Genomic DNA, 56,985 nt, shown 5'->3' with positions numbered 1-56,985 from the left:
CTGCTGGGCGACCGCTTTCACGGCGCACCCGACATCGGGCTGAGCTATGGCCTCTTGTTGTGCCGGACCGTGGCAGAGGTCACCTCTGTCCTCAAATCCTTCGAAACCGCAGAGATCGGCAGCCGGCACTGGTATGGCGAAGGCCTGCACCGGCAGACCCTGTACACCGGTGCCGCCCGCGACACGCTGGCCGTCACCGACGACCTCGCGCCGCGTCTGATCGGCTTGCCGATGGCGCCCGATCTGGCCGAGGCGGACATCGCCCGCGTGGCCGCCGCCGTGATCGAGGGGCTGGGCCGCGCCGTCCCGGCGTAACGCGGCCCCGCCCAATCAGGCCCGCCCCTCTCGGGAACGGGCGCCCTGTCAACTCCGGAAGGGCTGTTCCACCCCAGCAAGGATGCGGTCCAGCGCGCCGGGTTGCGTCAAATCCAGCGTCTCGGAAATCCCCTCGCGCCAGAGCGATGTCAGACCCTGTTCGACCAGCGCCAGATAGGCGCGATATTCCACCCCGCCGCCGAAATGCTGGCCGCGCTGCGCCTCCAGCCGGGCCTTGGCGGCGAATTCGGCCGAGTATTTGTAGTGCAGGAAGGCCATCGGCCGCGGGGAGAACCGCAATCCGGTGCCGAAGTGGAAGCCCTCCGAGAAGCTCATCAGCGGGTTGAAGCGGAACAGCGCCACTTTCTGCGCCGTGAAGCGTTCGGGCGGCGACAGCGGCATCAGACGGTGGCGCAGACCGCTGACATAGCTGCCCAGATTGCCGAAAGGCCCGCGGTTGAAGGACCAGCGCCGCACCGGCGCCCGGTCATAGCTGCATGCCACCTCGGAGGGGGCGACATGGGCGAAGTCCGCCTCCTCCAGCGGGCCTTCGGGGTACATGTCGGCCATCATGGCTAGGACGGCGTCATGGCCCTCGGCCTCGAGGCTGCGGCACAGGGCGGGCAAGGCGCCGGGCGCGGGGTCGGGCGTCAGCAGGAACTCGTCCGCATCGGCCACGACGACCCAGCGCCCCGCGCAGAAATGGTCCAGAAGCACGCGCTGCCAATCCACCCCGTAATGCGACGCCTTGTAATCGTTGGCGGCCGAGAACAGCACCACATCGGGCTGACCATGCAGATATTCCCGCGTGCCATCGTCCGAAAGGTTGTCGGCGATCAGAAAGACCTGAACGCCAAGCGCCCGGTAATGCGCCAGGAAATGCGGCAGGATTGTCTTCTCGTTCCTCAGGGCGCTGACGCAGACGAACTCGGCATTCGCGATCTTTTCCCTGGCGCCCACCGGGTTCAGCAGTTCCAGCATGTTGCTGTCATAGGCGAGCGAGGGTTTGGCGGTCATCGGCCACAGGCGCGGCGGCCAGAGGCGGGGCATCCCCGGCGCCGCCGCGGTGCGGGCATCGCGGATCTGCGCCATCAGCCCCATCGTATCCAGATGCGCCACGGCAATCCCGCTCAGCGCGCTCGGCATGAAGGTCCGGTCGATCTGCAGCACCGGCACGGCCCCGGAATGGGTGCGCCGGGCCTGCATCGAGGTATAGCCGATGTCGGAGACTTCGATCCCGCCGGCCTTCAGCAGGTCGCCGATCATCTTGTCCTCGAAATAGGAGGCGAGGCGCAACTGCACGCCAAGGCCGCTGTCGGCCACATGGTCCAGCCGGTCCAGCGCATGGCGCGACAGCACATAGCTGCCGCCGCCATCCGCATAGCGGGTGCCAAGCGGCGAGGTGTCGATGGCGCGCTGGTTGCCGGGCCGCGCCGATTTGGTCTGATGCCAGGCCCGGTCGAAGGTGGCCGGGAAAGCGGTCAGCGGGCGGCCGAAGTAATGGCTGCGCCGGTAACTCAGCGAGGTGAGGAAGGTCCGCGCATCCAGATAGCAGTCATCGTCGATCTTGAGGACATAGGATTCCGGCCGGTTCGCCCGGATCCAGCGGAAGATCGCCAGAACCTTGGCCGGCAGATCCTCGTAAGAATCGCCGACCGGCAGGGTGACGACGCCATTGGCTTCATCCACCTCGGCCACACCCTGGCCGTCCTCGGTGCCGCAGAAGAACAGAACCTTGGCCCCGGCAGCCTCCACATCCTTGACCCAGGTGTCGCGGCATTCCTGCGCCCGGGTGTCGAGGTATTTGCGGCAGGTGATCAGGGCGATCAGCGTATCGCCGAAGAAGCTGGCGGTGGGCAGATCCCCCTCGGGCGCAGCCTCGGCCTGCAGCGGGAACCTCTCGCAATAGGCTTCGTCAAGCGCCTCGATCTGGCGCAGCGTCATCGTATCCAGATCGCCGGCCCGGGCCGCCTGGGTCAGCCGGCGGATCGCCGCATGCAGACCGGGCGGAACCCCCGCCGCCTCGGGGGCGGTGCGCAGCCGGTCGAGGATCTGCACGATGAGCGCGCCCAGCAGCGCGTCATCGCGCCGCGACGCCAGCAGCCCCCAGGTGATCGCATCCAGCACGACCGCATTGCTCGCAGGGTCCGAGGTCGGCCCGCCGTCGCTGCACAGCGGCAGGAAATCGCCCAGCCGGTCCACATCGCCGTCGAACGCGGCCTGGCCGACACTCTCCAGCAGGCTGCGGTATTCCGCGGTCGGAAAGCTTTGCAGGCGCAGAACGGCATCCCGCAGGCCGCGGGACGGCAGGGGCAGATCGCGCGCCGGGAAGGGATGCGCCGCCGTCCGCAGATACAGATCCTCGGTCAGGGCCGTGCCGCCGACCGAGCCTGCGCGGGTCGGGTCCTTCAGACCATGCACGTTCAGGAAGGTGTCCAGATGCTCGCGACGCTCGCCCTCTGCCATGATCCGCAGGCTGGCAGGCGCCGCCTGCTCCGCCGAAACCGCGCGAAAGCCCGCCAGCGTGGCGTTGAGCTGCACAGCCGCCCGGGCCATCTCGCCAAACCGCTCCATGAAAAGACCGTCCGGCCGGGTGACGGCGCGCTTCTCGGTCTCGAAGATCGCCCAGAACTCGGGCACGGTCGCATAATGCTTTTCGACATAGGTGATCAGGTCGGTCTGGAACCAGTCCGGATCGTCACTGGCCCCCAGGATGATCAGGATCAGCCCCCGCATCAGCCCTTCATGGCGGAACGAGGCATATTGCCGCGAGCCCAGCGATTTCAGGAACTCGAGGAAGGCATAGGCCAGCCTGAACCGCAGATCGCGCTGAAGCCTTGTCCGGGTGATGGCCAGGACAGAGGCCGCAATCGCCCGATAGCTGAAGTCGGTATCGGGCAGCTTCGACATCCTGTTCAGGAGGCTCACGCATTCGTCGAACCGGTTGCGGGCCACGAGGGGCGCCAGGGCGGCGCTCAACTGCCAGGCCGTTCTGTCCTGACCCAGAAGCTCGGCGATGAAGCCCTCCGCGATTTCGGAATTGATCACATCGGTCAGGCCAAGACCCAGCAGCGTATCCGAGATTTCGAGGATGAAGTAATGGCGCTCATCGGCCCGCATCAGGCTGGACAGATAAAGGACATGGCGGCGCAGCGCCTCCGGCGTCGCATCCGGCCCGGCGAGGAGGTCGCTCACCGACTTGATGGCGCGCCAGAAGGCGACGAGTTCGGCGGCAGGCGCCTCGGGGCGGACGGTTTCGGGGGCACCTTCAAGGCTCAGCACGGCGCCGGCGAACTGGCGCTGGCTGAGCAGAAAATCCTCCAGAACCGGCGCGACTTTCGTGATGGTGGCCAGGTGTTCGGGCGCGCGCAGCACGCTCCACCAATCCATCGCGACCATCCGCCATTCCGCCGTCTCTGCGCGACCGCTCTCGACCGCGGCCTGGGCGAGGAATTCAAGCTGCCGGTAGATCGCCGGCCCGATCAAAAGATCATAGGGCATCTCGGTCAGGCCCGCGCCATGCAGGTCCAGAACGATCGGCACGACAGGGGCCAGATCCTCGCCTTGCGGGATCAGGCGCAGGAACTCTGACAGCGGGGTGATGAAGCGGGTAAAGCCCGGGCCCTTGGGATCGGACAGCGCGGGGCCGGTGGTGACAAGCCGCGTGGCGGTCTGTTGCCCGGTCGCCTGACAGCGCCAGAAGACGGCATCCGGCGGGGCAAGGGTCGTGCTGCGCAGCACGATATCGGCTTGCGAAATCTCGACGATCGGCAGGCTCAGCACATCGCGGATCAGCGCCTCGCCCGCGGGCCCGCTGACGCGGATCGGGGTTGCGACCGGAAAGCCCGCCGCCTCTGCGGCGGCAAGGTCGGTGGGCGAGAGGTGGCAGGCGAGCCAGCTTTCGCGTCCGACCCGGACCGGGCCCGTCCGGACGACATCCAGCCGCACCCCGCCCCGCGAAAAGCTCAGAAGCGCCGGGTCGACCTCTTCCGGTCGGGGCAGATGGACCAGCGCGGTCTGCGTGTCCGTGTCGAAGACCCCGCTCAGGCCGCCTTCCTGCCCCGCAAGGCGCAAGGCACAGCGGTGGCTGGCATTGCCGGCCACGGTGACGATATCGACGGGCCGCACCCGCGTTTCCAGATGGCAGAGGGTGACCGGCCCCAGCTTGACCGAGAAGACGCCGTTCCGCTCCAGAACCAGCCAGAGCCGCCAGTGGCGCAGCTGGTCGAAGTCGACATCGACCGCGACGGCCTCGCCCCAGACGCCGGTGCGCTGGGTGTTGAGCAAGACCAGCTTGTCCTTGATGCGCACCGAAAGATGCAGGCGCTGACCGCCGGCATTGGTGATCAGGTCGACATAGAGGAAGGTTTCCGGGTCCTGCACCGCGGTATCGACGGCGACCTCGACCGCCAGTTCCCCCCGCTCCGAGAGCGCCTGCGCCAGCCCCGCCGCGATCGGTTGACTGTAATCCTGGTGCAAATGGAATGCTTCCGGCACGGGGCCCGCTCCTTCTTCAATGTCGCCCTTACTTTCGACAGGCCGCATTGAAAGGCAAGGCGAAATAGCCGCTTGACCGGGTCGCGGAACGGGTCAAGACGCGGCCTCGGCGGGACATTGCCCCGCAATTGGGCGGTTTGTGGCGAAGCGCCGGATCTGCGCCCCCGGCCCCCGTCGCCCGCCTACCGGAAGATGGGCAGATTGCCCATCCTACCGGAGAGGTCAGAGCTTTTCGATCAGCTCGGGGACCGCGGTGAAGAGGTCGGCGACGAGGCCGTAGTCGGCGACCTGGAAGATCGGGGCCTCGTCGTCCTTGTTGATCGCGACGATGACCTTCGAATCCTTCATGCCGGCGAGGTGCTGGATCGCGCCCGAGATGCCGACCGCGACATAGAGGTTCGGCGCCACGACCTTGCCGGTCTGGCCGACCTGCCAGTCGTTCGGGGCATAGCCCGAGTCCACGGCGGCCCGGCTGGCGCCGACAGCGCCGTTCAGCTTGTCGGCCAGCTTCTCGATCAGATCGAAGCTTTCCTTCGAGCCCACGCCACGGCCGCCCGAGACGACGATACCGGCCGAGGTCAGCTCAGGCCGGTCGGAGGTCGCCACACGGTCCTCGACCCAGGCCGAAAGTGCCGAGGCGCCGGGGCCGCCGATCTTCTCGACCGGGGCGGCATTGCCGGCGCCGACGGCGGTGAAGCCCGCGGTGCGCACCGTGAAGACCTTGGTCGCATCGGAGGATTTCACCGTCTGCATCGCGTTGCCGGCATAGATCGGGCGCTCGAAGGTCTCGGCGTCGAGGATCGCGGTCACATCCGAGAGCACCATCACGTCGAGCAAAGCCGCCACGCGCGGCAGGATGTTCTTGTTGGCCGCCGTCGAGGCCCCACAGATATGGCTGTAGGACCCCGCAAGCCCCACCACCAGCGCCGCGGTCGCCTCGGCCATGGCGTGGCAATAGGCGTGGTCATCGGCGAAGAGGACCTTGGCGACGCCCTGCAGCGTGGCCGCCTCGGCCGCCGCCGCATCGCCGCCCGTGCCTGCGACCAGCACATGAACCTCGCCCAGGGCGCTCACGGCCGCCAGGGTCTTGGCCACGGCATCGGTCGCCAAATGGCCGTCATTCACATCGGCAATCAGAAGAACGGCCATCAGAGCACCCCCGCTTCGTCTTTGAGTTTGGCGATCAGCTCGTCCACCGAGCCGACCTTGACGCCGGCCTTGCGGCCTGCCGGTTCGACCGTCTTCAGCACGGTCAGGCGCGGCGCGATGTCGACGCCGAAATCCGCCGGGGTCTTGATCGCCAGCGGCTTGGCCTTGGCCTTCATGATGTTGGGCAGGCTGGCATAGCGCGGCTCGTTGAGGCGCAGATCGACCGTCAGCACGGCAGGCAGGGTGACGGCGATGGTCTGCAACCCGCCATCCACTTCGCGGGTCACGGTGGCCTTGCCATCGGCAATGCTGAGTTCGGAGATGAAGGTGCCCTGCGCCCAACCGAGGAGCGCCGAGAGCATCTGCCCCGTCGCATTCATATCGTTATCAATGGCTTGCTTGCCGCAAAGCACCAGACCCGGCGCCTCTGCCGCCACAACCGCCGCCAGAAGCTTGGCCACGGCGAGGGGTTCGATATCGGTCTGCACGTCAGCGGTGGCCTCGATCAGGATTGCACGGTCGGCGCCCATGGCCAGAGCGGTCCGCAAGGTCTCCTGCGCCTGTTTCACGCCGATGGACACCACGATGACCTCGGTCGCAATCCCCTTCTCCTTCAAGCGGATCGCCTCTTCCACCGCGATCTCGTCGAAAGGGTTCATCGACATCTTCACATTCGCCAGATCGACACCGGACCCGTCCGCACGCACGCGAACCTTCACGTTGTAGTCGATCACACGTTTGACAGGCACCAGTACCTTCATCGCACTTCCCTTTCAGCAGACGGCGCGGAACCGCTCGACCATCACATCCAGCACCTCGGCCGGATCGCGCAGCCACCAGTTCGCGGCACTGAAGATTTCAACCTCGCAGAGGCCCTGATAGCCCGCCCCCTCCACCGCGGCCCGCAGGGCGCGCAGGTCGGCCACGCCGTCGCCCATCATGCCACGGTCCAGAAGCACGTCCTGCGTGTCGGCCAGCCAGTCGCAGAGATGGTAGCCGAAGATCCGCCCGCCGGCGCGGTGCAATTGGCGGGGCAGGTCGGTGTCCCACCAGACGTGATAGACATCGACCGCGACGCCAAGGTTGGGCGCCCCGATCGCATCGCAGATGTCGAGCGCATCGCGGGTCGTGGTCAGGCAGGAGCGGTTGCCGCCATAGACCGGGTTCAAAGGCTCCAGCGCCAGACGGACATCGCGGGCGGCAGCATAGGGCGCCACTTCGGCAACGCGGTCGGTCACCATTTTCAGGCTTTCGGCGATGCCTTTGGTGCCGGGTTCGACACCGCCCACGACGATGGTCAGGACCCGCGCCTCAAGCGCCGCCGCCATGTCGATCGCGGCGAAGAAGTCGTCCATCACCGCCACGCGGCCCTTGGGCGCCATGGGTCCGACCAGAAAGGGCGCGCGGCACAGGCCCGCGACCTTCAGCCCGGCGGCCCTCGCCCGGGTGCCGATCTCGACCGCGCGTGTCCCGATCTCGCGCCGCCAGAAGACGATGCCGCCAAAGCCGCGTTCGGCGCAGGCGTCGATCACACGCTCGGGCGACCATCCGGCCCCCTTGCCCTCGAGGTTGTGGCCGAGGCTTGCCGTGTTGAGCGCAAGTGCCGAATGGTCATGCGAAAAGTCCCGCATCATGCGCCGTAAACGCCAAGAAGCGTCTTCATCCGCTGCACCGCAAGCTCCGGGTTGCGCAGCAGACCGCAGCTGTCGGCCAGGCGGAAGGTCTCGGTGAAATAGGGCAAGGGCCGCATCGCCTGCGCGCCGTTCAGCATGATGAAATGGTCCTGAAAGCCGTTGAGCCAGGCGAGGAAGACCACCCCGGTCTTGTAGAACTGGGTCGGCGCGCGGAAGATCAGCCGGGCCAGCGGCACCGTGGGGTCAAGCGTGGCGCGGAAGGCGGCAGCATCGCCCGCGCCAAGCCGGCTGACGGCATGGGCGGCGGCAGGGGCCAAGGGGTCGAAGATGCCCAGAAGCGCGTGGGAATGGCCCTCGGCATCGCCCTCGATCAGCTCGGGGTAGTTGAAATCGTCGCCGGTGTACATCTTGACGCCCTTGGGCAGAAGGCGGCGCATCCGGATCTCCTTGTCCTTGTCGAGGAGGGAGATCTTGATGCCATCCACCTTGGCCTGATTGGCGCTGATCACCGCCAGCGCCGTGTCCAGCGCCTGTTCGAAGGTCGCGGCGCCCCAGTAGCCGGCCAGCGCCGGGTCGAACATCTCGCCCAGCCAGTGCAGGATGACGGGGTGATCGCAGGCGGAAAGCACCTCGGAATAGACCTTGAGGTAATCCTCCGGCCCTTTGGCGGCCTGCACCAGCGCCCGGCTGGCCATCAGGATGATGCGCCCGCCGAGGGACTGGATCGCCTCGACCTGCATGAGGTAGGCCGCCGTGACCTGATCGAGCGTATAGGCCCCGGGCGGCAGATGGTCGGTGCCGCAGCCGTTGGCGACAAGAGCCTCGGGCAGCTCGGTCCGGGTCTGGCGGATCAGCTCCAGCGCGCCGGGCCAGTCGAGGCCCATGCCGCGTTGGGCGGTGTCCATCGCCTCGGCAATGCCAAGGCCAAGGTCGGCCAGATAGCGGCGAAACTCCATCGTCCTGGCCCAGTCGACCGTGGCGCGGCCCGAGGGGTCATTGGCGGTGAAGGGGTCGGCCACGACATGGGCGGCGGAATAGACCACGCGGGCCGGGTTGGCCCCCAGCTTCGCCACGGCGATGGGGGTTCCGGTCAGCGTGTAATCCACCATCCGGCCCGTCTGATCGGGGAGGGCAATCTTCATGGGCGAACCTCAAAAGCGCGGGACAAGCATCCCGGCATCGGCCGAGATCACCTGTCCGGTGGTGTAGGGAAGCTTGCCTGAGGCAAGCGAGGCGATGATGGCGCCCATATCCTCGGGCTGGCCGATGCGGGGGAACAGGGTCAGGCCCTGTTCGGCGCGCTTGGCATAGGTGTCGATCACGGGGGCGGTCATCTCGGTGGCGATCAGGCCGGGCTGCACATCGTAGACGGCGATGTTTTCCGGCCCGAGCCGCACGGCCAGCGTCTTGGACACCATCGCCGCGGCGGCCTTGGAGGCGCAGTATTCGGCGCGCTGGACGGCCACCGCCATGGCGTTGGAGGAGGTGACATTGATGATCGCATGGAACAGGGCCGCGCGCTGACGTGCCAGAAGCCGCCTCGCGAAGGCCTGCGACAGGAAGAACATCGCCTTGGCATTTACCGTCTGGCAGCGATCCCAGCTGGCCTCGGTCACGTCCAGGAGATCGCCACGGCTCAGAACGCCGACGCCGGCATTGTTGACCAGCGTGGTGAGGGGGCCGAGGGCGGCCTCGACCTTAGCCAGCGCCGCGTCGTGGGCGGCGAGGTTCGACACATCGAAAGCCGCCGCCACACAGGGGCCGAGGGCGGAAACCGCTGCCACCGCAGCGCGCAGTTCGTCATCCTCCGACGGGCCGTTCAGCGCCACGGCAAAACCCTCGCGGGCCAGCGCCTTGGCGGCGGCAAGACCGATGCCGCGCGACGATCCGGTGACGAGGGCGACCGGACCACTCATGCCCGCGCCCCCTTCTTCAGAAGCTCGCGTGCGATGATCATGCGCTGGATCTGGTTGGTGCCCTCGTAGATCTGGGTGATCTTGGCATCGCGATATAGCCGCTCCACCTCGAACCCGCGGATATAGCCCGAACCGCCGAAGACCTGCACCGCATCCGCCGTCCGCGCCACCGCCATGTCGCCGGCAAAGCACTTGGCGATCGAACAGGACCGGGTGGCATCCTCGCCCCGGTCGATCTTGACGGCGGCGGAATGGACCAGCAGGCGGGCGGCCTCGATGTCCTTGGCCATGTCGGCCAGAAGCCACTGGACGCCCTGGAACTCGGCAATCGCCTTGCCGAACTGCTTGCGCTGGCCGGCATAATCCACCGCGGCCTCAAGTCCGGCCTGGGTGATCCCCACGGCGAGCGAGGCGATGCCGACGCGGCCCTTGTCCAGCACCGACATCATCATGTGAAAGCCGCGCCCCGGCGTGCCCAGCAGGGCCTCCGGGCCAAGGCGCACGTCCTGGAAGGTCAAGGCGCCGACCTGGCTGGCGCGCTGGCCCATCTTGTGTTCCTTCGGGCCGCGCGTGACGCCTGCGGCATGCAGATCGACGATGAAGATCGACATGCCGCGATTGCCCGCCTCCTTGTCCGTCCGGGCGAGGACAAAGCCCAGATCGGCCACCGGGGCATTGTGGATCCAGATCTTGCCGCCGTTCAGCACCCAGCCGTCGCCATCCGGCACGGCGGTGGTGCGAATGCCGGACACATCGGTCCCGGCCTCGGGTTCGGTGATGCAATAGGCCACCCTGGTCTTCATCGCGAGGATCGCGGGCAGCAGGCCCTGCTGGGCGGGACTGCCATGGCGCACCAGGAGGGTCGAGATCAGCTCCAGCAGCCCGCATTGATCGGCGACCGAGGCATAGCCGCGCGACACCTCCTCCATCACCAGCGCATAGGTCAGCGTGTCGAACCCCGGCCCGCCCAGCGCTTCGGGCACGCCGATGCCGAAAAGCCCCAGCTTGGCCATCTCGTCATAAAGCCCGGCGGGGAACTTTTCCTCGCGGTCCAGCTCCTCGGCCACCGGGCGGATCACCTCGTCCGCGAAGGTCCGCGCCATGTCGCGCACCTGGATATGAGTCTCGGTCAGATACATGTCGCTCCGCCTTTAGTAACTATCTGGTTACATTATTGGCGGCCGCGCCTCGAGGTCAAGACCGAAAAGTTGGGTCAAGGTCGCAAACAGGCTTGCAGCGTCCGGAATCTCGGCTACAAATAACCAAATAGTTACTTAACCTCGGGGAGTTTCCCATGCAACCGACCCAGAAGCGCAAATTCGGACGGACGGATCTGGAGGTGACGGCCTTTGGATTCGGCACCGCACCGGTCGGCAATTTCCTGGCCGAGATCGACGAGGGCATGTCGACCGCCATGTTCGACACCGCCTGGAACGCCGGGATTCGCCTGTATGACACCGCCCCCATGTATGGACACGGCCTGTCCGAGGCGCGCACCGGACAGGCGCTGCGCTGGAAGAACCGCGACGATTTCGTTCTGGCCTCCAAGGTCGGGCGCCTGCTGAAACCGGCGCGCCGCGCCAGCATCGACTTTGCCCCCTGGGTCAATGCCGCCCCCTTCACCATGTATTTCGACTATTCCTACGACGGCACGATGCGCTCGGTCGAAGACAGCCTGCAAAGGCTGGCCTTGGAACATATCGACATCATGTTCATCCATGACATCGACGTCTTCACCCGGGGCGCCGAACAGCCCGAGGTGTTCAGGCAGGCGATGGACGGCTGCTACCGCGCCCTCGCCTCTCTGCGCGACCAGGGGGTGCTGAAGGCGATCGGGGTCGGCGTGAACGAATGGGAGGTCTGCCATGAGGCGCTGAAGCAGCGCGACTTCGACTGCTTCCTGCTCGCCGGGCGCTATACCCTGCTGGAGCAGGAGGCGTTGAACGACTTCCTGCCGCTGTGCGAGGCGCGTGGGGCGGCGGTTCTGGTCGGCGGCGGCTTCAACTCGGGCATTCTGGCGACCGGGGCCAGGCCGGGGGCGAAGTACAACTACGCCCCGGCCCCTGCCGCGGTGATGGAGAAGGTCGCCAAGATCGAGGCGGTCTGTGCCGCCCATGATGTGCCGCTTGCCGCCGCCGCCCTGCAGTTCGTGGCGGCGCATCCGGCGATCCCCTCCTTCATCGCGGGCACCCGCAATGTCACGCAGTTGCAGCAGAACCTCGCCTGGTTCAGCCACCCGATCCCTGCCGCCTTCTGGGCCGAGCTGAAGACGAAGGGCCTCTTGCGCGAGGATGCGCCGGTTCCGGCATGAGAGAGCTTGCGCCGGGACGCTACGGCTTCGACGATGTGGCGCTTGACGACCGGATCGAGACGGCTAGGCTGACCGTCACGCCCGCGATGATCGACGCCTTCGCCGACCTGACCGGAGACCGGTTCGAGATCCACCTCAGCGATGCGGCGGCACAGCGCCACGGCTTTGCCGCCCGCGTCGCGCATGGCCTTCTGGTCCTGTCGCTGATCGACGGATTGAAGAACCAGTGCCCGGCCCAGTTCAAGGCCCTGGCCTCGCTCGGCTGGGAGTGGCGGTTTCAGGCGCCGGTCCTTTGCGACGACTCCATCCAGGCGCGCCTGACCATCGCGGAAAAGCGGCCGACCACGCGGCAGGACCGCGGCATCCTGCGGCTGGAGGTGACAGCCGTCAACCAGCGGGCCGAGGTCGTGCAGCGCGGGCACAATCTGCTGATGGTCTACCGCTGAGGTTCAGCGGATCAGGATGGCCCGGAAATCGTTGACATTGGTCCCGGTCGGCCCGGGAACGAACAGGTCGGACAGGGCCCCGAACGCGGAATAGGCGTCGTTGGCGGCAAGCTGCGCGGCGGGGTCCAAGCCATGAGCGCGCAGCCGCGCCATCGAGGTGCCATCGGCGAAGGCGCCGGCGTTGTCCTCGGACCCGTCGATGCCATCGGTGTCGGCGGCCAGGGCGGCAAAGGGCAGGCCCTCGGCGGCCAGCGCCAGCGCCAGCAGAAATTCCGAATTGCGGCCGCCCCTTCCCTTGCAGCGCAGGGTCACGGTGGTTTCACCGCCCGAAAGGATCACGACGGGACGGCGGAAGGGGCGACCGCGGGTGGCAACCTCGCGCGCGATGGCGGCGTGCATCCTTCCGATGTCGCGGGCCTCGCCCTCGATGGCATCCGACAGGATCACCGCCGGCACGCCCAGCGCCTCGGCCCGGGCCGCCGCAGCCTCCAGCGACAGGCGGGCCGAGGCGATGACCCGGACCTCATGCCCGGCAAAGACCGCATCCTGCGGGTTGGGGGCCAGCCCCGCCTCGCCCGCCAGCCAGTCCGCCACTTTCTGCGGTAGTTCTATCCGCCAGGTCGCGGCCATGGCCCGCGCCTCGGCCCGCGTCACCGCATCGGGCACGGTCGGGCCGGAGGCGACCTGCGCCGGGTCATCCCCCGGCACGTCCGAAACGACGAGGCTGACCACCCGCGCCGGATGGCAGGCCGCCGCCAGACGCCCGCCCTTGATGCCGGACACCTGCTTGCGCAGCGCGTTCATCACCGAAATCGGCGCGCCCGAGGCGAGCAGCGCCCGGTTCAGCGCCGCCTCATCCTCCAGGGTCAGATCGCCCGGCGGGCAGGGCAGCAAGGCAGAACCGCCGCCGCAGATGAGGGCAATGACCAGATCCTCCGGCCCCAGCCCCTTGACCGCCTCGAACAGCGCAGCACTCGCCGCAAGCCCCGCCGCATCGGGCACCGGATGCGCCGCCTCCATCACCTTGATGCGTTTGGTCGGGCAGCCATAGCCATAGCGGGTGACGACAAGACCTTCGTAGGGGCCTTCCCACAGCGCCTCGAAAGCGGCGGCGAGTTGGGCCGCGCCCTTGCCCGCGCCGATCACCACGACCCGGCCCTTGGGCCGCGCGGGCAAGTTGGCGCGCAAGGCTTCGACCGGGTCGGCGGCCTGCACCGCGGCGTCAAAGAGGGCGGTCAGAAGGCTGCGGTCGTCCGGTGTCATCACAGGGCCACGTCGAACACGAAAACGCCATCCGGCCCGCCCGCGGTTTCCGCCACGATCCGCGCGCCGATCGCCTGATGCGCGGGGTCCACAAGATAGGCATCCCGCACCGCTTCATCGCGGAAATCGAACCAGAAGAGGTCGTTGAACCCCCGCACCAGCGCCAGTTCGACCGAGACATTGGTGAAGCTCTTGAAATCGAGGATCCCCTCGATATGGCCGTACAGTCCCGCAAGGTCGGCGCAAAGCCCGGCCTTGGTCTCGGCGGTCGTGCCGTGGCGAAACCGCAGGGCGACGATATGTCGGATCATCTCAGTCCTTTCCCCCGAACCGGGGTTTTCGTTTTTCGCGGAAGGCGGCGAGCCCTTCGGCCAGCTCGTCCGAGCCTGCCGCAAAACCGCCGGCAAGGATCTCGGGGATGCGGCCTTGTTCTTCGCCTTCGGCACCGTTGATCAGCATCTTGGTCAAAGCCGTGGCCAGGGGCGCACGGGCCAGCACACGTTCCACCACAAGTTCGGCGGCGGCAAGCCCCTCTCCGCTGGGCGCGACCTGATCGACGATGCCAAGCGCCAGCGCCTGATCGGCGGTGAAGACCTCGCCCATCAGGGCCATCCGCCGCACCAGCTGTGTGCCGAACCTGCGGCTGAGGCGCTGGGTGCCCGACCAGCCGGGGATGATGCCAAGTCCGGTCTCGGGCAGTCCGATCTTCACATGCGCCTCGGCAATCCTGAGGTCGGCGCAGGCGGCAAGCTCCAGCCCGCCGCCGAGGCAATGGCCGTTCAGCACGGCGATCAGGGGCTGGCGCAGGCGGGCCAGGGCGTCGAAGGCCTGATGCCCGTCGCGCAGCCAGCGCAGGGCGAAATCCTGCGGCGACAAGGCACTCCAGGCCGCGATATCGCCCCCGGCGCAGAAGGCCTTGCCCTCGCCCGTCAAGACCACCACCTGCGCGTCGGAGCGTTCGATCTGCCGGCAAAGCGGCACGAAAGCCTCCACCATCGCGGCATCCAGCGCGTTCAGCTTCTCGACCCTGCGGATCACCAGACGGGCGACCTTGCCGGAAATCGTCAGATCAAGCCGGGGATCGGTCATAGCGCCAGTCCGAAGGCCGGTTCCAGGAACAGCCCGGCGTCCATCATCTTCAGATCACCCGCCACGGCGAGGGGCGTCGCCGACTGGTCCAGAATGTCACGCTGCAGATCCATGCCGGGGGCGATTTCGGTCACCACCAGCCCCTCGGCCGCCAGCCGGATCACGCAGCGTTCGGTGACATAGGTCACATCCTGCCCCTGCGCCCGCGCCCGGCGCCCCGAGAAGCTGACCTGATCGACCTTGGGCACCAGTTTCGCCACCTTGCCCTCCTTGTCGATCACCAGCCGCCCGCCCTCCAGATGCATCTTCGCCCCGGCGTTGAAATTGCCCGAAAAGACGATCTTGCGCGCGCGCGAGGTGATGTCGACAAATCCCCCGGCCCCCGCCGTCCGGTGCGGCGTGGCCGACAGGCGCGAGACGTTGACTGAACCCTCGGCATCAATCTCGAGGAACGACAGCAGCGAACAGTCAAAGCCACCGGCCTGGAAATAGCTGAACTGGTGGGGCGAGGCGACGAAAGCCTCGGCATTGCTGGCACAGCCGAACTTGAAATCGAGGAGCGGGATGCCCCCCACCGCGCCCTGTTCGATCACCCAGGTGACCTTGCCATGCAGCCCCTCCTCCAGCAGGATGCGCGGCACATTGGCCGAGATGCCAAAGCCGATGTTCACCGCCCAGCCGGCCTGAAGTTCCTGCGCCACGCGGCGGGCGATGACCTTGGACGGGTTGAACTCCGGCGTGCGGAAGGTGTTGAGCGGGCGGAACAGCTCACCCGAGATCGCGGGGTCATAGGGCGTGGCGGTGGTCTGCAACTGGTCCGGCGCCTCGACAATCACATCGACCAGAATCCCCGGCACCCGCACGTCATGCGGACGGAGGGAGCCGTTCTGCGCAATCCGCCGCACCTGCGCGATCACCAGCCCGCCGGAGTTTCGCGCGGCCAGCGCCATCTCCATCGCACCCAGGGTGGCACCCTCCTGTTCGAAGGTCAGGTTGCCGTTCTCGTCCGAGGTCGAGGCGCGGATGATCGCCACATCGGGCTGCAGCGCCGGGAAATGCAGCCAGTCCTCGCCGGCGAACTCCACCCGCCGCACCAGGGGTTTGGCCCGGGCCGTGGCGTTCATCGCACAGCCCTCCTGATCGGGGTCGACGAAAGTCTCCATCCCGACCTTGGTCAGCACCCCCGGCCGCTTGGAGGCCCCCTCGCGCAGCATGTCGAAGACGATGCCAGACGGGACGTTATAGGCCTCCACCTCCTCGGCGAGGATCATCTGCCAGATCAGCGGCGGCGCGGCATTCGAAGGGCCCGAGGGGTAGGAGCCGCCGATGATCCGCACCAGCATGCCGGGTTTGGCGATGTGATCGACGCCGAGGCTGCCGAACATGTCGCCTGCCGCGATCGGATGGATCGAGGTCAGCCCGCGCGGATGCCCCTCTGCCACGAACCTTTCGCCCAGCGCCTTCAGAACCGCATCCGGGCAGCAAAGACCGGACGAGGAATTGACCGCCACCATCGCCCCGTCCCGGATCAGCCGCACGGCCTCGGCAGCAGTTTTGATCTTGGACATCACGATTCTCCTCAAGCCCAGTTGCGCAGCAAGTAACTAACTGGTTATAAGAATAAGCACGGCCTGCCAAGGGCAGCAAGCGGTTTTTCGCAGCGCTTTTGTCAGGCTCCTGATCCGCGTCCACCTTGGGGGAGAGGCATATGAACATCTGCTTTCAGAAGACCTACCAACGCAGCTTTGGCACTTTCCCCTTGCGGGGCGAGGAACTGAGCCAGGCCATCCATGCCGCCATCGCCGCGGGCTACCGCGCTTTCGACACCGCGCAGTGGTACGAGAACGAGGCCGAGACCGGCGCCGCCCTGAAGGCCAGCGGCGTGCCGCGGGAGGATCTGTGCATCGTCACCAAGGTGAAGCCCGATGCCTTTGGCGCGGACGATTTCCTGCCCTCGGTCGAACAGAGCCTGAAGGATCTGCAGGTCGATCAGGTCGATGTGCTTTACCTGCACTGGCCGCCCGCCGATGGCAACATCGCCCCGCCCCTGCGTCTGCTGGAGCAGGCGCGGGCCGAGGGGCTGACGCGCAACATCGGCATCTCGAACTTCACCGCGAAGATGATGCGCGAGGCCAAAAACATCGTCGCGGCGCCGATCGTCAGCAACCAGGTCGAGTTCCACCCGCTTCTGAACCAGAACATCCTGCTCGCCGCCGCAACAGAGACGGGGATACCCCTGTCCTCCTATTGCTCGGTGGCACGCGGTGAGGTGTTCAAATACCCGCTCTTTGCCGAGATCGGCGCCGGCTATGGCAAATCGGCGGCGCAGGTCATCCTGCGCTGGATCCTGCAGAAGGGCGTGTCGATCAACACGATGTCGACCAAACCGGCCAATATCAAAGCGAATTTCGAAGTGATGGATTTCACCCTCTCCTCGATCGACATGGCGCGGATCGAGGCGATGACGGCGACGGGTTACCGCGTGGTGACCAGGGAAAAGGTCGCAATCGCCCCGGACTGGGATTGAAACAAAGGGGCGGCCGACCGCGGGCCGCCCCTAACCCGCTTCAGTGGTTGCCGCGGATCAGGTCTGCGGCCTTCTCGCCGATCATGATGGTCGGCGCATTGGTGTTGGACCCGATCATCGAGGGCATGACCGAACTGTCGCATATCCGCAGCCCCTCCATCCCCCGGACGCGAAGTTGCGGGTCCACCACGGCCATCTCGTCCTGCCCCATCCGGCAGGTCGACACCGGGTGATAGGAGGTGCGGCCATATTGCCGGGCATAGGCCTCGAAATCGGCCTGGGTGCGGACGTTCTCATCGGGAAAGCGCAGCATCCGGATATGTTTTTGCAGCGAGGGCTGGCTGAAGATCTCGCGGCTGAGCTTGACCCCTTCGGTGGAGATGCGCAGATCCTCCGGCTCGGCCAGGAAATTCGGGTCAACCAGCGGCCGGTCCGCCGGATCGCCCGACCGCAGCGTGACCGAGCCGCGCGATTTCGGGCGCAGGGTGTAGCTGTTCAGCGTGACCCCCGACGACCCCTTGGGCACCGAGGGCACCCCGGCCTCTGCCCCCGCCCCGGCGAGGAAGTGGAATTGCAGATCGGGGCAGGCGGCGGTCTGGTCGGCATACCAGAAGGCCCCGGCCTCCACGACGTTCGAGGTCACCGGCCCAGACTTGAACAGGGCATATTCGATCCCCGCCCACACCGCCCAAAGCGGCTTGTTGTATTTGTCGAGGCTGTCATGGCCCTTCAGCTCTGCCACGATGTCGATGCCGAAATGGTCGGTCAGGTTCTGGCCGACGCCGGGCAGGTCATGCACCACCTTGATGCCATGCCGCGCCAGATCGGCCGCCGGGCCCACGCCCGACAAGAGCATCAGCTTGGGCGACCCGATGGCGCCCGAGGTGATGATGACCTCGCTGTCGGCGCGTGCGACCTGCACCGCGCCGCCCACCGCATATTCGACCCCCACGGCGCGGCGGCCCTGAAACACCACCCGAAGCACCAGTGCGCCGGTGACCAGCGTCAGGTTCGGACGGCTCATCGCCGGGCGCAGATAGCCCACCGCCGCCGAACAGCGCCGCTTGTTCTTGGTCGTGGTCTGGTAAAAGCCCGACCCGGCCTGCAGGGCGCCATTGAAATCGGGGTTATAGGGGATGCCGCGCTCCTGACAGCTTTGCACGAAGGCGCGCGACATCGGATTGGGGTCGGGCAAGTTCGAGACGCCAAGCGGCCCTTCGGTGCCGTGCAACTCTCCCGACAGGGTCGTGTTGCCTTCCGACCGCAGGAAGTATTTCTGCACGTCCTTGGCGCTCCAGCCCTCGGCGCCCTCGGCGGCCCAGCGGTCGTAGTCCGAGGCATGGCCGCGGGTGAAGATCTCGGCATTGATCGAAGACCCGCCGCCCAGAACCTTGGCCTGGGCATAGGCGATCTCGCGGTTGTTGGCATGGCGCTGCGGCGTGGTGGTCAGGCCCCAGGTCAGGGGGCCGGTGGTCATCTTGGCAAAGCCCACCGGCATGTGGATCAAGGGATGGGTGTCACGCCCCCCCGCCTCGATCAGGCAGACCCGCACGGCGGCGTTTTCCGACAGGCGCGCCGCCAGCACGCAGCCCGCCGAGCCGCCCCCCACGATCACATAGTCAAAGCCCTGCTCTGCCATCATCCGATCCAATGTGTCCGCTTGGTCAGCTCCACATGGACGGATTTGACCTGTGTATATTCCTCGACCCCGTAGCTGCCCGCCTCGCGGCCCCAGCCGGACTGCTTGAACCCTCCCAGCGGCATCTCCGGCCCTCCCGCCATGATGCAGTTGACCCAGAACCGCCCGGCCCGGACCCTTCGCGTCACGGTCAGGGCCTTGGTGATGTCCTTTGTCCAGACCGAGGCGGCAAGGCCGTAGACCGTGTCATTGGCCAAAGCGATCGCCTCTTCCAGCGTGTCGAAGGGCATCGAGCACAGAACTGGCCCGAAAATCTCGTCCGAGGCAATCGCCATCTGCGGCGTGACATCGGTGAAGAGCGTCGGCGCGATATATTGCCCGCGCCCGAAGTCGAGCACGGTGCCGCCGGTAACGACCCGCGCCCCCTCGGCCTGGCCCTTGGCGATATAGGACAGGATCACGTCATTCTGCGCGCCGGTGGTGATGGCGCCGACCTGGGTGTTTTCGTCCAAGGGGTCGCCGACGCGGATCCTGGCCATCTTGGCGGCGAGTTTCGCCTCGAAGGCCTTGGCCACGCTGCGTTCGACGATCAGCCGGCTGGAAGAGACGCAGCATTGCCCGGTGTTGAAGCTGATCCCGAAGGCCGCGGCATCGGCGGCATCGTCCAGGTCGCTGTCGGCAAAGACGATGATCGGGTTCTTGCCGCCCAGCTCCAGCCCGAGTTTCTTGAAATTGCTGTCGGCGGCGGCATGGACGCAGGACCGCCCCACCGCCGTCGATCCGGTGAAGGACAGCATGTCGACATCGGGATGCTCGGTCAGCGCCTGGCCGATGCTGCGGCCCGATCCGGTGATGACGTTGTAGACCCCGGCAGGCAGACCGGCCTCCTCCAGCACTTCGGCGAGGATCAGCGTGGTGGCCGAGGTGACCTCGGAAGGTTTGACCACCATCGTGCAGCCCGAGGCGAGGATGAAGGGCACCCTTTCGCACAGGATCAGGAAGGGGAAGTTCCACGGCGTGATGAGGCCCACCACCCCGATCGGTTCGCGCAGCACCATGCCGAACAGGCTGTCGCCGAGGCTGTTGTAGCTGTCGCCGTGAAGCAGGCGCGCGGCCCCGGCACCGACCTCGAAACAGGCGATGCAATGGTCGATCTCGCCCTTGGCCTGGGCGATCGGCTTGCCGTTCTCCAGCACCTCCCAATAGGCGATCTCGTCACGGCGGCGGCGCAGGATCTCGGCCGCGCGCAAAAGGACAGCGGCGCGCGCGGCGCCCGAAAGCCCCGCCCAGCGCCGGTCTTCAAAGGCGCGGCGGGCGGCGGCGACGGCGGCGTTCAGATCCTCCACCGTGCATGTCGGGATCAGGGTGACCGGCACGCCATGCCCGGGCGAGGCGCGCTCGAACAGGGGGCGGCCGCCCTGCCAGGCGCCATCCACATAGAAGCCGAATTCACGCGCGGTGGTGGGCGGCAAAAGGATGTGGCTTGCGTGGTCCATCAGGGGCTCCAATGCGTCAGAAGGTGATCTGGGTTTTGAGGTCGGCCGGGCGGGCCGCGAAAGTGTCGAAGGCGGTCTGGATCTCGGCCAGCGAATAGCTTGCCGTCGTGAAGGCCGCGGTCTTGAAGCGGCCATGCGCCAGCAGGGTCAGCGCGTCGTGCATATCCTCGCCCATGCCGGCGACCGATCCTTTGAGGCTGTTCTCTTCCAGGATGGTGCGCAGGATGTTGACCTCCATCGCCTCCTCCGGCCCGGTCAGGCCGAAAAGGGCGATATGGCCGCCCTTGCGGATCAGGGTCTGGGCCGTGGCGTAAAGCCGGGGCGAACCCACGCTTTCGATCACCAGATCGGCCCCCCTGCCCTGCGTCATCGCCAGTACCTGATCGCGCAGCTGCGCAGGTTCGCTGATCGCGGCATCGGCTCCGGCGTCCAGCGCCATGCGGCAGCGCGCCTCGGACAGGTCGGCCACGATGATCGGGGCGAGGCCTACCAGCCGCATCATCTGGACATGCAGGTTGCCCATCGGCCCGGCGCCAAGGATGACGACCGACTGGCCGAAGCTGGCCTTGGCCTTGCGGGCAGCGCGCACGACGCAGGACACCGGCTCGGTCAGGGCCAGGACGGCATCGGGCACCGCATCGGGCGCGGGAATGACGAGGCGGGCCGGAAGGGCTACATATTCGGCAAAGGCCCCGTCGCGCCCGATGCCGACCTGGGTCATCGTCGGGCAGTTCAGCACCTCGTTCCGGCGGCACCAATAGCAGGTGCCACAGCCGATGTTGATATCGGCCACCACGCGCTGGCCCGGGGTCAGGTGGCGGACATTGGCCCCGACCTTCTCGATCGTCCCGCAGAACTCGTGACCGGGGATCAGCGGCAGACGGTCGGCGGCGTAATGGCCGTGGAAGATGTGCAGATCGGTGCCGCAGATCCCGGTGCGGCTGACGCGGATCAGGGCATCCTCGGGGCAGACGGCGGGCACCTCGACATCGCGCACCTCGAATCTGCCGGGTGCGACCAGGACAGCGGCTTTCATCGGCGCCCCCTATTTCACGGTGCGCAGCTTGGCGCGGTCGATGGTCAGGGCGATGGCGGCGATCAGGACCAGACCGAAGACCATCTGCTGCTGGGTGGCCTGGATATCGAAATAGAGCATCGAGGCGCGGATCACCGCCACGATCAGCGTGCCGATGGCGGTGTTGAGCACCCCGCCCACGCCGCCCGTCAGGGGCGTGCCGCCGACCAGCACCGCCACGATGGCCGGCAGAAGAAAGCCATTGGCAATCGTCGGCGCCCCGCCCGAAAGCTTGACCGCGAACAAGAGGCCCGCTGCCGCGGCCAGTGTGCCAGAGATGGCAAAGGCCAGGATCTTGTAGCGCGCCACGTTGATCCCCGAGGCCGCCGCCGCAGGCTCGCCCGCGCCGACTGCCTTGAGGGCGCGGCCCAGCGTCGTGCGCCGCTCGATGAAGAGGGTGATGGCCAGAAGCCCCGCCGCGATGAACAGCTCATGCGGCACCGGGCCGGATTTGCCGATCATCCAGCCGAAGACGGCATCGCGCTGCACCGCATCCATGTTCAGGGCCCTTTGGCCCGACAGGTACTGCGCCAGCGAAAAGGCCACCCCGCCGACCGCGAGGGTCGAGATGAACGAGGGCACCAGAAGCTTGGTCGTCACATAGCCCGAAATCGTCCCCATCCCGAAGCCGACCACGAGGCAAAGCAGCGCCACCCATCCCCCCAGCGGGGCCAGGTAAAGCGAGGCCACCACGGTGATCAGGTTCGCCATCGACTGTGCCGAAAGGTCGATGCCGCCGATGTAGATGGCGAAGGTCAGACCCAGCGCCATGATGAAGAGGGGCACGATATCCCCCGCGAGCGCCAGAAGATTGGAGGGGCGCAGGAACGTGTCGTCGACAAGCCCGACGGCGGCCACCAGCACCAGAAGCGTAATCCAGGGCAGATGCGGTTTGAAACGCTGGAAGTCCATTCTCGTGCCTCAGATCATGTAATGGATAAGGTCGAAGAGCGAGGGTTTCGCTCCATCGCTGCTGTTGAACTGCTTCTGAATCGCCCCGTCCTTGACGACGATGATGGTGTGCGACAGGCCGATCGCCTCTTCCAGCGTGTCGGCCACCAGCACGATACCCACCCCGGCATCCGACATGTCGCGGATCATGTCGTAGACGTCTTCCTTGGCGCCGATGTCGAGGCCGCGGGTCGGATGGTCCAGAAGCATGATGTCGGACCCGCCCGAGCGCCATTTGGCCAGAACCACCTTCTGCTGGTTGCCGCCCGACAGGTTGCCGCAATCGGCCAGTTCGGAGCTTGCCTTGATCGACAGCTTGGCGATCCATTCCTTGGCCAGGGCCCGCTCGCCCGCGATGCGCAGGACGCCGGCGCTGGAATGTTTGCCCATCTGCGACAGTGTCATGTTCTCGTAGACATTCATGCCCGCGACGATGCCCTCGATCTTGCGTTCGCGCGGGACATAGCCCACGCCGCGTTCGACAGCGCCCTTCGGCGTGAGGGGGGCGGTGGGCTGGCCCTTGATGATCACCTTGCCGCGCACCGGGGTCAGCATGCCGTAGATGGTGCGCAGGATCGCCTCGCGGCCGGAACCTTCGGTGCCCACAAGGCACAGGACCTCGCCGGCATGGAGCGTCAGGTTGATGTTGCGGACCCGGCCGGGCAGATCGACCTTGTCGAGCGTCACCAGTTCCTTGCCCGCATCATAGGGCTTCTGGCGCTGCTCGCGGTAATATTCCTTGTCGACGTTGCGGCCGACCATCTTGTGCTGGATCTGCTCGACCGTCTTCTCGCCGCGCGCCACCACATCGACCACGGCGCCATCCTTCATCACATAGATCCGGTCGGAGAGTTCCATCACCTCGTCCATCCGGTGGCTGACGAAGATGAACGAGGCCCGCGTGGTCAGCTCGCGCACCAGTTTGAACAGAAGCTGCACCTCCTCCTTGGCGAGAACCGAGGTCGGCTCGTCCAGAAGGATCACGAGGTTGCCCTTCACCCGCTCTTCCAGCGTCAGCACCTTGGCCAGTTCCACCAGCTGACGCTGCGCAAAGGACAGATCGGCGGTGACCATGGCGGGGTCGATGTCCAGCTTGACCTTGGCCAGCTGCGCCTTGGCGGCCTCGGCCATGGCCTTCCAGTTGATCACGCCGAAGCGGACGAACTGCGCCTCGTAGCCGAGGAAGATGTTTTCCATGATGGTCAGGTTGGCGATCAGGGATTGCTCCTGAAACACCATGCCGATGCCCTGCTCCATCGCGGCGCGCGGGTTGGCAAAGCGCACCGCCTTGCCGTCGATCGTCACCTGGCCGCCATCGGGCTGATAGGCGCCGTAGATCACCTTCATCAGGGTCGATTTCCCGGCGCCGTTCTCGCCGACCAGACCGACGATCTCGCCCCGGTTCACCTGGAAATCCACCGCCTTGAGGGCATGGACGCCGGGGAATTTCTTGTCGACTTTCTTCAGCTCGTACATCGCAAGCCCCCTATTTCACGACCTGGATGGAGCGCCGGTCGGTGGACAGGACGACCGCCACGATGACCAGAATGCCCAGCATCCCGTCCTGGATGAAATCCGGCAGGCCGATCACCACCATGCCGTTGTTGATGACGCTGACGATCAGCACGCCGACCAGCGCGTTCCAGACGCCGCCGGTGCCGCCCCAGAGCGCCACGCCGCCGACCACCACCGAGGTGATCGAGATGAACATGAAATTGGCACCGCTGACCGATTCCGCCTGGCCGATCTTGCCGACCGCCAGAATGGCCGCGATGGCGTAATAGGCGCCCGCCAGGGCATAGGCCATGACCCGCACCCGGCGGACGTTCACGCCCGAGGCATGGGCCAGCTCCTCGCCGCCGCCGACGGCATAGAAGTTGCGGCCCAGCGTGGTGTAGGACTGGATGAAAGCGCCGACCAGCAGGAAGAAGACCGCGACATAGACCATGATCGGAAAGCCGAAATAGCGCACCGTCAGCAGGCCGCGGAACATCTCGTCATTGACTTTAACGATATTGCCGCCGGTCAGAAGGATCGCAGCCCCGGTGCCGACGAAACCCATCGCAAGGCTGGCCATGAAGGAGGGGATGCGCAGCCGGACATGGATCATCCCGTTGATCCAGCCGAAAGCCGCGCCGAAAAGCACGATCAAGGGCAGGGCCATCCAGCCCCAGCTGTCCAGCGTGCCGCCGAGATAGCGGAAGAGGAAGGCGAAGATCACCGCGCTGAGGGAGATCGCCCCCTCCATCGACAGGTCGATCGAGCCCATGATGATGATGAAGGTGACCCCGATCGCCACCATCAGCGCGGGCGAGGAGGTGATCGCGATGCGGGCGAAGTTGCGCAGCGAGAAGAAGGCCGGATTGATCGCCGTGAAGAAGACGACGAGAACCAGCAGCACCAGAAGCGGCGCCCATTTCAGTAGTGTCTTTCGTGAGTTGTGCTGCGTCACGCCGTCGCCCCCCTGCCTGACTTGCGGCCTCTTGCGCCGCAAAAATGGGAGGGCGAGCCAAAGCAGGCCCGCCCCCGTCTGGATGATCTTACTTGTAGACGATGCCGCCGGCCGACAGGCCCCAGAGGTCGTTCCAGTCATAGACCGGGGTCGCATCCATGTACTTGGCCTTGAAGGCCACCGCATCGTCATGGGTCACCACGATCGAGGGGCCGTAGAACTCGCGGTGTTCGTTGGGCTCCTCGGAAGGCTTGAAGGTGCCGATGGCCGCGTGATGCGCCAGGGCGAGCGCAATGCCGCCACCCCAGTAGGGGTTGGTGAAGACCGTGGCCAGAAGGGAGCCGTCGATGACCATCTGAACGGCTTCCGGGTTGCCGTCGAAGGCCACGATCGGCACGCCGGTGATGCCCTCGGCCTTGAAGGCCTCGACCACACCGTAGGCCATGTTGTCATTGGCGCAGTGCACGCCGGTGATCTTGTCGCCATAACGGGTGATGAAGGAGGCCATCAGCTCGGTGGCCTTCTGCGTATCCCAGTCGGCGGCCTGCACGTCCAGCAGCTCGATATCGGGGAAGTCCTTCAGCGCGTTCTTCAGCCCCTGCAGACGCTCGATCGCCGGGATATTGGCCGGGATGCCGCCGAGGTGGACGACGCCGCCCTTGCCGCCCATCGCCTTGAACAGCACGCGCGCCGCTTCTTCCGAAGGCTTTTCGCCCGACCAGCTGAGGTGGGCCACATAATTGTCGCCGATATCCCAGGGGTGCAGATCGTCGGTCTTGTTCCAGATCGTGGTGACATAGCCGCCAGCCGCCTTCACGGCCTCGGCCACCGGGCGGGCGTTCGGGCTGTCGTTCGGGTCGCAGGCGATGGCGCAATTGCCGCTGTTCTTGGCCAGGAAGGACTTGATATCGGCCAGGGATTTCTCGGACGAGCCCTCGTTGATCAGGCTGGTCATGTCCTCTTTCTTCTTGCCGAGGCTTTCGACAAAGGTCTCGCCGCCCGACACGATGGCGTTCCAGTAGGCCGAGGCGCGATCACGATAGCTCCAGGCCAGGGCCGGGTCGGTGGCCGCAAAGGCCGCGCCGCCGCCAAACGCCGAAGGCAGTGCCATGGCGCCCAGGCCCGACGCCGAAGCCAGCAGGAAGTTGCGGCGGTTGATCGTCTCTTTTTCGATGAAATCCTTGATGAAAGTAGACATAGGTTCCTCCCCTTTTCCACATCATGCCACCTTGGGTGGCGGGTTACGCGGCGGTTGACGCGCTCAAGCCCACCTTGAGTCGCAGCTTGAGCAGGTCGTGTTCCTGATCACCTAACGCACTAACTGGTTACTTTCTTGGATTGCCATGAGTCAAGTCTTTTCAGCGTCATTTCCGGCGCGGTTTTCGCAGGAAGCACTTTGACGAGGGCCGCCCGCTCTGTGTAAGACTGGTGCAACCGCCACTCCCTTGGCGCCGGAGGACATGACTGTGACGACAGAGGCCGACCCTACCAGCTCCCCCGGCGGGTCCGCCGCCAAGCCCCGCGTCCGCGACGCCGAGGCGACCAAGGCGCGCATCCTCGATGCCGCCAAGAAGGAATTCGCCAAAAGCGGGATGGGCGGTGCGCGGGTCGATGTGATCGCCGAGAAGGCCAAGGCCAACAAGCGGATGATCTACCACTACTTCGGCAGCAAGGAGGGCCTGTTCCAGACCGTGCTGGAAAACGCCTATGTCGACATCCGCTCGGCCGAACAGAAACTGAACCTCGACCATCTGGAACCGAAGGAGGCGCTGGAACGGCTGGTGCGCTTCACCTGGAGTTACTACCTCAAGAACCCCGAATTCATCACCCTGGTGAACAGCGAGAACCTGCACCGCGCCAAGCACCTGAAACGGTCCGAGGTGGTGAAGGTCTACAGCCGCAAGTTCGTGTCGATGATGGAAAATATCCTGCAGCGCGGCGCGGTGGCGGGCGTGTTCCGCGACGGCATCGACCCGGTGCAGATGAACATCACCGTGGCCGCGATCGGTTATTATTACCTGACCAACCGCTACACCGGCTCGATCGTCTTCGAACGCGACCTGATGACGAAAGAGGCGCTGGAAGAGCGCCTGCAGTTCAACATCGACACGATCATGCGGCTGGTTGCGGCCTGAGGTCAGGCCTGCGAGGTCAGCCCGCAGGCCTCCAGCGCGGTCTGGGCGCAGGCGATATCCTCGACATCCTGCGCGCCCGACACGCCGATCCCGCCGATCACCTTGCCGGCATGAAAGATCGGCAGGCCGCCGCCCCAGACCAGCAGCCGCGCCCGGTTGGCCAGGCCCAGGCGCAGGCTGGGCGAGCCGTCCATCCGCTCGAAAAACCCCGCGGTGCTGCGGCGCATCGTGGCGGCGGTAAAGGCCTTGTCGGCGGCAAATTCCGCGATCGGCGGGGTGACCTCGTCCATCCGCCAGGCGGCGAGGGTGGCACCCGCGGGGTCCACCACGCAGACCGCCACCTTCCAGCCGTTGGCAGCCGCTTGGCCGACGGCGGCCTGCACCAGTTGCATCGCCGTAGCCGAGGCCAGAACCGGGGTCATCACGATCATCGTCATTCCTTTCAGAGAAGCGTCCAGTCCAGCACGATGAAGGGCGCGGCGATCTTGCGGGCCGCGATATCGGCATAAAGTTGCGCCGGATCGCCGGGGCTTGCGCGGTGCATTAGCCCTTCCAGCGGAATCCGTCCCTCTGCCAGCCAGTCCAGCGCGCGGGCAAAGCCGCCGAGGATGCTGTGGGGGGCATTGTTGTAACCCTCCAGAAGCTCCTCCCAGAGGAAATCGCGGCCGAGGATCGGCAGCTCCCACTCCCAGCCCGACCGCAGGGTGATCAGGTTGAAGAAGACCGCCCGCATCACCTCATGCGCGGAATGGTCGGTCAGCTTGCGCCAGGGCACGCCGACCAGCACCGCCTCGCCGCCCCGACGCAGCATCTGGCAGCCGGCGAGAACGGCGCCCTCGTGGCCCGAACAATCGACCAGCAGCGCAACCCTGCCCTTGAGGGCACCGTCTTCCAGCGGCATCTCGGCGCGGCAGTCGGCGATGCCGCTGGCCATGATCTGGCTGCGGCGCAAAGGGTCGGGGTCGACCACGGTGACGCGGAAGCCCGCCAGCCGGAACTGATGCGCCGCAAGGAAGCCGACCGGGCCCGCGCCGCAGACCAGAACGGCATCGCCGGCGCGCGCCGTGGTCGTCATCAGCGTCGTCATCGACACGCCCATCAGCCGGGCGATCACCGCGACATCCGGGGCAAGCCCCTCGGGCACCGGCAGGGTGAAGGCGGCCCGGTGGGTCTGGGTCGACCGGTGCAGGCCCATCGCAAAGCGCCGGTCGCCCGGTGTGATGCCCGCGACGCCCTCGCCCACCTCCTCCACCGTGAAAACAGCGGCATAGCCGGGGCGCACCGGGAAGGTGTCGCCATTGGCCCAGCCCAGTTCGGTGCCCTGGCTGATCAGCGTGAACTCGGTCCGGCCACGGATTTCCCCGGCCTGCAGCGGTGCGTCCTGACAGGGGTCGAGCCGGAAGGTCTGCCGCGCCGGGATGATGATTTCAACGGGCATCGCACACCTAACCGTTCAGCGCCGGGGACCATTGCGCAAGCCCGCCGTCCCTTTCATGGCCAAGCGGGCCATCCATGCTGACAATCTCCAGATACTGGCCCCAGGGGCTGCGCAGATAGCACCAGGTCAGGCCCGCCATCGGCCCCGCATCGACATAATTCGGCCCGTCGAGCACATCGACCCCGGCAGCCCGCAGCCGCGTCGCGGCCTCATGCGCATCGTCGACCTGAAAGGCCAGGTGAAAGCCGCCCGGCTGGCTGTTGCGCTTCAGGTCCGCGGTCGGGTCGGGGTCGCCCGAGTAGCTGAAGATCTCAAGATTGCTGCCATTGCCGAGGCGGAGCACCTTGATATCCTCGATCCGGCAGTTGCCCGGCACGCCAAGCCGGTGCTGCATATAGGCATCGTCGACATCGACCAGCCCGGTGGACAGCACCGTCACGCCGCCGAACACCTCCTCGAAGAACCGGACGGCCTGATCCATGTCCGGCACGGTGAACCCGACATGCTGCATTCCGTAGACCTTCATGCTGTCTTCCTCCCGATGGGCCTGCGGCAGGGAATCGTCGCCGCACCCTTCGCGCAAGTATGTAACTAGTTGGTTATATACTCATGCGACGGAGGACCAATTCCTGTCAACAGGAATTGGCACCGCGCGGGGGTCGCGGCCTGATCTGTCCTGATCCGAAGTTTCGCGCCCGGCCCGACCGGCTCAGTCGAGGTGGAAGACCTCTTCCATCGCGGCCCACCATTCGCCCTCGGCCCGGGTGTCCAGCGGCACCTGCATCGGGCCGCAGAGCTTCCACCTCTCCTGCGTCACGGGATCGGCGGCGATGGCGGCGCTGTCGGCGGCGAAATCGCTGCCGTGGTATTCCCAATAGCCGAACATCACATTCTCGGGCTGGCGCAGAAAGATCGAGTAGTTGCGGATGTTTGACGCCGAGATCCGCGCCAGAACCTGCGGCCAGACTTCGGCATGCAGCGCCCTGTATTCCGCCATATTCTCGGGCCGCAGCCCGATCATCATTGCCATGCGTTGCATCACATCACCGCCCCGATCTGCCATGGAACAAACTCTGCCCCGCCAAAGCCCAGATCCTCGGACCGGCTTTTCGCGCCCGAGGCGACCGCCAGGAACATCTCGAAGATCTCGCGGCCCTTCTTCTCCAGCGTCACGCCATCGAGGATGTCGCCGGTGTTGATATCCATATCATCCTGAAGGCGCTGGTACATCTCGGTGTTGGTGGCGATCTTGATGCAGGGCACGGGCTTGTAGCCCGAGACCGAGCCGCGCCCGGTGGTGAACACGATCAGATTGGCGCCAGAGGCGACCTGCCCCGTGACAGAACAGGGGTCGTAGCCCGGGCTGTCCATGAAGACAAAGCCTTTGCGGTCAATCGGTTCGGCGTAAAGATAGACGCCCTCCAAAGGCGCCGTGCCGCCCTTGGCCACCGCCCCCAGCGACTTTTCCAGGATCGTGGTCAGCCCCCCCTTCTTGTTGCCGGGCGAGGGGTTGTTGTTCAGCTCGCCCTTGTTGCGGGCGCAGTAATCCTCCCACCAGCGGATGCGGTCGATCAGCTTTTCCCCCACCTCGGCCGAGCGGGCGCGGCGGGTCAGAAGATGCTCGGCGCCGTAGATCTCGGAGGTTTCCGACAGGATCGTCGTGCCGCCCTGCGCCACCAGAAGGTCAGAGGCCACCCCAAGCGCGGGGTTCGCCGTGATGCCCGAATAGCCATCCGACCCGCCACATTGCATGCCCACCACCAGCTCGCTGGCGGGGATCGGTTCGCGGGTGCAGGTGTCGGCCACCTGCGCCAATTCCCGCAAGGCCTCGACCCCGCGTTCAACGGTGCGCTTGGTGCCGCCGCTTTCCTGGATCGTCATATGCAGGAATTGCCCATCGGCCCGCAGGCGCGCCTTGCCGACCAGGGCCGGAATCTGCATCACCTCGCAGCCCAGCCCCACCAGAAGGATGCCGGCGAAATTCGGGTTCCTGGCATAGCCTTGCAGGGTGCGGAACAGCGTGAGGTAGCCCTCGTTGTCCCCCGACATGCCGCAGCCCGAGCCATGGGCGATCGGCACGATGCCATCGACATTCTTCAGGGCCTTGAACCAGTCGGTCTGCTCGGCCGCCTCGGCGATGAAGCGGGCGACCGAGCCCGAACAGTTGACCGAGGTCAGCACGCCGAGAAAATTCCGCGTCCCGGCTTTGCCATCGGCCCGGCGATAACCCATGAAGGTGCGGGGCGCGTCAGGGGCCGCGACCTCGCGCAGGCTTTGGCCGATGGCGTAATCGGCGCTGTGGTCGGACATCCCAAGGTTCTGCACATGGATATGCTCGCCCGCCGCGATGGCGCGGGTGGCCTGGCCGATGATCTGGCCATAGCGGCGGACCTGGGCGCCCGGCGCCAGATCATGCAGCGCCACCTTGTGGCCGCGCGGCACCGGCGTGCTCAAAGTGACAGGGCCAAGCGCATGGCCCGCCGGCAGATCGGCGAGGGCAATGGCCACATCGTCGCCCTCGGTCAGGATGATGTGATCGGGCCGCATCTCAGACCCCCGCCAGGGCGCGGTCCAGATGGACATAGCCGCCATCGACGAACAGCCACTGGCCCGTCAGATGCAGGGCGCGCTGCGACAGGGCAAAGACGGCCATGGCGGCGATCTCGTGATCTTCGGTCATGCGCTGGCCCAGGGGGATGCGCTGGGTGATCTCGGCCAGCTTGGCATCGGGATCCTCGAAGGTGTTGATCCAGCGGGCGTAAAGCGGGGTCATCACCTCGGCCGGCAGGATGGCATTGACGCGCACACCGTCTTTCAGGAAAGCCGCCGCCCATTCCCGCGTCAGGCCCAGCTGCGCCGCCTTGGCCGCGACATAGGCCGAGGTATTGCCCTGCCCCGTCACCGCCGTCTTGGACGAGATGTTGACGACAGCGCCCTTTTCGGCGCGCAGATCGTCGGCCAGAAGATGCACCATCGTGTAATAATGGATGAGGTTGACGTTGAGCGAGGCGCGAAAGGCCTCGGGCCCCGCGGCAAGGTCGATGCCGTCATTGACGCCGGCATTGTTGACCAGGCCGTAAACCCGGCCATGCCGGGCCTGGATCTGGGCGACACCGGCGCGAACCTGATCATCCTGGGACAATTCCGCCTGCACGAAATCGGCGCCAGAGGCTGCGAACCAGGCTTCCTCCGGCAAGCGGCGTGCCAGAACCACGACGCGGGCCCCCTCTTTCACCAGATCGCGCGTGATGGCGCCGCCGATGCCGGCCCCGCCGCCGGTGACCACCACAAGCTTGCCCGTCAGCCCAAGATCCATCTTCCGTCCCTTTCATGAGAATGTCGGCCCCCTCGCAGGAGCCGACCTTTTGCTGCACCGCCCGGGATCAGTCGTAAAGCACGGCGGCGATTTCCGGCGCGTCCATGTTCGACTTGTCCCACCAGGCAAAGCCCGAGTCGATGACCTTGGGCAGGGTCTCGCCCTTGACCGCGGCAATGGCGGCCTTGACGGTCTCGTATCCCATGCCGACCGGGCTTTGGGTGATGGCGCCGGCCATGATGCCGTCCATCACCGCCTGCTTCTGCGCCTTGCCGGAGTCGTAACCGATGACCACGACGCCCTGGGTCTTGGTTTCCTTGATCGCATTGACGACGCCGATGGCCGAACCCTCATTGGCCCCGAAGAAGCCCTTCAGGTCGGGATTGGCGGTCAGGATCGCCTTGGCGATCTCGGTCGAGGCCAGTTGGTCTCCGCCGCCATACTGGATATCGACGATCTCGATATCGGGGTATTTGGCCTTGACCTGATTGACGAAACCATCCCGACGGTCGATGCCGGTGCGCGAGGTCTGGTCGTGGACGACCAAGGCGACCTTGCCCTTGCCGCCGATCAGTTCCGCCATCTTGTCAGCCGCAAGACCGGCCGCCGCGACGTTGTTGGTGGTCACGGTCGTCACCGGAATGTCATTGTCCACACCGGAGTCGAAGGCCACGACCGGAATCCCGGCCTCTTGCGCCTGCTTCAGAAGTGGCGTCGCGGCTTGGGTGTCGAGGGCTGCAAAGCCGATGGCTTTCGGCTTCTTGGCGAGTGCTGCCGACAGCATGTCGATCTGCTTGTCGACCATGGTTTCATTGTCCGGGCCTTCGAAGGTCACTTCGACGCCAAACTCGGCGGCGGCCTTGTCGGCACCGGCCTTCACGGCCTGCCAGAACTGGTGCTGAAACCCCTTGGAAATCAGCGGGATATACATCTTCTCGTCGCCCCAGGCGATGGTGACCGAGCCCATCAGGCTGGCCGCACCGATCGAGCCGAGCATTGCGCGTCTTGTCAGCATTCTTTCCTCCTTGACCGGCGGAAGGCCGGGTTTTTGGTTGCAAGTCTCCGGGGCGTGGGCCGCCCTCTTTGCGTTGAATTCCGTGATCTCAGGCCCTGCGTGCCCGGCGCATCATGTCGGCATAGACGGCGGCGATGATGATGAGGCCGGTGACCACGGTCTGCCATTCCTGCGCCACCGACAGGATGCGCAGCCCGTTCAACAGAACCGACATGATCAAGGCCCCGATGATCGTGCCAAGGATCGAGCCCCGCCCCCCGGCCAGCGAGGTGCCGCCGATCACCACCGCGGCAATCGCGTCCAGCTCATAGCCCTGCCCCAGCGCCGGCTGGGCCGAGTTGAGGCGCGAGGCGATGATCAGCCCCGCCAGCCCGCAGATCGCGCCCGACAGGCTGTAGACCGTGATCTTCCAGAAATCGGTATTCACCCCCGACAGCCGCGCCGCTTCCTCGTTCGACCCCAGCGCGAAGGTATATCGCCCCAGAACCGTGCGGTTCAGCACATAGGCCGCCACGACCGCCAGCACGAAGAGGATCAGCACCCCGTTCGGCACCGGCAAGGCCGGGATCAGGCTGCCGATCAAGGAGCCGGTGGAGATTTCGGGGAAGGAGGGCGTGTCGTTGAAATAGATCGGCTTGGTGCCAGAGATGACCAGCGACATGCCCTTCAGGATCAGCATCATCCCCAAGGTGGCGATAAAGGGCGGAATCCGCATCTTGGCGATCAGCGTGCCCGAGATGCAGCCGCAGGCCGCCCCGGTCGCCAGTGCCGCCAGGATGCCGAAGGGCAAGGGCAAGCCCCAATAGGTCAGCACGACCCCCGCGATCACCGCCGAAAAGGTCATCAGCGTGCCGACCGACAGATCGATGCCGCCAGTGATGATCACCAGCGTCGCCGCCACCGCCAGCACCCCGTTGACCGAGGTCGCCTGCAGGATGCCGATGACATTGGCGGTTTGCAGGAATTTGTCCGAGGCCAACGAGAAGAAGATCAGCAGGATGATCAGGCTGGCAAAGGCCAGAAGCTTTTGCTGCATCCCCGAGCGGGACTTCTTCGCCCCCGGCGTTGCGGTTGTTGCGGTCATGCGGCTTTCCCCCCGTTGCTCACCGGGCGATTGGTCGCCAGATGCATGATCTGTTCCTGACTTGTCCCCGGACCGCCGGGCAGGATGCCGGTCAACCGGCCCTCGCACATCACGGCGATGCGGTGCGACAGGCGCATCACCTCGGGCAGTTCCGAGGAGATGACGATGATCGCCTTGCCCTCTTCGGCCAGGCTTTGCAGCAGCCGGTAGATCTCGGCCTTGGCGCCCACGTCGATGCCGCGGGTGGGCTCGTCGAAGATCAGGATGTCGCAGTCGCGCAAAAGCCATTTGGCCAGCACGATCTTTTGCTGATTGCCCCCCGACAAAAGCCGCGCCTCTTGCCGTTCCGAAGGCGTGCGGATCGAGAGAGAGGCCACGAAATCCCGCGCCGTCTTGCCCAGGGCGCCGTCATCGACCACGCCGAAGAACCGGCGAAAGCGTTTGAGGTTGGGCAGCGCGATATTGTCGCGCACATCCAGACCCAGAGCCAGGCCCAGATGCTTGCGATCCTCGGACAGATAGCCGATGCCGGCCTCGACCGCGTCCAAGGGCGTGGTGATCCTGACCGGCTGGCCATGCACCAGAACCTCGCCGGAATCGCGGCGGTCGGCGCCAAAGATCAGGCGGGCGACTTCGGTCCGCCCGGCCCCCATCAGGCCGGCAAAGCCAAGGATTTCCCCGGCTTTCACATCGAAGCTGACGTCCTGCACCGCGCGGCCCCGGCAAAGGCCGCGCACCTCCAGCGCCACGGGGGCGGCGGAAAGGTCGGGGATATCGACCGTGGCGCCATCCAGCTCGCGCCCGACCATCATCGAGATGATGGTGCCGATCGGCGTTTCGGCCGCCCCCACCGTGCTGACATAGGTGCCGTCGCGCATCACGGTGACGCGGTCGGCGATGCGTTTGATCTCGTCCATCTTGTGGCTGATGTAGACGATCCCCACGCCTTCGGATTTCAGCCGGGCGATGATGGCGAAAAGCTCGCCCACCTCGCGGTCGTTCAGGGCGGCGGTGGGTTCGTCCATGATCAGGATGCGCGAGCGGAAGGAGAGCGCCTTGGCGATCTCCACCATCTGCTGCTTGGCCACCGACAGATCGCGCACCTCGGCGCGCGGATCGATGTCGACCTTCATGCCGGCAAAGATCTCGGCGGCGGCGCGGTTCAGGGCGGTCTCGTCCAGGCGGCCAAAGCTTTTGCGCGGCTCGCGCCCGATGAAGATGTTCTGCGCCACGGTCAGATCGTTCATCAGGGCCAGTTCCTGATGGATCATCCCGATGCCAAGGCGTTGGGCCGCGGCCGGGTTGGGCAGGCGCACCTCCGCCCCGTTCAGCCGGATCACGCCGCCATCGGGCTGATAGACGCCCGACATGATCTTCATCAGGGTGGATTTGCCGGCGCCATTCTCGCCCATCAGGGCATGGACCTCACCGGCCCGCAGGTCAAATCCCACGCGTTTGAGGGCATGGACCCCGGGAAAGCGCTTGTCGATCTCTTCGAGGCGAATGAGGTCGGTCATAGCCCCGCCCCCAGCGCCACGATGGCCTTGATGATGCCGCCGCGGTCGGCCGCCAGCTCGCCGATCCGGCGCGGCAGGTCGGCCAGCGGCAGCACGGCGGAAATCAGCGCCGGGCCCGGCACGGCACCGGATTTCAGCGCCTCCATCACGGTGCGGAAATCCGGGCCCAAGGCGTTGCGGCTGCCGATCAGGCGCATCTCGCGCTTGTGAAACTCCGCGTCGTTGAAGGTCAGGTTGTCTTTGACCACCGAAACAAGGACATAGGTCCCGCCATGCGCGACATGGGCAAAGCCCGCCTCCATCGCGCGCGGATTGCCGGTGGCATCCATCACCACGTCAAAGCCATCCGCCGGCAGGTCATCGCCGGGGCGGTGAAGCTGGGTGAAGCCCAGACCTTTCGCCGCCGCCAGACGTTCGGGCGACAGGTCCATCAGATGCACCTCGGCCCCGGTCAGCCGGGCGAAAAGTGCGGCCCCCAGACCGATGGGTCCGGCCCCCGTCACCAGCACCCGATCCTGCGCCGTCATGTCCGCGCGGCGGACGGCATGGGCGCCGATGGCCAGAAACTCCACCATGGCGGCCTGCATCGGGTCGAGCCCCTCGGCGTCGTAAAGATTGCCGGCGGGCACCGCGATGCGGGCGCACATGCCGCCGTCACGGTGGACCCCCAGAACCCCGATGGCCATGCAGCAATTGGGCTTGCCGCGCTGGCAGGCATGGCAGGTACCGCAGGCGACATAGGGGTTGATCACCACCAGCTGGCCCTTGGCAAAGCCATGCGCCGCCTCTGTCACATGGCCCGACAGTTCATGGCCGATGACGCGGGGATATTGCAGATAGGGGTGCTTGCCCTCGTGGATATGGTAATCGGTGCCGCACAGCCCCGCCGCCGCCAGATCGACCAGCACCCATCCCTCGGGCGCGCTTTGCGGCAGCGGGCGCACGACCAGCTCGAACCGGCCCGGCTCCACACTCACTCCGCACAGCATGGTTTCGGCTGCGTCCTGCATTCTGGCTCCCCTCCCCGGGATATGGTTTTTATGATTAAAGACAGACTTGGGCGTCGGCAATTGTTTTTAATTATTCCAATCAAAAAACAATGTCAGAGCAGAGCGGCCCGAAGCCTCGGTTGCTGGCCGCCAAGACCCAAGTCCTTGGCCCAGTTCAGAAAAGCCCCGATCCGACGCTCCAGCTTCTCGGCATGGTTCTGGGCGATGTCGGAGAGGCGGTGATCCAGATAGGGATTGGCAAAACGGTCGAGCGTGGCCGCGACATAGGCGGGTGCCAAGTCATCGCCGGCGGCGGCGAAAACCGGCAGAACCTCGTCGCGGTAGAGGCTTTCCAAGGCGGCGCGCCAGTGGTCATCGGCCAGAAGCTCGCGCACATAATCCGCCCCGCCCCGGACCTGCCATTGCGAGACCATCCAGGTGTGGCCAAGGTTCAGGATGTACAGCTTGCGCCGCTCGATGGGCGCCAGCGAGGCCACGATCTGCACCGCCGGATGGGTGCAGGGGGCGATCAGGCCGGGACAATCCTCGATGGCCCACAGGGCATAGGGCTCTGCCACCGCCCCCGCAGGCTCGATCGGGGCCGAGACGATGCGGTCGACCAGCGAATTGACGAAGGTCACTTGAGTGGCGATCCAGTCCGCGAGGTCCGGCGAAGGGGCCAGCTCCAGCACGCGGGCGCGCAGCATCTCGCCATTGCGGGCGACGAGTTCGGTGGGCATCACCTGCACCGGCGCCCCACCGGCGGCAAAGCGGGCGGCCAGCAGATGGGCCAGCTTGGCGGGATAGGACATGGCCTGATCAAACACCGGCGACGCATCGGCGGGCTGCGGCACGAGGCCCTTTTCCGAGGTGTTCGACAGGATGATCCGCGCCTCCTCCGCCGCGATCCGGCAGATCTCGGGCCAATCGGTCGCGGTGCTGAGCGCCCGGCGGATCGAGGTGACGCGGGTCACCGCCTCCACCTTCCGGCCGGCCTCAAGCCCCTGGATCTGCACGGGAAACCCGCCTGGCGCCGCCAAAGCCGCCACCCGATGCGCCCGCCCGGCATCGCCCGAGGATTGCACCACGGTGATCGGCCCCAAGGCCTCGCCCCGCGCCAGCGCTTCGGAGAGGAACAGATCGGCATGGGCTTGCAGGAACCGGCTGGTGCCGAATTGCAGGATGGGCGTGATGGGCATGGGGAAACTCCTGCGGCAGGTTTTTTATCATAATGAACCGTAAGTCAAGCGGCTCTGTCAGCCCTTGCCACGGCGCAAGATGGCAGGAGGGGACGCTGGCCCCTGCCGGAGGCGGCAGGATCAGGCCCGCAAGGGCGCGACAGACGGGCGCCGTCGCGGACCCGTCCGGCTGTCACGGCATCGCGTGATCGCGCAGCGACTGCAGCAATGTCAGTTTCGAGGTCTTGAGGTGATCCTCCGCCGCCGCCAGCGCCGCCGCCTTGTCGCGCGCCTTCAAGGCCGCGATGATCCGAAGATGCTCGCCAATGGCCGCCTGGTTGCGCAGGCGTTCGTTCGTCTTGTCCCACTGGAAATGATAGTGGAAAATCAAGGCGATGATCTTCTGAAACTCCGCCGCAAAGCGGTTCTTCACCACCGAGCCGATGGTCGCATGAAAGGCCTCGTCCAACAGCGAGAAGTCGTGGAACCTTTCGTCGATCTCTGCGGCCAGCCGCAGATGGCGGGCCTCCAGATCCTCCAGCCGCGGCCAGATCGGGTGATCCGCGGGCAAGGCCACCAGATGGCTGACGGCGTTCAGTTCCAGCATCAGGCGGAACTCTGACAGCTCCACCGCAAACTCGCGGGTAAAGCCCAGAAGATCCCAGCCCCCCTTGCTGCGCCGCTGCACCAGCCCGAACCGGCTGAGCGAGGCGAGAAATTCCTGCAGCATATGCGGCGTCACCCGAAAACGCCGCGCCAGGTCTGCCACGTTCAAAGCGGTTCCCGGCACCACGTCAAAACGCAGGATCCAGTCGAGGAACTGACGCTCCAACTCATGCGCGCTGGGTTGTTCGGTCTGCAGGGCAAGGTGATCCTCCGGGCCAGGCCGCCGGATCAGCGTCTTCTGCCGCCCCTGCCACGCGATGATCTTCTCGGCGTCCAGCCGCTCCAGCGCGGCGCGGATCACGGTGCGGCTGACGTCCAGACGCTCGGAAAGGGCAAGCTCCGCCGGCAGGTGATCCCCCGGCTGCATGGCCTGACAGATGCCAAGCAAGGCATTGAAAGCCTCGCGAAACCGCTCGTCCGTCCGTGCCATGCTGCGCAGCAATCCTCTGAAGGGTCAGCGCCATTCCATCCGCTGCGACAGAAAATTGCAAGCGTTGCCCAGTTGCATACGGATGCGACAATGTGTCGGAAGAAGCGGCCGGTGGCTTCCGCTTTGGGTCCTGTCATCCGCGAGGGTGTAGCAGAAGTCGTGCATTCCACCCTTCCCGCCCCCTTATCCCCATACCAGACCCCCGGCGTCGAGTTGCGCACGAAAAATATGCGCAGCACCGGTCGCGGGCAGGTTCGGCATAACCCAAACTTGATTTCTCAAGACAACCGTGTGAGCGTTTCCTGACGATGAACCTATTACACCTGCCGCACCGACGGGATATTTGTAATGATTTCAATCAAGATTGAAGATCTGGTCTGCAAATCCCTGATCAAGTTGGCCGAGTCTGAATCGCCGGATCGGGTCATAACAATAGCGCGCCCCGAAGATGCACTGCCGATCTCGGTGGTTCGTGTTGATAACGTTCTCTACATTCTTGATATGAGGGCCCCGATCGTTGATAAAGTCATGCCGTCAGAGTCCATTCTGAACGCCTGGCATCTTGATTTCGAGAGGAACAGGAATTTTCTGGGCCTCGCTGACGCCTATCGGGAACCCTTCGATTACGCCGAGGTGAACGAAGAAGTCTGCATCATCTCCAATCTTTACTCCGGGAACTTTTTTCATTGGATCACTGAAGAGGCGATAAGGATCCTGCTCATGGAACGGGCCGGCTTCACAGGGCGCTATGTGATGCGGGGCGCGTTCGTGATGGAATGCATGGAATTGCTGGGTATTCCGCGAGAGCGCATCATGCATGCGCCAACGACGCCCACCATGTTCCGCTGCGGATGGTTCGCAACGCCCATTTGCGCCGAGGACATCCTGAAATATCCGGATCTCTTCCTCGAACTGCGGGAAAAATTCCTCACCACAGCAAAACTGACCAATAAAAGCTTGGGTGACCGGCTTTGGATTGACCGCGACGACAAGAATACGGTGAATCATGGCCGCGAACTGATCAACAAGGAAGAAGTTTATCCGCTTCTCGAACGGTACGGCTTCAAGATCCTCGATATGGCGCAACTTCCCGTCGCCGGCCAGATCGCGGCCGCCTCGGGGGCCTCTGTCATCGGAGGCACGCATGGCGCGGGATTCCTGCATGTGTTTTTCATGGAGCCGCGGTCGCGCGTGGTAGAATGCTTCACTCCAAACCTGATCAATTGCGGCATCATAGGTGTGTGCAGATTGCTCAGGCATCGCTATTCCATGGTGGTGCCAAACAACGCTTACGGTGCCTATCCATATGGGATGCAACTGAAATTGGACTGTGCGCAACTCGAATTGATCCTGCAGGGGCTCGACTGAAGACGTCCTGGGCCAGCACATGGCGAGGTTCTGCCACCTGAAACCCGGGCAACCCCAGCCGCCCTGACTGGGTCTCCGCACCGCATCTGAACGGTCGCGAGAGTTTTGAAAACGACAGTTCCGTCAATTTGAATAATGCTGCTTTCGTCATCCGCCCGCTCAGAGGCGCGTGCAGGCTCGGCAGGTGATCTCCTGCCGGATGGCGCACTTCTGGCACTCGCTGACCTAGTCGTTGTCACGTTGCAGCCGTTCCCTGGACGGCAAGCGTCCGATCCGCCCTGGACAACTACCAGGGGATGCGATCACGGCCCCCTGCCCAGCGCCCTACAAACCTGAGGCTGATCGCGCGGCCCAAGCACGCCGCAGATGCGAAAGGGAGGCCCATAACTGCCCGAACCAGTGTCCCGCCTTGCAAGTCGCAAGAAGATCAAGCTTGCGCGGCTCAAAATGATGGTATTAGTATAACACCGTAATACAGTAATCCGGCGCGGGGAGATTCTCCCGCTCTACGCCACCAGGGAGGAACAGCATGTCGGACGCCGCCACAGTCGCATCAGTCAAGGCAAACCCACCGCCGCCCGTCAGGACCGGCCTTTTCATCGCGGGCCAGTGGCAGGCGACGCAGGCCAGCTTTGACGTGACCAATCCGGCCGACGGCACGGTCATCGCCGCGGTGTCCAACGCCAATGCCGATGACGCCACCCGCGCGCTGGATGCGGCGGTGGCGGCGCAGGGCGCCTGGCGCGCCATGGCCCCGCGGGCGCGGGCGGGTCTGATGCACGCGGCCCATGCCCTGATGCTGCAGCGCGAAGAGCTGATCGTGCGCACCATGACGCTGGAAAGCGGCAAGCCGCTGACCGAGTCGCGGGCGGAGTTCAAGCTTTCCGCTGACTTCTTCCAATGGTTCGCCGAGCAGGTCGCCCATGTGCACGGCACCTATGCCTCAAGCTCGCATGGCGGCTTCCGCGTGGTGGTCGGACATGCGCCGGTCGGCCCAAGCTTCCTGATCACGCCGTGGAACTTCCCGCTCCTGATGATCGTGCGCAAGGCCGGGGCCGCACTGGCCGCGGGCTGCACCGTGGTCTGCAAGAGCGCGCAGGAAACCCCGCTGACCTGCGCCGCCTTCGTGCAAGTGCTTGAGGATGCAGGATTTCCGCCCGGCGTGGTGAACCTGTTGCACACCACGACCTCCTCTGCCCTGTCCGACCGGCTGCTGGCCGACCCGCGCCTGCGCAAGGTCAGCTTCACCGGGTCGACCGGGGTCGGCAGCATCCTTCTGAAGCTTGCGGCGGAGAACATCATCAACAGCTCGATGGAGCTGGGCGGCGACGGTCCCTTTATCGTGCTGGATGATGCCGATGTCGACCTCGCCGTCGATCAGGCGATCATCTGCAAGTTCCGCAACGCGGGCCAGGCCTGTGTGGCCGCCAACCGGATCATCGTCGATCGCAAGGTCGAGGGCGAGTTCACCGCGAAATTCGTCGAGAAGGTCGCCCGCCTGACCGTCGGCAATGGGATGGAGGCGGTGGATGTCGGCCCGATGATCTCGGCCAAGCAGCGCGACCGGCTTTATGACACGATCAACGACCTGAAACAGGCCGGGGGTCAGGTGCTGACCGGGGGCCGCGCCTTGCAGCGCCCGGGCTATTTCTTCGAACCGACCGTGGTGCGCTTTGACGGGCCCAATGCGGTGATCTGCAACCGCGAGCTTTTCGCCCCGGTGGCGGCGGTCTTTCCGGTGGACAGCGCCGCCGCGGCGCTGGAATTTGCCAATGACACGAAGTTCGGTTTGGCCTCCTATGTCTTCACGCGGGACGTCACCCGCGCGATGGCGTTTGGCGAAAGGCTGGAGTTTGGCATGGTTGGCATCAACCGCGGCATCATGGCCGACCCGGCGGCGCCCTTCGGCGGCACCAAGGCCTCGGGCCTCGGGCGCGAGGCGGGGCAGGACGGGATCTATGAATTCCTCGAGAAGAAATACATGGCGCTGACCGTCGCCGAACCGAAGGAGGCCTTGGTATGAGCATGGAAAACCGCCTCGGCCTTGGCCTGGTGCGCCAGCCGCGCAGCGTGCTGTTCGGGCCGGGGCAAAGGCGGCAGTTGGGCCGGATCGCGGCGGGGGTGGCCAGACATGCGCTGATCGTCACCGACGAGCGGATGGCCACCACGCCCGAGTTCAAGGCGATGCAGGCCGATGTCGAGGCTTCGGGTGTCAAAGTCTCGCTCTATGACCGCGCTCTGCCCGACCTGCCCCGATCGAACATCGTCGAGGCGGTGGGGCTTTTCGCCGGCAAGGGGATCGAGGCGGTGATCGGCATCGGCGGCGGGTCCTGTCTGGACCTTGCCAAGGCGGTGGCGGCGGTTCTGGCCAATGGCGGCGACGTGCGCGACTTCTTCGGCGAGTTCAAGGTGCCCAAACCCGCCTTGCCGATCCTGACCGTGCCCACCACCGGCGGCACCGGGGCCGAGGTCACCAGCCTCGCCATCGTCTTTGACGATGAAAAGCAGATGAAGATGGCGATTGCCGATGCCAATATCGAACCCTTCGCCGCGATCATCGACCCGGAACTGACCTTGACCTGCCCGCCCGGCCTGACCGCGGCCACGGCAGCCGATGCGCTGTCGCATCTGGTGGAGGCTTTCACCGCCCGCCCGAAGAACCCCTCGCCGGACCAGATCGCCAGCCAGATCTATGTCGGCAAGAACCGCATCACCGACATGTTCTGCGCCGAGGGGCTGCGGCTGATGAACGGCGCGCTGGCCCGGGTGCTACAAAGCCCCTCGGACCTTGCGGCGCGTTCGGATGTGATGTTTGCCGCCTATTGCGCCGGCATGGCGATCAACACGACCGGGACGGCGGCGGCCCATGCGATCCAAAGCCCGATGGCTGCGATCGGCCATACGCCGCATGGCATCGGCGTGGGGGCGCTGCTGCCTTACGTCATGCGCTTCAACCTGCCGCATGCAGAGGCCGAATTTGCCGCGATGGGGCGGATTCTCGGCGTGGCGGGGCCGGATCTGCCGCAGGCTCTGGCCGCCAAGGCCGCCATCGAGCGGATCGACGCCATTCTGGCCGCCGCAGGCGTGCCCGCCGATATCGCCGCCATCGGCATCGCGCCGTCGCATTTCGCGCAGATCGCGGCCTCCTCGGTGCTGGCCACAAGGCTTGTCCTGAACAACCCCGCCCCGATGACGCCCGAAACGGTGACCGCGGTCCTGACCCGCGCCCATGCCGGGGATCGCGGCTGGTGGGAATGAGATGACGTCTCCCTGTCGACTGGGGGGTGTCGGGGCCTGACGCCCGATACCCCCCGCCTTTTCGCCAGGAAGACCTTCGGCACCGGGAGAGACGGGGTGCCGCGCAACTGCAACGACAGACACCGGACCCGCCCCCGCGCGGCCGGATCGAGGGAGGAAGATCATGTCGGCCACGTTTCAGAAGACCCAGAACGCCGGGTGGTACCGGTTCCGCATCGGCGATTTCGAATGCACCGCAGTCTGGGATGGCTATATCCACCACAGCTACGAGGGGATTTTCCCCAATGCCGACCCGGCCGAGATGCTGGCGCTGAAGCAGAAATACCGGCTGCCGCTGGACCATATCCCGATGGACCTCAACCCCGTCGTGGTGAACACCGGCGACAAGCTGTTCCTGATCGACGCCGGCATGGGCCAGACCGTGCAATGGTTCGGGCCGGCGATGGGGCGGCTTCTGGAAAACCTCGCCGCCGCGGGCATAGCGCCCGAGGATATCGACGCGGTGCTGATGACGCACCTGCACCCCGATCACGCCTATGGATTGATCCACCCCGACGGCAGCGCCGCCTTCCCCAAGGCCGAGGTCTATTGCACCGATGTCGACTGGGCCGAATGGACCAACCCTGAAAGCCTGAAGCTGAACAACTTCCGCGCCCCCTGGACCGGCGGCGTGCTGGACGCGGTCAAACCCTACGAGGGCAGGATCCGCACCTTTGCGGCCGGCGACACGCTCTTTCCCGGCGTCACCACCTTCACCGTTGCGGGCCATGCGGCGGGGATGTGCGCCTATATCTTTGAAAGTGCGGGCGAAAAGGTCGTCTTCACCGGCGATGTCGCGCATCATCAGATCTTCGACCCCTACCACCCCGAGTGGTTCTTCCACATGGATTACGACACCAGCCCCGAACAGGGCGCCACCGCCAAATCCGCGATCTTCGCCAAGGTCGTGGCCGAGAAGATCCGCTTTCACGGCTATCACTTCCCTTTCCCCGGCCTGGGCGACCTGACCGCCGAGCCGGATGGCACCTACCGCTTCCATGGCGAGGCTTTCACCCCGCGCCTGTAATGCAAAAGGGCGCCGAACCGCAGTTCGGCGCCCCTTTCCCCAAGCCACTCAGGTCAGCTCGCGACCTGAACATCCTTGTTCAGCTTGGCATATTCGACGATGGCCAGATCCCCGGCCAGAAGGATGTGATGCTCGCTGGCGGCCTGGGCGGCCACTGGGTCGCGGGCGATGGCGGCGGCGTTGATGATCGCCTCCAGCTCGGAGATCGAGGGTTCGATCCGGGCCGGGTCGACAAAGGCGAAGCGGCGGAAGATCGCGATGCGGGCGTGGATGGAGCGCAGGCTTTCCATCAGCACCTCGTTATGCGCCCCGGCCAGCAACTGGCGGTAGAAATCAGCCTTGATCTCCTCGCGGCTGTCGACATCGCCCTTGCGGTATTCGCGGTCCAGCCGGTCGCGCAGCTTGACGAGCGACTTGCACTGCTCGGGCGTGGCGTTCAGTGCGAAAAGCTTGCCGGCCAAGCCTTCGAGGGCGGCACGCACGACATAGATCGCGCGGATCTCGGCCTCGGTCAGGACGGTGACGATCGGGCCGGTGTTGGGCAGAACCCGGATCAGGCTTTCGGATTCCAGCTGGCGCAAAGCCTCGCGGATCACGGTGCGCGACACGCCCAGCGTATCGCAGAGCACATTTTCCACCAGGCGCTGGCCCGGGATCAGGTGGCCGTTCAGAATCTCTTCGCGAATATGCTTGACGACCTGCTGGCGCAAAGGGGCCGCGGTGCGTTCGATCAGGGGCGGGCCTGCCATTACGAATCCTTTTCTTTCAACATCATGGGTCACAGCCTGTCGCCCGATGGAGCGGTGGCGGCCAGTTGATACGAATACGATATTACGACATTAGGACCAAAAGTCACCAGAACCAATGTCGCATACCGCCACGGCAGATTAGCCTACCGTCACCCCGCCGCAGACGAACAGCGTCTGCCCGGTGACAAAGCTGGCCCGCGGGTCGCAGAAGAAGGAGACCGCGTTGGAGACATCCTCCGGCGTGCCCATCCGCCCCATCGGGATCGCGGCGCGCAGCTTCTGGAAGCGCTCGGATTCCGGCGGGTTGTTGACCCAGAAGGCCGAAGTGGCGATGGGCCCGGGGGCCACGCAATTGACGGTGATATTGTCGCGCCCAAGCTCCAGCGCCCAGGTCCGCGCCATCGACTGCAAGGCGCCCTTGGTCGCCGAATAGATCGAGCGCGCCTCCTTGCCCAGCGTTACGCGCGAGGTGTTCATCACGATCCGCCCGCCGCCCTGCGCCCGCATGGTGGGCACGAGGGCCTTGGCAAAGACCAGCGCGGTGCGCACGTTCAGATGCATCAGCCTATCGAAATCGTCGAGGTTGATCTCGTCGAACAGCGCCGGGGCGACGATGCCCACATTGTTGACAAGGCAGGTCACCGGATGGGCGGCGGCGATGCCTGCGGCAGCTTCCGCCGCCGCGGTGGCATCCGACAGATCGGCCAGAATGGCATCGGCGCGCAAGGATTCGACCTCGGGCACTTCGCGGTCCACCACGATGACACGGTAGCCATCCTGTTGAAGCCGCAGCGAAATCGCCTGCCCGATGTTGCGGGCGCCCCCGGTCACGACGGCATGAGGTTGCGTCACGATATGTTCCTTATGATGAAGGCGGGCGACCGGGCCTTGCCGCGGTCGCCCCTGCGCTCAGGCGACCTTGAAACCGCGGTAATTGTCGTCGCGGATCTTGTTCATCTCGACCATGTAATTGGCCATGCCGCCCATGTACCACATCGAGGTGCGCGGCTTGCCGGGGATGTTGGCCCCGTTGATCCAGCTGTCGGTGACCTGGAACAGCGTGCCGGCCAGACCGTCCTGGCAGATCTGCACCCAGGCATCCTGCGCCTCGACCTCGGTATCGACGATGCTGCCGGTCTTCTCAGCCGCCTCGATCAGGTCGGTGAAGTAATTGACCTGCCATTCATGCACCAAAGGCTGGCTGGTGAAGGGGCTGAAGGGGCCGAAGACCATGAAGAAATTGGGGAAACCGGCAATCGTCATGCCGCCATAGGTGCGCGGCCCGCCGGTCCACTGGTCGGAGAGCTTGACGCCCCCAAGCCCCACGGTGTCGATCTTGAGGTAATTGCCGGTCACCGCATCGAAGCCCGTGGCCATGATGACCACGTCCAATTCGATCTCCTTGCCGCCGACGATCAGGCCATTTTCGGTGTACCGCTCGATCTTGTTGGCCTTCACGTCATGCAGGGTGACGTTGGGCTGGTTGTAGACCTCGTAATAGCCATCCGCCGCGAGGGGCCTGCGGGCGTAGTAATCCGTCGGCGTCAGCATGGCCGCAACCTTGGGGTCCTTGACCGCCGCATCCAGCTTGGCCTTGATGAAATCGGTCGCGGTCTTGTTGGCCTCGGCCGAAACCGTGATGTCCGAGAAGGTCTCCAGCATGAAGCTGAAGCCGTTGCCCTTCTGCCAGGCCTTCTCGTACCGCGCCTCGCGCTCGGCCTCCGAAACCTCCAGCGCAGAGGTGGCGCTTTCGATGAAGCCGAAGACCGTGCCGGTGTTCAGCGCCCAGTCGCGAAAGCCCGTCGGGTTCAGCTTGATCCGGTCGCGCGCATCCTGCGGGAAGGGGCCGATGCCCAAGGGCACCACCCATTGCGGCGTGCGCTGCATCACATGCAGATGGCCGACCTTGCCCGCGATGGCGGTGATGATCTGGATGCCGGTCGATCCGGTGCCGATCACCGCCACCCGCTTGCCCGCAAGGTCGGGGTCCTGTTCCGGCCATTTCGACGAGATCAGCACCTGGCCCTTGAACTTGTCCTGATCCGGGAAGGCCGGCGCATAGGAGGAGGACAAGAGCCCCACCGCCTCGATCAGATAGCGGGCGCGGATGGTGGCGCCCTCGGCGGTGGTCAGCACCCAGCGGCTGGCCGCTTCATCCCAGACGGCGCGGGCGATCTTGGTGTTGAAGTTGATCGAACGCTTCAGGTCGTGCTTGTCGGCCACGGCGTTCAGATAGGACAGAACCTCGGACTGGCGGGCGTAGCGTTCCGACCAGTGCCAGTTCTGGAACATGTCGAGGTCGAAGGAATAGGTGTAAACCGTGGATTCCGTATCGACCCGGCAGCCGGGATAGCGGTTCCAGAACCAGGTCCCGCCGACGCCGCTGGCCATGTCGAACGACTGGACATTCAGCCCCAGCTTCTCGCGCATGCAGTAAAGCGCGTAAAGCCCGCCCACCCCTGCCCCGATGATCGCGACGTCCAGCTCGAGGCCGTCAAGATCCTTGGCCCGATCTGTGGATTGCCCTTCACTCATGTTGTCTCCTCCCCAATTTGGTCAGACACCCGCACCGCGGCCAGTCCCGCCATGTGGCGGCGCGCGGATGGCGGTCTTGCCCCCTCCATCTGAAACCGTGCAGCGCCCGCATACTGTATTACGGTAATACTGCCTGCCTAAATCGTTATACGCGCTTGCCCCGTCCCGCAACATATTTCTTCGCGGCCTTGCATCGCCTGGGCCAAGAATCGCACTTTACCTGCTTATAATACCGTATTACGGTCATTCAGGAAGTATCCCGATGGGCGGCGGAGGAAAAGGGCCGGGCGAATCGGGGGCATGGGCAACATGGGAGGAGAATGACATGAGACTGAAAGGCAAAGTGGCACTGGTCACCGGCGCATCGCGCGGCATCGGCCTTGGCATCGTCGAGCGATTCGCCGAAGAGGGCGCCATCGTCATCGCGGCTTCGACCTCCAACCCGCCGGTCTATCCGGCCGGGGTCGAGGGGGTGATGCTCGATTGCGGCGACGAGGCCTGCTGGAAGGAGGTCGTCGCGGGGATTCTGGCCAAGCATGGCCGGCTCGACATCCTGGTCAACAATGCCGGGATCATCGCCTACGAGGCGCTGGGGGATCTGTCGCTCGCCGATTGGGAAAAGATCGTGCGGGTCAACCAGACCGGGGTTTTCCTTGGCATGCGCGAGGCGATTGCGCCGATGAAGGCGCAGAAGGCGGGATCCATCATCAACATCAGCTCGATCTGGGGCAATGCCGCGGTCGGTGGCGCGCATGTCTACCACGCGACCAAGGGCGCGGTCGGCATCATGTCGAAGAACGCGGCGATCACCTATGTCGGCGATGGCATAAGGGTCAACGCGCTGGCGCCGGGCTTCATCGACACGCCGCTGACGCAAAGCCAGGACCCCGGGATCAACGAATTCGTTGTCTCGCTGACGCCGATGAAGCGGGCCGGCACCCCGCGCGAGATTGCCAATGGCGCCCTCTTCCTCGCCAGCGATGAAAGCAGCTTCATGACCGGGGCCGAACTGGTCATCGACGGCGGCTATCTGGCGCAGTGACGCCCCGCCCCTCTGCCGCAAACGCCTCGGCCACGCCGGGGCGTTTTGCATTTCGGCCCCGGCGCAGGGGGCCTTGCGAATCCTCTTGCCAAAAGTCGTAATGCTGTATTACGGTATTACCAACTGAACGTGTGACGGTATGGAGGCCGCGCGCGCTCAGATCGGGGAGAGACCACAGAAAGACCGCAGCACGTCCGTCCGGAACAGACCCCCTGGGGTGCCGGTCGCGCTGTGCCTGCAGCTTTCCAGGCGGTTTTGCGCGAGGCGCCCGCACCCGGGCGAAGATCAACAGGAGAGGAGATTTCAAGATGACTTACGGATGGAAGCTGACCCTTGCCGCTGCCGTGGCGGGCCTTGCGCCGATGATGGCCCTGGCCGACACGGCCGAAGACATGATGATGTCGCGGCTTGGCACCACCGATGCCAACCCGGTTCTGGTCGAGGCCTTCAAGCACGCGGCACAGCCGGTGACGCCGGAACTGCGCGCCAAGGCCTTGGAATGCTGGAAGAACAACGGCTGCGAGACCGGGACCGGCGGCAAACTGACCGTAGCCTATGCCGATGGCTTTGGCGAAAACGTCTGGCGCCGCGTCACCGCGATGGAATTCATCCTGCAGGCGCTGACCTACCCCGAGATCGGCAAGATCCAGTACACCTCGGCGGGCGGCGATGCCTCCAAGGCGATCTCGGACATTCAGGCCTATACCTCGCAAGGCGTTGACGCGATTGTCGTCTTTGCCGATGCCGGCGCTGCCCTGCTGCCCGCCATCAAGGAGGCCAAGGAGGCCGGCATCCAGGTCGTCCTGCACAACGGGACCGAGGCCGGCACGGCGGGGACCGATTACCTCGCCAATATTTCGGAAGACATCTGCGGTCTGGGCGCGGGTTTCGTGAAAGCCGTGCTCGAGGGCAATGCCGAGGCCAAGAACATCGTGGCCTTGGGCGGCACCCCCGGCAACCCGCTGTCGGCCGCCTGGCAGGCCTGCGCCGAAAAGGAAGCGGCTGCCCATGACGGCGTGAAGGTGGTGGCGAAACTCGACACAAACTGGACCCAGGAAGGCACGCTGACGGCTGTCACCGCCGCCCTGTCGCAGTTCGACCCGGTGGACGGCTATATCTATGAATATGCGGATGGTTTCCGCGGTGCCGTGCGCGCCTATCAGGCCGCCAACAAGCCGATGAACTTCGTCGCCGCCCTGCGCACCGACGAACAGGGCCTGTTCTGCGACTGGGAAGCCGCGGCCAATGACAAGTTCAAGATCTACTATTCCTCGGGCCAGAACTTCCAGTCCCGCTTTGCCCTGACGGCGGCGATGATGGCGATTGCCGGCACCCCGGTCGATGCGCATGTCAACGTGCCCTTCAAGATGAAGCCGGTGGTCAAGGGCCAGTGCAACAAGGACCTGCCGATGGAAACCTCGGTCTCCACCCTCGTCGACACCGACACGCTGAAGGCGATGTTCGCCAAGTGATCCGGGCCCGGCGGCCCCTTACCCCGGGCCGCCGGATTTCACTTTCCCTCTGACCGGCGAGCATGATCATGACCAAGACCGTCCTGAAGGTTGAAGCGATATCCAAGACCTATCCCGGTGTGCGCGCGCTGGATGAGGTGAGCCTGGAATGCCTGGCAGGCGAGGTTCACGCCATCCTGGGCGAGAATGGCTCGGGCAAGAGCACCCTGATGAAACTGGCCTCCGGCACCGTGACCCCGGATGGCGGCAGGGTCGAGATTGACGGCAAGCCCCTCACCGCGCCCGACCCGCGCCTGGCGCATGAACTTGGCCTTTCCACCGTCTATCAGGACGACAGCCTGATCCTGGAGATGACCGTCGCGCAGAACCTTTACTTCGCGGCCAAGCCCGGCAGCGTGTCCTTCGGCCAGATGGTCCCCTGGGCCGAGGCCGAGCTGCGCCCCTATGACGTGGGGATTTCCGCCCGCGCGCTGGTGGCCGACCTGACCCCGGCGCACCGCCAGTTTGTCGAGATCGTCAAGGCGCTGATCTCCAAACCGAAAGTCCTTCTGCTGGACGAGCCGACCTCGACCCTCGACATGGAGGGGGTGCGGAAACTGACCGCAATCATCCGCAACCTGACGGCGCAGGGCACCGGGATTCTCTACGTCTCCCACCGCCTGCCGGAGATTCTGGATCTGGCCGACCGCGTCAGCATCCTGCGCGACGGCGTGCATCGCGGCACCTTTCCGATCACCCCGGACCTCTCCGAACAGGATCTGGTCCGCCTGATGGTCGGGCGCGACATCACCAGTGAATATCCCCCCAAATCGGGGCGGATGGATCAGCCGGTGCTGACCGTGCAGGGCCTTGGCGGCGAGGCCTTCCACGAGGTCAGCTTCACCGCCCATGCCGGCGAGATCCTCGGCTTTGCCGGGGCCGAGGGCAATGGCCAGCGCGAGGCCCTGCGCGCCCTCGTCGGGCTGGAGGAGGCGGGCGGTTCGGTCCTCTGCGCCGGCAACCCGGTCGATTTCACCACGCCACGTTCGGCCCTCGCCTGCGGGGTGCTGTTCCTCAGCGCCGATCGCAAGGGCGAGGCGATCTTCCCCGACCTGGGCGTGCAAAAGAACATGGTCCTGTCGCTGATCGACCGCTTTTCCGGCGCGGGCCTCCTGCGGGCCGGGGCAGAGCGCGCCAAGGCGCAGGAAATGAAGCAGGATTTCGGCGTGGTGGCGGCCAGCCTCGATGTGCCGGTGATCGGCCTGTCGGGTGGCAACCAGCAGAAGGCCGTCCTCGCCCGCAGTTTCCGCAGCGGCGCCAAGGCCATCCTGATCGACGAGCCGACCCAGGGCGTCGATGCCAGCGCCCGCCACGAGATCTACCGCGCCGTGCGCGAGAATATCCGGGGCGACGGCACCTGCATCGTCAACTCCTCGGATGCGCAGGAACTGGCGGGGATCTGCGACCGGGTTCTGGTCTTTTCCCGCGGGCGGATCGTGCGGGAACTGGTGGGCGATGCGGTGACCGAGGAAAACATCGTCTCCTCCTTCCTGACCGTGCGCGATGCCAAAGCGGTGCGGGCGGCGGAGGCGGGTTCGGCCTTCTCGCGCGGGCTGGCGACGCTGGTCAATGGCAGTGCCATCTGGTGGGTGCCTCTGGTCTTTCTGGCGGTGCTGACCCTGCTGGTCGGCGGCTTTGCCGCGGCGGAAAGCAAGGTGTTCCTGAAAGGCATCAATATCAAGCACATGCTGCAAGCGGCGGCCCCGGTCGGGCTGGTGGCCATAGCCCAGCTGCATGTGCTTCTGGTGCGGGGCCTCGATGTCTCGGTCGGGTCGCTGATGAGCCTGACGGTGGTGGTGGAATCGGTCCTGCTCGCCTCGGGCGCGCCGATGGGGATGGTGATCCTCGGGCTGCTGGCCTGTCTGGCGGTCGGGGCCCTGGTCGGGCTGGTCAATGGCGCCCTGGTGCGCTTTGCCCATATCAACGCGGTGATCACCACGATTGCGATGCTGTCGGTCCTGCAGGGCGTGGCGCTGATCCTGCGGCCGACCCCGGGCGGGGCGATCCATGCCGGGCTGAACGAGGTGCTGAACGCGAAGATCGGCTTCCTGCCCTTGTCGAGCGTGGCGCTGATCCTTCTGGTGCTGGGCGGCGACTGGTGGCTGCACCGCACCCGCTCCGGGCTGGAGGTCAAGGCGGTGGGCTTTCGCGAAGAGGCCGCAAGGCGCAATGGCGTGCGGGTGAACCGGGTGCAAGTGCGCGCCTATGTGCTGGCCTCGGTCACCACGGTCATCGCCGGGCTGTTTCTGGGCGCGCAGGTCGGCGTCGGGCATCCGACCGTCGGGCAGAACTTCGCGCTCAACAGCATCGCGGCGGCGGTTCTGGGCGGTGCGGCCCTGTCGGGCGGGCGCGGGTCCTTTGGCGGCGCGCTGTTCGGGGCCTTCTTCTTCACCCTCATGGTCAATGTGATCTCGATCCTCGGGCTTTCGGCGTCGGTCGGGGTGATCGCCTCGGGGCTGATGACGCTGCTCGCGATCTTCCTCTACTCGGGTCTGGCCGAGTTTGACCGGGGCCTGCGCCGCCTGTTGCGCCGCCGCGCCCGCCCCGCCCCCGCCATCCCGGCGGAGTAAGGGCTGTGACTGACAAATCCCAAAAATCGGAGGCGAAGATGCCCAGTGATATCTCCCTGATGCCCGAAGCCGTTCAGCCCAAGCCGCGGAACCCGGGGTTCGGCCTGCCGATGCGCTTTGTCGCGATCTGGATCGCGCTGGCGGTGCTGCTGGTGGGTTGCGCGCTGTTCCTGCCGCGCAGCATCGATCCGGGCACGCTGATGTCGATCATCCCCTTTGCGGCCTTCCTGACCATCGCGGCGATGGGCCAGTCGGTGGTCATCATGGCGCGCGGCATCGACCTGTCGGTGCCGGCCGTGGTGTCGATGTCCTGCTCGGTCCTGGTCGGCGTCTCGCAGGGCAGCGATGACCGGCTGATGCTGGCGGTCGCGGCGGCCTTTGCGGTGGCATTGGCGGTGGGTGCGGTCAACGGGCTCTTGGTCGCGGTGCTGAAGCTGAATGCGCTGATCGTGACCATGGCGATCGGCGCCGTGATCACCGGGTTGAACCTGTGGTACCGGCAGGGGCTTGCGGCGGAATCCAAGGTGCCGCCGGCGCTGGCCGACCTTGGCGCGGCGCGGCTGCTTGGGGTGCCCACCTCGGTCTGGCTGGCGCTGGTCGTGCTGGCGGTGATCACCCTTCTTTTGCGCAAGACCGTCCTTGGCCGCAGGTTCGAGGCGGTGGGTGCCAATCCCCGCGCTGCCCATGCGACGGGGGTCGAGATCATCCGCTACCAGGCCGGGGCCTATATGCTGGCCGCCCTGCTTTACGCGATGATGGCGCTCTTGCTCGCAGGTTTCATCCGCAACCCGACGCAGGATGTCGGCGCCCCCTATCTGCTGGCGCCCATCGCGGCGGCGGTTCTGGGCGGCACCGCGATCAGCGGCGGCATCGGCAGCATGGTGGCGGTGGCGGGGGCGGCGCTGTTCCTGATCCAGCTGGACCAGTCGCTGAAGATGATCGGCCTGCCCACCTCGAACCAGATGATCCTGCAGGGCATCGCCATCGCCGCCGGGATGTATCTGTCGGAATGGAGCGGCAAGGGCCGCCGCCGCTAAAATGCGCGCCACCAAACTGCCGGGGGCGCAGGCTTTCTGCGCCCCTTGCGCAGAATCTTTTCGCTCTCTCCCGCTTTTCTGTAGAATGGCATTCCACAGATGCTGGCCCGCGCCGTCTTTGCCATTGCCCTGCGAGGAGAGAGTGACGATGACCGATACACCAGACCACGCCGCGCCCCCAACTGAAGCGCCATCGGGACCGCCGTGGATTCAGCCGCAGATCCAGCAAAGGATCAAATGGCGCGACGGCGATGTGGTGATCTCTGTCCCGGCCAAAAGCGGCACGACCTGGACCATGAACATCGTCCACCAACTGCTGACCGGCGGCACGGCGGAGTTCGACGATATCTACGACGTGGTGCCCTGGATCGAATTCCTCAGCCGCCCCGGCCAGCCGCATGAAGAGGTGCTCGACCGGGTCGAGGCGATGCCGACCTCCGCGCGCCGCGCCTTCAAGTCGCATTCCGCCCCGCCGCAGGTGCCCTTCCTGGCCAGCGGGGCCGGGCCAGAGGTGAAATACCTCGTGATCTTCCGCAATCCCGAAGAGGCGCTGGTCTCGTTCCGGCCCTTCCTTCAGCAGCACTCTGACGGCTGGTTCGACCTGTGGCAGATGCCCAGAGAGGCGATGTGTCGGCCCGACTTCCCCTCGTTCTATTCCGAGGTGATCGACGGCCACGGGATGCAGGGGATGTTCTTCGGCTTTCTTGCGGCCTGGTGGCCGCTGCGCCATGAAAAGAACGTCCTCTTCCTGCATTACGCCGACATGAAGCGCGACCACGAAGCCTCGATCCGCAAGATCGCGAAGTTCCTCGGGGTGGAACCCACGGCCGAACAATGGCCGGCGATCCTGGAATATACCTCCTTCCCCTGGATGAAGCAGCACGAGGAGAAGTTCGAGGCGCGGTCGGTCAGCGCGGTGCCGATCCTCAACTCGGGGGCGATGATCCGCAAGGGCGAGGCGGGCAAGGCCGAAACCGACGGGATGACGACGGAGATTTCCCGCCATCTGCGCGCGCTGGCCGGGCAGATCTGCCCCGATGCGACGGCGGTGGACTGGTATTACAAAGGGGGCAGCCTGGCCTGATCCCCGGCCCCTGCCCCCTTCTGCCGATCTGGCCAGCGCCCCGTGTGCCGGCTGGTGGCCCTACTTCGCGCGGCTGGCCAGCGCCACGACCAGCCCGGCAGCCGTCAGGCCAAAGCCCGCCCAGACCGCGGAAAGCAGACCGAAGCCCGCGTCGATGGCCGTGGCACCCGACCAGGCCCCGACCGCATTGGCAAGGTTGAGCGCGGCGAGGTTCATCGCCCCAACGAGGCTCGGCGAGGCCGGGGCGATCTGCGTCAGGCGGGCCTGGATGGCCGGGATGGCGATCATCGTGGTGGCGCCAACCGCGAAGAGCAGTGGGAAGAGGAGGAGGGCCGCGCCCCCGGCCAGACCCAGAAGCGCCAGGGTGACGAGGGCGCTGCCGAAGCCCAGGGCGATGCCGCGGCGCGGGGCGCGGTCGGCAATCTGCCCGCCATAGATATTGCCCACGGTCATGCCGACCCCGAAGAGGGCCAGGGCCAGCGGAATCATCAGCGGGTCCAGCCCGGCCAGTTCGGTCACGAAGGGGCCGATGAAGGTATAGACCGCAAAGATGCTGCCCACCCCGATCGCCGCCGCGGCGAGCACCGCCCAGACCCGGCCCTCACGCAGGGCGCTCAGCTCTTGGAGGACCGGGGCGCCGTTCAGGCCTTGCGAGACCGGAACCCAGGTCAGGATCGCCAGAAAGGCCAGAAGACCCATCGTCGCGATCGCACCATAGGTCTCGCGCCAGCCGATCGTCTGGCCCAGGAAGGTGGCGAGCGGCGAGCCGAAGATCGTGGCGACGGTCAGCCCGGTCATCACCATGGCAAAGGCGCGCCCCGCCTGCCCCGGCCCGAGGACGTAAGAGGCCACGAAAGCCCCCGCCCCGAAATAGGCGCCCTGCGGCAGGCCGCTGACAAAGCGGGCGAGGGCCAGCTGGTGCAGGCTTCCCGCCAGCGCCGACAGGATATTGCCGAGGACGAACAGCGCCATCAGCCCCAGAAGCAGGCCACGCCGGTTCAGCCTTGCGGCGGCCAGGGTGACGACCGGCGCCCCGATGATGACGCCCAGCGCATAGGCCGTGATCACATCGGTCCCGCGCGTGACGCTGATCCCCAGATCCGCGGCATAAAGCTGCAACATGCCCATGCTGGCAAATTCGGTGGTGCCGATGGCAAAGCTGCCCAGCGCCAGCGCGAAAAGCGTCAGGGCGGCGCGGGTCTTGGTCGGGGCCGCGGGGGCTGCCTTCGCCGGCGGGAAGGGCATGGCTGCGGCGGTGACAGGGGGGATGGCTTTGCCGCTGCGCAGGCTCGGCTCGATATTCTGCATGGTCATGATGGCGGGTCCTGATCTTGGAAGGGATGTGATGCGGATCGTTCGGGCGATCCCTGCGCCCAATCTGCCTCAAGCTCCGGCGCGGCATTAGCCCTGTGCTGTTCCCGTCATCTTGGAAGCCCATTCACAACCGACCCGCCCCTGTGTAATCTTCCCCGATGCGGACCTGACAGCAGCCACGGGGCGTTGATGGACAATCGAGCGGGGGAAATGGCGGTCTTTCTGCGCGTCGTCGAGGCCGGCAGCTTCAGCGAGGCCGCGCGGCTTTTGCACATGACGCCCTCCACTGTCTCCAAGATGGTGGCGCGGATCGAGGATCGTCTGGGCGTGCGGCTGGTCGAACGTTCGACCCGGGCCCTGACGCTGACCAACGAGGGGCAGTTCTATTACGAACGCAGCCTCGATCTGGTCGGGCGCATCGAGGATACCGAACAGCAGCTGACCCAGGGCGGCGGCGAGCCGGAGGGCCTGTTGCGGATCAACTCCTCGGTCTCCTTCGGCAGCGCCGGGATCGAACCCCTTCTGCCGGAGTTCTTTCAGCTTTACCCGAAGATCATCCTTGATCTGTCGCTGTCCGACGAGGTGGTGGACCTGTACCTCGAACGCACCGATGTGGCGTTCCGGGTCGGGCGCCTGCAGGATTCGAACCTGATGGCGCGCAAGATCGGCACCTCGCGGCGCCGGATCGTCGGCTCACCCGCCTATCTGGTGCGGCTGGGCACGCCGGAAACCCCGGAGGATCTGGCGCACCACAATTGTCTGGGTTTCAACTTCCGCCGCTCCGCACCGGTCTGGCCGATGCGGGAAAGCGGGCGGATCGTGGAGCGGATGCTGTCGGGCAACCTTCTGGCCAACAATGCCGAGACCCTGCGCCGGGCGGCGCTCGCCGGGCTGGGCCTGGTCCGCGTCGCCGATTATCACCT

At 65.6% G+C, this 56,985-nt stretch carries 49 protein-coding genes (2 of these 49 running past the window's edge); 15 read left to right on the top strand and 34 right to left on the bottom strand.

Features of this window, described 5'->3' with window-relative positions:
* Window positions 1-315, top strand: the 3' end of a protein-coding gene (locus AC1DZT_RS02705) for a DegT/DnrJ/EryC1/StrS family aminotransferase (protein WP_478005048.1). It extends 858 nt beyond the left edge of the window; 315 of the gene's 1,173 nt are visible here — the last part of the coding sequence; its start codon lies off the left edge, out of view; it ends in the stop codon at window positions 313-315.
* 48 nt (window positions 316-363) lie between these two features.
* Here AC1DZT_RS02705 and AC1DZT_RS02700 read toward each other — a convergent pair whose 3' ends face one another.
* The 7 genes from AC1DZT_RS02700 to AC1DZT_RS02670 form a co-directional block, all read right to left on the bottom strand.
* Window positions 364-4,812: a glycosyltransferase family 2 protein gene (locus tag AC1DZT_RS02700; RefSeq protein ID WP_478005047.1), complete on the bottom strand. Its 4,449-nt coding sequence runs from the start codon at window positions 4,810-4,812 to the stop codon at window positions 364-366.
* 222 nt (window positions 4,813-5,034) lie between these two features.
* Window positions 5,035-5,961, bottom strand: coding sequence for an electron transfer flavoprotein subunit alpha/FixB family protein (locus tag AC1DZT_RS02695; RefSeq protein ID WP_478005046.1), 927 nt, complete (start codon window positions 5,959-5,961; stop codon window positions 5,035-5,037).
* Window positions 5,961-6,722, bottom strand: a complete 762-nt coding sequence (locus AC1DZT_RS02690; RefSeq protein WP_478005045.1) for an electron transfer flavoprotein subunit beta/FixA family protein — start codon at window positions 6,720-6,722, stop codon at window positions 5,961-5,963. The genes AC1DZT_RS02695 and AC1DZT_RS02690 overlap by 1 nt, the downstream gene beginning before the upstream one ends.
* Before the next feature lie 12 nt (window positions 6,723-6,734).
* Window positions 6,735-7,595 carry a sugar phosphate isomerase/epimerase family protein gene (locus AC1DZT_RS02685; protein ID WP_478005044.1) on the bottom strand — a complete coding sequence of 287 codons (861 nt, stop codon included), beginning with the start codon at window positions 7,593-7,595 and terminating at the stop codon, window positions 6,735-6,737.
* Window positions 7,592-8,737, bottom strand: a complete 1,146-nt coding sequence (locus AC1DZT_RS02680; protein WP_478005043.1) for a dihydrodipicolinate synthase family protein — start codon at window positions 8,735-8,737, stop codon at window positions 7,592-7,594. Before AC1DZT_RS02680 ends, AC1DZT_RS02685 begins: the two co-directional genes overlap by 4 nt.
* Before the next feature lie 9 nt (window positions 8,738-8,746).
* Entirely contained in the window at window positions 8,747-9,511 is a 765-nt protein-coding gene (locus tag AC1DZT_RS02675; protein ID WP_478005042.1) for a 3-ketoacyl-ACP reductase, read from the bottom strand.
* Complete coding sequence (locus AC1DZT_RS02670) at window positions 9,508-10,650, bottom strand: acyl-CoA dehydrogenase family protein (protein WP_478005041.1); 1,143 nt, start codon at window positions 10,648-10,650, stop codon at window positions 9,508-9,510. The genes AC1DZT_RS02675 and AC1DZT_RS02670 overlap by 4 nt, the downstream gene beginning before the upstream one ends.
* 155 nt (window positions 10,651-10,805) lie before the next feature.
* On the opposite strand from AC1DZT_RS02670, the gene AC1DZT_RS02665 reads away from it, so the two are divergent.
* Window positions 10,806-11,822, top strand: a complete 1,017-nt coding sequence (locus tag AC1DZT_RS02665; protein WP_478005040.1) for an aldo/keto reductase — start codon at window positions 10,806-10,808, stop codon at window positions 11,820-11,822.
* Entirely contained in the window at window positions 11,819-12,268 is a 450-nt protein-coding gene (locus AC1DZT_RS02660; RefSeq protein WP_478005039.1) for a MaoC family dehydratase, read from the top strand. Before AC1DZT_RS02665 ends, AC1DZT_RS02660 begins: the two co-directional genes overlap by 4 nt.
* Before the next feature lie 3 nt (window positions 12,269-12,271).
* Here the strand turns inward: AC1DZT_RS02660 and AC1DZT_RS02655 are convergent, their stop codons facing one another.
* From AC1DZT_RS02655 to AC1DZT_RS02640, 4 genes are read right to left on the bottom strand one after another with little or no spacing between them, the layout of a single operon-like run.
* Window positions 12,272-13,531: a glycerate kinase type-2 family protein gene (locus AC1DZT_RS02655; protein ID WP_478005038.1), complete on the bottom strand. Its 1,260-nt coding sequence runs from the start codon at window positions 13,529-13,531 to the stop codon at window positions 12,272-12,274.
* On the bottom strand, window positions 13,531-13,842 hold the full coding sequence (locus tag AC1DZT_RS02650) for a Dabb family protein (protein ID WP_478005037.1): 312 nt from the start codon (window positions 13,840-13,842) through the stop codon (window positions 13,531-13,533). Before AC1DZT_RS02650 ends, AC1DZT_RS02655 begins: the two co-directional genes overlap by 1 nt.
* A 1-nt stretch (window position 13,843) precedes the next feature.
* Window positions 13,844-14,620 (bottom strand): enoyl-CoA hydratase/isomerase family protein, encoded by a 777-nt coding sequence (locus AC1DZT_RS02645; RefSeq protein WP_478005036.1) that lies wholly within the window; start codon window positions 14,618-14,620, stop codon window positions 13,844-13,846.
* Window positions 14,617-16,188 carry an acyl CoA:acetate/3-ketoacid CoA transferase gene (locus tag AC1DZT_RS02640; RefSeq protein WP_478005035.1) on the bottom strand — a complete coding sequence of 524 codons (1,572 nt, stop codon included), beginning with the start codon at window positions 16,186-16,188 and terminating at the stop codon, window positions 14,617-14,619. Before AC1DZT_RS02640 ends, AC1DZT_RS02645 begins: the two co-directional genes overlap by 4 nt.
* 140 nt (window positions 16,189-16,328) lie before the next feature.
* Between AC1DZT_RS02640 and AC1DZT_RS02635 the strand changes: the two genes are divergently transcribed.
* Window positions 16,329-17,147, top strand: a complete 819-nt coding sequence (locus tag AC1DZT_RS02635) for an aldo/keto reductase (RefSeq protein WP_478005034.1) — start codon at window positions 16,329-16,331, stop codon at window positions 17,145-17,147.
* A gap of 40 nt (window positions 17,148-17,187) precedes the next feature.
* Here the strand turns inward: AC1DZT_RS02635 and AC1DZT_RS02630 are convergent, their stop codons facing one another.
* The 7 genes from AC1DZT_RS02630 to AC1DZT_RS02600 all read right to left on the bottom strand — a co-directional run bounded on the left by AC1DZT_RS02630 (window position 17,188) and on the right by AC1DZT_RS02600 (window position 25,958).
* Window positions 17,188-18,786, bottom strand: coding sequence for a GMC family oxidoreductase (locus tag AC1DZT_RS02630; RefSeq protein WP_478005033.1), 1,599 nt, complete (start codon window positions 18,784-18,786; stop codon window positions 17,188-17,190).
* Entirely contained in the window at window positions 18,786-20,282 is a 1,497-nt protein-coding gene (locus tag AC1DZT_RS02625) for an aldehyde dehydrogenase family protein (RefSeq protein ID WP_478005032.1), read from the bottom strand. The genes AC1DZT_RS02630 and AC1DZT_RS02625 overlap by 1 nt, the downstream gene beginning before the upstream one ends.
* 16 nt (window positions 20,283-20,298) lie before the next feature.
* Entirely contained in the window at window positions 20,299-21,318 is a 1,020-nt protein-coding gene (locus AC1DZT_RS02620; RefSeq protein ID WP_478005031.1) for a zinc-dependent alcohol dehydrogenase, read from the bottom strand.
* A 9-nt stretch (window positions 21,319-21,327) separates the two neighbouring features.
* A complete protein-coding gene (locus tag AC1DZT_RS02615; protein WP_478005030.1) occupies window positions 21,328-22,269 on the bottom strand; it encodes an ABC transporter permease in 942 nt (313 codons plus the stop codon).
* Between the two features lie 9 nt (window positions 22,270-22,278).
* Window positions 22,279-23,784: a sugar ABC transporter ATP-binding protein gene (locus AC1DZT_RS02610; protein ID WP_478005029.1), complete on the bottom strand. Its 1,506-nt coding sequence runs from the start codon at window positions 23,782-23,784 to the stop codon at window positions 22,279-22,281.
* Window positions 23,785-23,794: 10 nt separating this feature from the next.
* Window positions 23,795-24,760, bottom strand: a complete 966-nt coding sequence (locus AC1DZT_RS02605; protein ID WP_478005028.1) for an ABC transporter permease — start codon at window positions 24,758-24,760, stop codon at window positions 23,795-23,797.
* A gap of 88 nt (window positions 24,761-24,848) precedes the next feature.
* A complete protein-coding gene (locus tag AC1DZT_RS02600; protein WP_478005027.1) occupies window positions 24,849-25,958 on the bottom strand; it encodes a sugar ABC transporter substrate-binding protein in 1,110 nt (369 codons plus the stop codon).
* 262 nt (window positions 25,959-26,220) lie between these two features.
* On the opposite strand from AC1DZT_RS02600, the gene AC1DZT_RS02595 reads away from it, so the two are divergent.
* A complete protein-coding gene (locus tag AC1DZT_RS02595) occupies window positions 26,221-26,895 on the top strand; it encodes a TetR/AcrR family transcriptional regulator (RefSeq protein ID WP_478005026.1) in 675 nt (224 codons plus the stop codon).
* A 2-nt stretch (window positions 26,896-26,897) separates the two neighbouring features.
* Here the strand turns inward: AC1DZT_RS02595 and AC1DZT_RS02590 are convergent, their stop codons facing one another.
* From AC1DZT_RS02590 to AC1DZT_RS02535, 12 genes are all read right to left on the bottom strand, one after another.
* Entirely contained in the window at window positions 26,898-27,326 is a 429-nt protein-coding gene (locus AC1DZT_RS02590) for a GlcG/HbpS family heme-binding protein (protein ID WP_478005025.1), read from the bottom strand.
* 11 nt (window positions 27,327-27,337) lie between these two features.
* A complete protein-coding gene (locus AC1DZT_RS02585) occupies window positions 27,338-28,333 on the bottom strand; it encodes an MDR/zinc-dependent alcohol dehydrogenase-like family protein (RefSeq protein WP_478005024.1) in 996 nt (331 codons plus the stop codon).
* Window positions 28,334-28,340: 7 nt separating this feature from the next.
* Window positions 28,341-28,859 carry a VOC family protein gene (locus tag AC1DZT_RS02580; RefSeq protein WP_478005023.1) on the bottom strand — a complete coding sequence of 173 codons (519 nt, stop codon included), beginning with the start codon at window positions 28,857-28,859 and terminating at the stop codon, window positions 28,341-28,343.
* 183 nt (window positions 28,860-29,042) lie between these two features.
* Window positions 29,043-29,372 (bottom strand): L-rhamnose mutarotase, encoded by a 330-nt coding sequence (locus AC1DZT_RS02575; RefSeq protein ID WP_478005022.1) that lies wholly within the window; start codon window positions 29,370-29,372, stop codon window positions 29,043-29,045.
* A complete protein-coding gene (locus tag AC1DZT_RS02570) occupies window positions 29,372-30,880 on the bottom strand; it encodes a UxaA family hydrolase (RefSeq protein WP_478005021.1) in 1,509 nt (502 codons plus the stop codon). The genes AC1DZT_RS02575 and AC1DZT_RS02570 overlap by 1 nt, the downstream gene beginning before the upstream one ends.
* Window position 30,881: 1 nt before the next feature.
* Window positions 30,882-31,649, bottom strand: a complete 768-nt coding sequence (locus AC1DZT_RS02565; RefSeq protein ID WP_478005020.1) for an L-fucose dehydrogenase — start codon at window positions 31,647-31,649, stop codon at window positions 30,882-30,884.
* Between the two features lie 67 nt (window positions 31,650-31,716).
* Window positions 31,717-32,664 carry a substrate-binding domain-containing protein gene (locus tag AC1DZT_RS02560; protein ID WP_478005019.1) on the bottom strand — a complete coding sequence of 316 codons (948 nt, stop codon included), beginning with the start codon at window positions 32,662-32,664 and terminating at the stop codon, window positions 31,717-31,719.
* Between the two features lie 88 nt (window positions 32,665-32,752).
* Window positions 32,753-33,748 carry an ABC transporter permease gene (locus AC1DZT_RS02555; protein ID WP_478005018.1) on the bottom strand — a complete coding sequence of 332 codons (996 nt, stop codon included), beginning with the start codon at window positions 33,746-33,748 and terminating at the stop codon, window positions 32,753-32,755.
* Entirely contained in the window at window positions 33,745-35,265 is a 1,521-nt protein-coding gene (locus AC1DZT_RS02550) for a sugar ABC transporter ATP-binding protein (protein WP_478005017.1), read from the bottom strand. The genes AC1DZT_RS02555 and AC1DZT_RS02550 overlap by 4 nt, the downstream gene beginning before the upstream one ends.
* Entirely contained in the window at window positions 35,262-36,275 is a 1,014-nt protein-coding gene (locus tag AC1DZT_RS02545; protein ID WP_478005016.1) for a zinc-binding alcohol dehydrogenase family protein, read from the bottom strand. The genes AC1DZT_RS02550 and AC1DZT_RS02545 overlap by 4 nt, the downstream gene beginning before the upstream one ends.
* Before the next feature lie 92 nt (window positions 36,276-36,367).
* Window positions 36,368-37,453, bottom strand: coding sequence for a mannitol dehydrogenase family protein (locus AC1DZT_RS02540; RefSeq protein WP_478005015.1), 1,086 nt, complete (start codon window positions 37,451-37,453; stop codon window positions 36,368-36,370).
* A gap of 172 nt (window positions 37,454-37,625) precedes the next feature.
* The gene (locus AC1DZT_RS02535) at window positions 37,626-38,528 is read right to left on the bottom strand and encodes a GntR family transcriptional regulator (protein WP_478005014.1); all 903 of its coding nucleotides are present in this window, start codon (window positions 38,526-38,528) and stop codon (window positions 37,626-37,628) included.
* Between the two features lie 348 nt (window positions 38,529-38,876).
* Between AC1DZT_RS02535 and AC1DZT_RS02530 the strand changes: the two genes are divergently transcribed.
* From AC1DZT_RS02530 to AC1DZT_RS02515, 4 genes are all read left to right on the top strand, one after another.
* Window positions 38,877-39,896 (top strand): glycosyltransferase family 61 protein, encoded by a 1,020-nt coding sequence (locus AC1DZT_RS02530; protein ID WP_478005013.1) that lies wholly within the window; start codon window positions 38,877-38,879, stop codon window positions 39,894-39,896.
* 529 nt (window positions 39,897-40,425) lie between these two features.
* Entirely contained in the window at window positions 40,426-41,919 is a 1,494-nt protein-coding gene (locus AC1DZT_RS02525) for an NAD-dependent succinate-semialdehyde dehydrogenase (RefSeq protein WP_478005012.1), read from the top strand.
* On the top strand, window positions 41,916-43,154 hold the full coding sequence (locus AC1DZT_RS02520; protein WP_478005011.1) for an iron-containing alcohol dehydrogenase: 1,239 nt from the start codon (window positions 41,916-41,918) through the stop codon (window positions 43,152-43,154). Before AC1DZT_RS02525 ends, AC1DZT_RS02520 begins: the two co-directional genes overlap by 4 nt.
* Before the next feature lie 163 nt (window positions 43,155-43,317).
* The gene (locus AC1DZT_RS02515; protein ID WP_478005010.1) at window positions 43,318-44,220 is read left to right on the top strand and encodes an MBL fold metallo-hydrolase; all 903 of its coding nucleotides are present in this window, start codon (window positions 43,318-43,320) and stop codon (window positions 44,218-44,220) included.
* A gap of 53 nt (window positions 44,221-44,273) precedes the next feature.
* Here AC1DZT_RS02515 and AC1DZT_RS02510 read toward each other — a convergent pair whose 3' ends face one another.
* The 3 genes from AC1DZT_RS02510 to AC1DZT_RS02500 form a co-directional block, all read right to left on the bottom strand.
* Complete coding sequence (locus AC1DZT_RS02510; protein WP_478005009.1) at window positions 44,274-44,969, bottom strand: GntR family transcriptional regulator; 696 nt, start codon at window positions 44,967-44,969, stop codon at window positions 44,274-44,276.
* A 138-nt stretch (window positions 44,970-45,107) separates the two neighbouring features.
* The gene (locus AC1DZT_RS02505; RefSeq protein WP_478005008.1) at window positions 45,108-45,821 is read right to left on the bottom strand and encodes an SDR family NAD(P)-dependent oxidoreductase; all 714 of its coding nucleotides are present in this window, start codon (window positions 45,819-45,821) and stop codon (window positions 45,108-45,110) included.
* Between the two features lie 57 nt (window positions 45,822-45,878).
* Window positions 45,879-47,504, bottom strand: a complete 1,626-nt coding sequence (locus AC1DZT_RS02500; RefSeq protein WP_478005007.1) for a flavin-containing monooxygenase — start codon at window positions 47,502-47,504, stop codon at window positions 45,879-45,881.
* Between the two features lie 325 nt (window positions 47,505-47,829).
* Between AC1DZT_RS02500 and AC1DZT_RS02495 the strand changes: the two genes are divergently transcribed.
* The 5 genes from AC1DZT_RS02495 (at window position 47,830) to AC1DZT_RS02475 (ending at window position 54,748) form a co-directional block, all read left to right on the top strand.
* Window positions 47,830-48,546, top strand: a complete 717-nt coding sequence (locus AC1DZT_RS02495; protein WP_478005006.1) for an SDR family NAD(P)-dependent oxidoreductase — start codon at window positions 47,830-47,832, stop codon at window positions 48,544-48,546.
* 308 nt (window positions 48,547-48,854) lie between these two features.
* Entirely contained in the window at window positions 48,855-50,018 is a 1,164-nt protein-coding gene (locus AC1DZT_RS02490) for a substrate-binding domain-containing protein (RefSeq protein ID WP_478005005.1), read from the top strand.
* Window positions 50,019-50,086: 68 nt separating this feature from the next.
* Window positions 50,087-52,627 (top strand): ATP-binding cassette domain-containing protein, encoded by a 2,541-nt coding sequence (locus AC1DZT_RS02485; protein WP_478005004.1) that lies wholly within the window; start codon window positions 50,087-50,089, stop codon window positions 52,625-52,627.
* 38 nt (window positions 52,628-52,665) lie between these two features.
* Window positions 52,666-53,664: an ABC transporter permease gene (locus AC1DZT_RS02480; protein WP_478005003.1), complete on the top strand. Its 999-nt coding sequence runs from the start codon at window positions 52,666-52,668 to the stop codon at window positions 53,662-53,664.
* 148 nt (window positions 53,665-53,812) lie between these two features.
* Entirely contained in the window at window positions 53,813-54,748 is a 936-nt protein-coding gene (locus tag AC1DZT_RS02475) for a sulfotransferase domain-containing protein (RefSeq protein WP_478005002.1), read from the top strand.
* Window positions 54,749-54,808: 60 nt separating this feature from the next.
* Here the strand turns inward: AC1DZT_RS02475 and AC1DZT_RS02470 are convergent, their stop codons facing one another.
* Complete coding sequence (locus tag AC1DZT_RS02470) at window positions 54,809-56,062, bottom strand: MFS transporter (RefSeq protein WP_478005001.1); 1,254 nt, start codon at window positions 56,060-56,062, stop codon at window positions 54,809-54,811.
* A gap of 189 nt (window positions 56,063-56,251) precedes the next feature.
* Between AC1DZT_RS02470 and AC1DZT_RS02465 the strand changes: the two genes are divergently transcribed.
* Window positions 56,252-56,985, top strand: the 5' portion of a protein-coding gene (locus tag AC1DZT_RS02465; protein ID WP_478005000.1) for a LysR family transcriptional regulator. It continues 169 nt past the right edge of the window; only the first 734 of its 903 coding nucleotides appear in the window; the start codon lies at window positions 56,252-56,254; its stop codon lies off the right edge, out of view.

The organism is Rhodobacter sp. P1_C2 (assembly GCF_056406375.1).
The sequence above is the reverse complement of the archived record's forward strand: the minus strand, read 5'-3'. Positions and strand labels throughout refer to the sequence as shown.

Coding starts and splice junctions, on each gene's coding strand:
- AC1DZT_RS02665 (WP_478005040.1), top strand. CDS start 10,806: ATGCAACCGACCCAGAAGCGCAAATTCGGACGGACGGATCTGGAGGTG.
- AC1DZT_RS02530 (WP_478005013.1), top strand. CDS start 38,877: ATGATTTCAATCAAGATTGAAGATCTGGTCTGCAAATCCCTGATCAAG.
- AC1DZT_RS02470 (WP_478005001.1), bottom strand. CDS start 56,062: ATGACCATGCAGAATATCGAGCCGAGCCTGCGCAGCGGCAAAGCCATC.
- AC1DZT_RS02630 (WP_478005033.1), bottom strand. CDS start 18,786: ATGGCAGAGCAGGGCTTTGACTATGTGATCGTGGGGGGCGGCTCGGCG.
- AC1DZT_RS02600 (WP_478005027.1), bottom strand. CDS start 25,958: ATGTCTACTTTCATCAAGGATTTCATCGAAAAAGAGACGATCAACCGC.
- AC1DZT_RS02525 (WP_478005012.1), top strand. CDS start 40,426: ATGTCGGACGCCGCCACAGTCGCATCAGTCAAGGCAAACCCACCGCCG.
- AC1DZT_RS02695 (WP_478005046.1), bottom strand. CDS start 5,961: ATGGCCGTTCTTCTGATTGCCGATGTGAATGACGGCCATTTGGCGACC.
- AC1DZT_RS02580 (WP_478005023.1), bottom strand. CDS start 28,859: ATGAAGGTCTACGGAATGCAGCATGTCGGGTTCACCGTGCCGGACATG.
- AC1DZT_RS02540 (WP_478005015.1), bottom strand. CDS start 37,453: ATGCCCATCACGCCCATCCTGCAATTCGGCACCAGCCGGTTCCTGCAA.
- AC1DZT_RS02560 (WP_478005019.1), bottom strand. CDS start 32,664: ATGCTGACAAGACGCGCAATGCTCGGCTCGATCGGTGCGGCCAGCCTG.
- AC1DZT_RS02680 (WP_478005043.1), bottom strand. CDS start 8,737: ATGAAGATTGCCCTCCCCGATCAGACGGGCCGGATGGTGGATTACACG.
- AC1DZT_RS02570 (WP_478005021.1), bottom strand. CDS start 30,880: ATGCGGCCCGATCACATCATCCTGACCGAGGGCGACGATGTGGCCATT.
- AC1DZT_RS02490 (WP_478005005.1), top strand. CDS start 48,855: ATGACTTACGGATGGAAGCTGACCCTTGCCGCTGCCGTGGCGGGCCTT.
- AC1DZT_RS02685 (WP_478005044.1), bottom strand. CDS start 7,595: ATGATGCGGGACTTTTCGCATGACCATTCGGCACTTGCGCTCAACACG.
- AC1DZT_RS02675 (WP_478005042.1), bottom strand. CDS start 9,511: ATGAGTGGTCCGGTCGCCCTCGTCACCGGATCGTCGCGCGGCATCGGT.
- AC1DZT_RS02585 (WP_478005024.1), bottom strand. CDS start 28,333: ATGCCCGTTGAAATCATCATCCCGGCGCGGCAGACCTTCCGGCTCGAC.
- AC1DZT_RS02670 (WP_478005041.1), bottom strand. CDS start 10,650: ATGTATCTGACCGAGACTCATATCCAGGTGCGCGACATGGCGCGGACC.
- AC1DZT_RS02690 (WP_478005045.1), bottom strand. CDS start 6,722: ATGAAGGTACTGGTGCCTGTCAAACGTGTGATCGACTACAACGTGAAG.
- AC1DZT_RS02645 (WP_478005036.1), bottom strand. CDS start 14,620: ATGACCGATCCCCGGCTTGATCTGACGATTTCCGGCAAGGTCGCCCGT.
- AC1DZT_RS02535 (WP_478005014.1), bottom strand. CDS start 38,528: ATGGCACGGACGGACGAGCGGTTTCGCGAGGCTTTCAATGCCTTGCTT.
- AC1DZT_RS02615 (WP_478005030.1), bottom strand. CDS start 22,269: ATGGACTTCCAGCGTTTCAAACCGCATCTGCCCTGGATTACGCTTCTG.
- AC1DZT_RS02495 (WP_478005006.1), top strand. CDS start 47,830: ATGAGACTGAAAGGCAAAGTGGCACTGGTCACCGGCGCATCGCGCGGC.
- AC1DZT_RS02640 (WP_478005035.1), bottom strand. CDS start 16,188: ATGTCCAAGATCAAAACTGCTGCCGAGGCCGTGCGGCTGATCCGGGAC.
- AC1DZT_RS02520 (WP_478005011.1), top strand. CDS start 41,916: ATGAGCATGGAAAACCGCCTCGGCCTTGGCCTGGTGCGCCAGCCGCGC.
- AC1DZT_RS02590 (WP_478005025.1), bottom strand. CDS start 27,326: ATGATCGTGATGACCCCGGTTCTGGCCTCGGCTACGGCGATGCAACTG.
- AC1DZT_RS02480 (WP_478005003.1), top strand. CDS start 52,666: ATGCCCAGTGATATCTCCCTGATGCCCGAAGCCGTTCAGCCCAAGCCG.
- AC1DZT_RS02545 (WP_478005016.1), bottom strand. CDS start 36,275: ATGCAGGACGCAGCCGAAACCATGCTGTGCGGAGTGAGTGTGGAGCCG.
- AC1DZT_RS02485 (WP_478005004.1), top strand. CDS start 50,087: ATGACCAAGACCGTCCTGAAGGTTGAAGCGATATCCAAGACCTATCCC.
- AC1DZT_RS02500 (WP_478005007.1), bottom strand. CDS start 47,504: ATGAGTGAAGGGCAATCCACAGATCGGGCCAAGGATCTTGACGGCCTC.
- AC1DZT_RS02635 (WP_478005034.1), top strand. CDS start 16,329: ATGAACATCTGCTTTCAGAAGACCTACCAACGCAGCTTTGGCACTTTC.
- AC1DZT_RS02475 (WP_478005002.1), top strand. CDS start 53,813: ATGACCGATACACCAGACCACGCCGCGCCCCCAACTGAAGCGCCATCG.
- AC1DZT_RS02620 (WP_478005031.1), bottom strand. CDS start 21,318: ATGAAAGCCGCTGTCCTGGTCGCACCCGGCAGATTCGAGGTGCGCGAT.
- AC1DZT_RS02555 (WP_478005018.1), bottom strand. CDS start 33,748: ATGACCGCAACAACCGCAACGCCGGGGGCGAAGAAGTCCCGCTCGGGG.
- AC1DZT_RS02610 (WP_478005029.1), bottom strand. CDS start 23,784: ATGTACGAGCTGAAGAAAGTCGACAAGAAATTCCCCGGCGTCCATGCC.
- AC1DZT_RS02625 (WP_478005032.1), bottom strand. CDS start 20,282: ATGGACCACGCAAGCCACATCCTTTTGCCGCCCACCACCGCGCGTGAA.
- AC1DZT_RS02575 (WP_478005022.1), bottom strand. CDS start 29,372: ATGCAACGCATGGCAATGATGATCGGGCTGCGGCCCGAGAATATGGCG.
- AC1DZT_RS02660 (WP_478005039.1), top strand. CDS start 11,819: ATGAGAGAGCTTGCGCCGGGACGCTACGGCTTCGACGATGTGGCGCTT.
- AC1DZT_RS02655 (WP_478005038.1), bottom strand. CDS start 13,531: ATGACACCGGACGACCGCAGCCTTCTGACCGCCCTCTTTGACGCCGCG.
- AC1DZT_RS02650 (WP_478005037.1), bottom strand. CDS start 13,842: ATGATCCGACATATCGTCGCCCTGCGGTTTCGCCACGGCACGACCGCC.
- AC1DZT_RS02550 (WP_478005017.1), bottom strand. CDS start 35,265: ATGACCGACCTCATTCGCCTCGAAGAGATCGACAAGCGCTTTCCCGGG.
- AC1DZT_RS02595 (WP_478005026.1), top strand. CDS start 26,221: ATGACTGTGACGACAGAGGCCGACCCTACCAGCTCCCCCGGCGGGTCC.
- AC1DZT_RS02515 (WP_478005010.1), top strand. CDS start 43,318: ATGTCGGCCACGTTTCAGAAGACCCAGAACGCCGGGTGGTACCGGTTC.
- AC1DZT_RS02510 (WP_478005009.1), bottom strand. CDS start 44,969: ATGGCAGGCCCGCCCCTGATCGAACGCACCGCGGCCCCTTTGCGCCAG.
- AC1DZT_RS02565 (WP_478005020.1), bottom strand. CDS start 31,649: ATGGATCTTGGGCTGACGGGCAAGCTTGTGGTGGTCACCGGCGGCGGG.